52 protein-coding genes, 3 tRNA genes and 3 pseudogenes (1 of these 58 running past the window's edge) are annotated in these 57671 nt (G+C 41.5%); 23 read left to right on the top strand and 35 right to left on the bottom strand.

The window, feature by feature from the left end; genetic code table 11:
• The 3 genes from M0Q51_09545 to M0Q51_09535 form a co-directional block, all read right to left on the bottom strand.
• On the bottom strand, positions 1-2954 hold the 5' portion of the coding sequence (locus tag M0Q51_09545) for an N-6 DNA methylase (protein MCK9400216.1). The gene continues 85 nt to the left of window position 1, outside the view; the window shows 2954 of its 3039 coding nt (coding positions 1-2954); its start codon is at positions 2952-2954; the stop codon falls past the left edge of the window.
• A 347-nt stretch (positions 2955-3301) separates the two neighbouring features.
• Positions 3302-5038: an aromatic amino acid hydroxylase gene (locus M0Q51_09540; protein ID MCK9400215.1), complete on the bottom strand. Its 1737-nt coding sequence runs from the start codon at positions 5036-5038 to the stop codon at positions 3302-3304.
• 117 nt (positions 5039-5155) lie between these two features.
• A complete protein-coding gene (locus M0Q51_09535) occupies positions 5156-5806 on the bottom strand; it encodes a protein-L-isoaspartate(D-aspartate) O-methyltransferase (GenBank protein MCK9400214.1) in 651 nt (216 codons plus the stop codon).
• A 132-nt stretch (positions 5807-5938) separates the two neighbouring features.
• Here M0Q51_09535 and M0Q51_09530 point away from each other — a divergent pair, with 132 nt between their 5' ends.
• From M0Q51_09530 to M0Q51_09520, 3 genes are all read left to right on the top strand, one after another.
• Positions 5939-6931 carry a Gfo/Idh/MocA family oxidoreductase gene (locus M0Q51_09530; protein MCK9400213.1) on the top strand — a complete coding sequence of 331 codons (993 nt, stop codon included), beginning with the start codon at positions 5939-5941 and terminating at the stop codon, positions 6929-6931.
• Between the two features lie 134 nt (positions 6932-7065).
• A complete protein-coding gene (locus tag M0Q51_09525) occupies positions 7066-7935 on the top strand; it encodes a hypothetical protein (GenBank protein MCK9400212.1) in 870 nt (289 codons plus the stop codon).
• On the top strand, positions 7935-9356 hold the full coding sequence (locus M0Q51_09520) for a sugar transferase (GenBank protein ID MCK9400211.1): 1422 nt from the start codon (positions 7935-7937) through the stop codon (positions 9354-9356). The genes M0Q51_09525 and M0Q51_09520 overlap by 1 nt, the downstream gene beginning before the upstream one ends.
• Before the next feature lie 15 nt (positions 9357-9371).
• Here M0Q51_09520 and M0Q51_09515 read toward each other — a convergent pair whose 3' ends face one another.
• The 5 genes from M0Q51_09515 to M0Q51_09495 form a co-directional block, all read right to left on the bottom strand.
• Positions 9372-9950: a DUF4294 domain-containing protein gene (locus tag M0Q51_09515; protein ID MCK9400210.1), complete on the bottom strand. Its 579-nt coding sequence runs from the start codon at positions 9948-9950 to the stop codon at positions 9372-9374.
• 41 nt (positions 9951-9991) lie between these two features.
• Entirely contained in the window at positions 9992-11218 is a 1227-nt protein-coding gene (gene clpX, locus M0Q51_09510; protein ID MCK9400209.1) for an ATP-dependent Clp protease ATP-binding subunit ClpX, read from the bottom strand.
• 1 nt (position 11219) lies between these two features.
• Positions 11220-11903, bottom strand: a complete 684-nt coding sequence (gene clpP / locus M0Q51_09505) for an ATP-dependent Clp endopeptidase proteolytic subunit ClpP (GenBank protein ID MCK9400208.1) — start codon at positions 11901-11903, stop codon at positions 11220-11222.
• A 1-nt stretch (position 11904) separates the two neighbouring features.
• Positions 11905-13005 carry a hypothetical protein gene (locus tag M0Q51_09500; protein MCK9400207.1) on the bottom strand — a complete coding sequence of 367 codons (1101 nt, stop codon included), beginning with the start codon at positions 13003-13005 and terminating at the stop codon, positions 11905-11907.
• Between the two features lie 43 nt (positions 13006-13048).
• A tRNA-Leu gene (locus M0Q51_09495) sits at positions 13049-13130 on the bottom strand.
• A 333-nt stretch (positions 13131-13463) separates the two neighbouring features.
• Between M0Q51_09495 and M0Q51_09490 the strand changes: the two genes are divergently transcribed.
• Both M0Q51_09490 and M0Q51_09485 read left to right on the top strand, forming a co-directional pair.
• The gene (locus tag M0Q51_09490) at positions 13464-14876 is read left to right on the top strand and encodes a DUF5723 family protein (GenBank protein MCK9400206.1); all 1413 of its coding nucleotides are present in this window, start codon (positions 13464-13466) and stop codon (positions 14874-14876) included.
• Between the two features lie 139 nt (positions 14877-15015).
• Positions 15016-16521 carry a DUF5723 family protein gene (locus M0Q51_09485; protein ID MCK9400205.1) on the top strand — a complete coding sequence of 502 codons (1506 nt, stop codon included), beginning with the start codon at positions 15016-15018 and terminating at the stop codon, positions 16519-16521.
• Here the strand turns inward: M0Q51_09485 and M0Q51_09480 are convergent.
• On the bottom strand, positions 16518-17651 hold the full coding sequence (locus M0Q51_09480) for an ABC transporter permease (GenBank protein ID MCK9400204.1): 1134 nt from the start codon (positions 17649-17651) through the stop codon (positions 16518-16520). The genes M0Q51_09485 and M0Q51_09480 overlap by 4 nt on opposite strands.
• Positions 17652-17760: 109 nt before the next feature.
• Here M0Q51_09480 and M0Q51_09475 point away from each other — a divergent pair.
• The 5 genes from M0Q51_09475 to M0Q51_09455 all read left to right on the top strand — a co-directional run bounded on the left by M0Q51_09475 (position 17761) and on the right by M0Q51_09455 (position 22807).
• Positions 17761-17834: transfer RNA gene (locus tag M0Q51_09475), tRNA-His, on the top strand.
• Between the two features lie 86 nt (positions 17835-17920).
• Entirely contained in the window at positions 17921-19264 is a 1344-nt protein-coding gene (ffh, locus tag M0Q51_09470; GenBank protein MCK9400203.1) for a signal recognition particle protein, read from the top strand.
• Positions 19265-19306: 42 nt separating this feature from the next.
• Entirely contained in the window at positions 19307-20185 is an 879-nt protein-coding gene (locus M0Q51_09465; GenBank protein ID MCK9400202.1) for a bifunctional 5,10-methylene-tetrahydrofolate dehydrogenase/5,10-methylene-tetrahydrofolate cyclohydrolase, read from the top strand.
• The gene (locus M0Q51_09460) at positions 20178-20810 is read left to right on the top strand and encodes a 7-carboxy-7-deazaguanine synthase QueE (protein ID MCK9400201.1); all 633 of its coding nucleotides are present in this window, start codon (positions 20178-20180) and stop codon (positions 20808-20810) included. Before M0Q51_09465 ends, M0Q51_09460 begins: the two co-directional genes overlap by 8 nt.
• A gap of 44 nt (positions 20811-20854) precedes the next feature.
• Entirely contained in the window at positions 20855-22807 is a 1953-nt protein-coding gene (locus M0Q51_09455; GenBank protein ID MCK9400200.1) for an OmpA family protein, read from the top strand.
• Between the two features lie 7 nt (positions 22808-22814).
• On the opposite strand, the gene M0Q51_09450 is transcribed toward M0Q51_09455, so the two are convergent.
• Entirely contained in the window at positions 22815-23531 is a 717-nt protein-coding gene (locus M0Q51_09450; GenBank protein ID MCK9400199.1) for a rubredoxin, read from the bottom strand.
• Positions 23532-23619: 88 nt separating this feature from the next.
• Positions 23620-24171, bottom strand: a complete 552-nt coding sequence (locus M0Q51_09445) for a glutathione peroxidase (protein MCK9400198.1) — start codon at positions 24169-24171, stop codon at positions 23620-23622.
• A 181-nt stretch (positions 24172-24352) separates the two neighbouring features.
• On the opposite strand from M0Q51_09445, the gene M0Q51_09440 reads away from it, so the two are divergent.
• On the top strand, positions 24353-24811 hold the full coding sequence (locus tag M0Q51_09440) for a CoA-binding protein (protein ID MCK9400197.1): 459 nt from the start codon (positions 24353-24355) through the stop codon (positions 24809-24811).
• 33 nt (positions 24812-24844) lie between these two features.
• On the opposite strand, the gene M0Q51_09435 is transcribed toward M0Q51_09440, so the two are convergent.
• From M0Q51_09435 to trmD, 5 genes and pseudogenes are all read right to left on the bottom strand, one after another.
• Entirely contained in the window at positions 24845-25909 is a 1065-nt protein-coding gene (locus tag M0Q51_09435) for an arsenic efflux protein (protein ID MCK9400196.1), read from the bottom strand.
• A 50-nt stretch (positions 25910-25959) separates the two neighbouring features.
• Positions 25960-26400 (bottom strand): 6-carboxytetrahydropterin synthase, encoded by a 441-nt coding sequence (locus M0Q51_09430; GenBank protein MCK9400195.1) that lies wholly within the window; start codon positions 26398-26400, stop codon positions 25960-25962.
• Positions 26401-26577: 177 nt separating this feature from the next.
• Positions 26578-26796: pseudogene (gene yidD, locus M0Q51_09425) on the bottom strand (membrane protein insertion efficiency factor YidD).
• Between the two features lie 106 nt (positions 26797-26902).
• Positions 26903-27256, bottom strand: coding sequence for a 50S ribosomal protein L19 (gene rplS / locus M0Q51_09420; protein MCK9400194.1), 354 nt, complete (start codon positions 27254-27256; stop codon positions 26903-26905).
• A 113-nt stretch (positions 27257-27369) separates the two neighbouring features.
• The gene (gene trmD, locus M0Q51_09415; GenBank protein ID MCK9400193.1) at positions 27370-28053 is read right to left on the bottom strand and encodes a tRNA (guanosine(37)-N1)-methyltransferase TrmD; all 684 of its coding nucleotides are present in this window, start codon (positions 28051-28053) and stop codon (positions 27370-27372) included.
• Positions 28054-28156: 103 nt separating this feature from the next.
• Here trmD and M0Q51_09410 point away from each other — a divergent pair, with 103 nt between their 5' ends.
• Together M0Q51_09410 and M0Q51_09405 are read left to right on the top strand one after the other, a co-directional pair.
• A complete protein-coding gene (locus M0Q51_09410) occupies positions 28157-29857 on the top strand; it encodes a S8 family serine peptidase (GenBank protein MCK9400192.1) in 1701 nt (566 codons plus the stop codon).
• A gap of 526 nt (positions 29858-30383) precedes the next feature.
• On the top strand, positions 30384-30767 hold the full coding sequence (locus M0Q51_09405; protein MCK9400191.1) for a helix-turn-helix transcriptional regulator: 384 nt from the start codon (positions 30384-30386) through the stop codon (positions 30765-30767).
• A 4-nt stretch (positions 30768-30771) separates the two neighbouring features.
• Here M0Q51_09405 and ndk read toward each other — a convergent pair whose 3' ends face one another.
• Complete coding sequence (gene ndk, locus M0Q51_09400; GenBank protein MCK9400190.1) at positions 30772-31191, bottom strand: nucleoside-diphosphate kinase; 420 nt, start codon at positions 31189-31191, stop codon at positions 30772-30774.
• Between the two features lie 158 nt (positions 31192-31349).
• Here ndk and M0Q51_09395 point away from each other — a divergent pair, with 158 nt between their 5' ends.
• The 4 genes and pseudogenes from M0Q51_09395 to M0Q51_09380 all read left to right on the top strand — a co-directional run bounded on the left by M0Q51_09395 (position 31350) and on the right by M0Q51_09380 (position 34292).
• A complete protein-coding gene (locus tag M0Q51_09395) occupies positions 31350-32375 on the top strand; it encodes a bifunctional oligoribonuclease/PAP phosphatase NrnA (protein ID MCK9400189.1) in 1026 nt (341 codons plus the stop codon).
• A 41-nt stretch (positions 32376-32416) separates the two neighbouring features.
• Positions 32417-32923 (top strand): FKBP-type peptidyl-prolyl cis-trans isomerase, encoded by a 507-nt coding sequence (locus M0Q51_09390; protein MCK9400188.1) that lies wholly within the window; start codon positions 32417-32419, stop codon positions 32921-32923.
• Positions 32924-33446: 523 nt separating this feature from the next.
• Positions 33447-33755: pseudogene (locus tag M0Q51_09385) on the top strand (FKBP-type peptidyl-prolyl cis-trans isomerase).
• Positions 33756-34025: 270 nt separating this feature from the next.
• Positions 34026-34292: pseudogene (locus tag M0Q51_09380) on the top strand (FKBP-type peptidyl-prolyl cis-trans isomerase).
• Here M0Q51_09380 and cysQ read toward each other — a convergent pair.
• The 8 genes from cysQ to M0Q51_09340 all read right to left on the bottom strand — a co-directional run bounded on the left by cysQ (position 34248) and on the right by M0Q51_09340 (position 42925).
• Entirely contained in the window at positions 34248-35087 is an 840-nt protein-coding gene (gene cysQ / locus M0Q51_09375; protein ID MCK9400187.1) for a 3'(2'),5'-bisphosphate nucleotidase CysQ, read from the bottom strand. The pseudogene M0Q51_09380 and the gene cysQ overlap by 45 nt on opposite strands.
• 23 nt (positions 35088-35110) lie before the next feature.
• Complete coding sequence (uvrB, locus tag M0Q51_09370) at positions 35111-37153, bottom strand: excinuclease ABC subunit UvrB (GenBank protein ID MCK9400186.1); 2043 nt, start codon at positions 37151-37153, stop codon at positions 35111-35113.
• A 59-nt stretch (positions 37154-37212) separates the two neighbouring features.
• Complete coding sequence (locus M0Q51_09365) at positions 37213-38349, bottom strand: endonuclease/exonuclease/phosphatase family protein (protein MCK9400185.1); 1137 nt, start codon at positions 38347-38349, stop codon at positions 37213-37215.
• Positions 38350-38431: 82 nt separating this feature from the next.
• Positions 38432-39358, bottom strand: a complete 927-nt coding sequence (locus M0Q51_09360) for a rhomboid family intramembrane serine protease (GenBank protein ID MCK9400184.1) — start codon at positions 39356-39358, stop codon at positions 38432-38434.
• A 7-nt stretch (positions 39359-39365) separates the two neighbouring features.
• Positions 39366-40217, bottom strand: a complete 852-nt coding sequence (locus tag M0Q51_09355; protein MCK9400183.1) for a rhomboid family intramembrane serine protease — start codon at positions 40215-40217, stop codon at positions 39366-39368.
• Between the two features lie 12 nt (positions 40218-40229).
• Entirely contained in the window at positions 40230-42065 is a 1836-nt protein-coding gene (mutL, locus tag M0Q51_09350) for a DNA mismatch repair endonuclease MutL (protein MCK9400182.1), read from the bottom strand.
• Between the two features lie 3 nt (positions 42066-42068).
• The gene (locus tag M0Q51_09345; GenBank protein ID MCK9400181.1) at positions 42069-42371 is read right to left on the bottom strand and encodes a hypothetical protein; all 303 of its coding nucleotides are present in this window, start codon (positions 42369-42371) and stop codon (positions 42069-42071) included.
• Positions 42368-42925 carry a hypothetical protein gene (locus M0Q51_09340; protein ID MCK9400180.1) on the bottom strand — a complete coding sequence of 186 codons (558 nt, stop codon included), beginning with the start codon at positions 42923-42925 and terminating at the stop codon, positions 42368-42370. The genes M0Q51_09345 and M0Q51_09340 overlap by 4 nt, the downstream gene beginning before the upstream one ends.
• 124 nt (positions 42926-43049) lie before the next feature.
• Here M0Q51_09340 and M0Q51_09335 point away from each other — a divergent pair, with 124 nt between their 5' ends.
• A complete protein-coding gene (locus M0Q51_09335) occupies positions 43050-44693 on the top strand; it encodes an amidohydrolase (GenBank protein ID MCK9400179.1) in 1644 nt (547 codons plus the stop codon).
• A gap of 43 nt (positions 44694-44736) precedes the next feature.
• On the opposite strand, the gene M0Q51_09330 is transcribed toward M0Q51_09335, so the two are convergent.
• Positions 44737-45303, bottom strand: a complete 567-nt coding sequence (locus tag M0Q51_09330; GenBank protein ID MCK9400178.1) for an HD domain-containing protein — start codon at positions 45301-45303, stop codon at positions 44737-44739.
• Between the two features lie 16 nt (positions 45304-45319).
• Positions 45320-46285 (bottom strand): lysophospholipase, encoded by a 966-nt coding sequence (locus M0Q51_09325; GenBank protein ID MCK9400177.1) that lies wholly within the window; start codon positions 46283-46285, stop codon positions 45320-45322.
• Positions 46286-46611: 326 nt separating this feature from the next.
• Here M0Q51_09325 and M0Q51_09320 point away from each other — a divergent pair, with 326 nt between their 5' ends.
• Positions 46612-47232 (top strand): hypothetical protein, encoded by a 621-nt coding sequence (locus M0Q51_09320; GenBank protein MCK9400176.1) that lies wholly within the window; start codon positions 46612-46614, stop codon positions 47230-47232.
• Positions 47233-47412: 180 nt separating this feature from the next.
• On the opposite strand, the gene M0Q51_09315 is transcribed toward M0Q51_09320, so the two are convergent.
• A tRNA-Arg gene (locus M0Q51_09315) sits at positions 47413-47486 on the bottom strand.
• A 168-nt stretch (positions 47487-47654) separates the two neighbouring features.
• Here M0Q51_09315 and M0Q51_09310 point away from each other — a divergent pair.
• On the top strand, positions 47655-48821 hold the full coding sequence (locus M0Q51_09310) for a galactokinase (protein MCK9400175.1): 1167 nt from the start codon (positions 47655-47657) through the stop codon (positions 48819-48821).
• Between the two features lie 3 nt (positions 48822-48824).
• Here M0Q51_09310 and M0Q51_09305 read toward each other — a convergent pair whose 3' ends face one another.
• On the bottom strand, positions 48825-49487 hold the full coding sequence (locus M0Q51_09305) for a YggS family pyridoxal phosphate-dependent enzyme (GenBank protein MCK9400174.1): 663 nt from the start codon (positions 49485-49487) through the stop codon (positions 48825-48827).
• Between the two features lie 77 nt (positions 49488-49564).
• Between M0Q51_09305 and M0Q51_09300 the strand changes: the two genes are divergently transcribed.
• The gene (locus M0Q51_09300; GenBank protein MCK9400173.1) at positions 49565-51436 is read left to right on the top strand and encodes a sulfatase-like hydrolase/transferase; all 1872 of its coding nucleotides are present in this window, start codon (positions 49565-49567) and stop codon (positions 51434-51436) included.
• A gap of 4 nt (positions 51437-51440) precedes the next feature.
• On the opposite strand, the gene M0Q51_09295 is transcribed toward M0Q51_09300, so the two are convergent.
• The 5 genes from M0Q51_09295 to serC are packed head-to-tail and all read right to left on the bottom strand — an operon-like array spanning position 51441 to position 55443.
• Positions 51441-51617, bottom strand: coding sequence for a MarR family transcriptional regulator (locus tag M0Q51_09295; protein MCK9400172.1), 177 nt, complete (start codon positions 51615-51617; stop codon positions 51441-51443).
• Between the two features lie 12 nt (positions 51618-51629).
• Positions 51630-52877, bottom strand: coding sequence for a DUF1015 family protein (locus M0Q51_09290; protein ID MCK9400171.1), 1248 nt, complete (start codon positions 52875-52877; stop codon positions 51630-51632).
• 30 nt (positions 52878-52907) lie between these two features.
• Positions 52908-53372: a four helix bundle protein gene (locus M0Q51_09285; protein MCK9400170.1), complete on the bottom strand. Its 465-nt coding sequence runs from the start codon at positions 53370-53372 to the stop codon at positions 52908-52910.
• A 38-nt stretch (positions 53373-53410) separates the two neighbouring features.
• Positions 53411-54331 carry a 3-phosphoglycerate dehydrogenase gene (locus tag M0Q51_09280; GenBank protein ID MCK9400169.1) on the bottom strand — a complete coding sequence of 307 codons (921 nt, stop codon included), beginning with the start codon at positions 54329-54331 and terminating at the stop codon, positions 53411-53413.
• 38 nt (positions 54332-54369) lie between these two features.
• Positions 54370-55443 (bottom strand): 3-phosphoserine/phosphohydroxythreonine transaminase, encoded by a 1074-nt coding sequence (gene serC, locus M0Q51_09275; protein ID MCK9400168.1) that lies wholly within the window; start codon positions 55441-55443, stop codon positions 54370-54372.
• A gap of 143 nt (positions 55444-55586) precedes the next feature.
• Here serC and M0Q51_09270 point away from each other — a divergent pair, with 143 nt between their 5' ends.
• A complete protein-coding gene (locus tag M0Q51_09270; protein ID MCK9400167.1) occupies positions 55587-56648 on the top strand; it encodes a hypothetical protein in 1062 nt (353 codons plus the stop codon).
• A gap of 157 nt (positions 56649-56805) precedes the next feature.
• A complete protein-coding gene (locus M0Q51_09265) occupies positions 56806-56961 on the top strand; it encodes a type II toxin-antitoxin system PemK/MazF family toxin (GenBank protein ID MCK9400166.1) in 156 nt (51 codons plus the stop codon).
• A 53-nt stretch (positions 56962-57014) separates the two neighbouring features.
• On the opposite strand, the gene M0Q51_09260 is transcribed toward M0Q51_09265, so the two are convergent.
• Positions 57015-57488: a hypothetical protein gene (locus M0Q51_09260; GenBank protein ID MCK9400165.1), complete on the bottom strand. Its 474-nt coding sequence runs from the start codon at positions 57486-57488 to the stop codon at positions 57015-57017.
• Between the last annotated feature and the right edge of the window lie 183 nt (positions 57489-57671).

Raw genomic sequence — 57671 nt, 5'->3', positions numbered from 1 at the left:
TAGTCGATCTTGGATTTTATCTGGTCGATTTGGGTTTGAAGTTTGGTTTCCTTTGCCTCTTCATTCAGTTTTAACAATTGGTCAACCAGTTTTATAATTTCATTTTTCAAGGAAACCTGGCCATTATCATTCGCATCAATAGTCTTGATCGGTAAATGTTTGATGTATTTAGATTCAAAACTATACCAACCGCCTCTCATTTGGGTTGAGATTTTTTTAAGAAACCAATCAAGAAGGCTACTATTGAGCAATCCAAGTAAATATTTCTCAGAAATATCTTCCTTAACTTTAATTCCATAACCTCCAGCAACACCACCAGTAAAATATACTTCTCCTGAAAAATCTATTGAGAAAGAAGCGTTGGGTGAAAGATCCGGAGTAAATATTTTTGGAGTTGAGATAACATCAAGGGCTTGATTCCTGCTGTATCCATACCATGTTGGGGAATCCATTTTGCCATTATCTCTAGATTTCAATAATGCCTTATTCTCTTTTAAGTAAGAATATGTCAAAGGATATTGTTCTTTCAAATCGGTTTCTTGAATTAAAATAACCTTTCCGGTAGGGGACTTTATGTAAGGAAACAAAACCAAAAGTTCGGAATCGGTGATAAGAAATCTTTTACTGTTTCCGCCTTTTATTAATTTGTGAAGAAGATCACCTTCAAGATGTATTTCTTTGTTCAACTGTGGGGAAAAAACTGTATTATGATTTATACTTTCATGCTTTTTAACTAAAATGAAGACCTTGTCCGCCCCAGTTTTTAATCCTTGAAAGATTCTATTTGTTACATTTTCAAGCTTTGTTTCTATTGAAGAAAGCTTATTGAACAATTCTTGATAATTCCCTTCAATAAAGCTCCATGAATCATTCGATAAATTGCTAAATGATATTTTTGAACCAGTTTTCGTTTCTGAATTTCTCCAGCGATTTAAATCATCAACACTTAAAAAATCAAAATCGTTACTATTATTCTGATTTGCAAGGGTTAGAATACAAGTATAAGTTGTAGCATTACTAAAGACCTGTTGATGTCCAAAATGAATGATCTCTACAATGGCATTTTTTAACAATAGAACTTGTCGGATTCCCTCACCATATTGGGCTGTGAAAAATTTATGTGGTAAAATATATCCAATTCGACCTGTAGGATTAGCAATATTCAAAGCCTGTTCAATGAAAATAACATATATGTCATAATTCCCTTTTGAAGCAGATTTGAATTTTCTACTGAAATAATCGATTTGACCAGGTGAATTCTCAGCTAAACTTTGAATTCTTATATAGGGCGGATTCCCAATAACCGCATCAAACCCTCCTTGTTTAAAAACTTCTGGAAAGGCATTATTCCAATTAAACGGTTTAACCTTCTTTTCTATGCCGAAATCCAGTTCTGCACTGTAAAAATCAGTGTCAATCAAACTGTTCCCGCTCTTTATATTATTATCAAGGGTGGGCAGCACCCGCTCATTCCATAAACTGAATTGCTGCCGGATGGAAGCCTCTGTTTCGCCTTCCAGGCACTTCAGGAGAAGGCTCAGTTTGGTGACTTCAACCGCGTTAACGTCAATATCTACCCCATAAATGTTGTTCAGTAGGATTCTTTTCTTTTCAGCAGTGGTGAGGTTTCCGTCAGGTCTAATCTCCTTGTCTCCTTGTCTCCTCTTCTCTGTGCGGGCAGTGTGTTCGGTATAATACTTCAAGTGCCAATCTAACAGATACTGATACGCGCCAATTAGGAAACTGCCGCTTCCGCAAGCAGGATCGACTATTTTTATATTATCTACTTCTGCTGGTGTCTTCCCTTCAATGAGTTTCCCGACCGTATTCTTTACAATGTATTCCACGATGTACTGAGGCGTGTAATATACTCCTCCGGCCTTTCGGACTTCAGGCTTTTCCTCGATTTTGGCATGATGGGCCGGGGTAATCCGTATGACTTTTCCCAGGAACTGCTCGTAAGCACTTCCCAGGATTTCAACTGATAGTACAGAGAACTCATACGGACATTCCGGGTAGTACAATTCATTTACAAGCGTCTTAAAGATTTTATTATCAATTTTCAGGTGTTCACAAATTCGGTCTTTATTAAAATCAAACAGCCCAGAATTGTACTTTTCGTCTGCTTTGCGGAATTGCTCAAATAAATTCTGGTAATAATCCCCATGTCCGAGGGCGTGTTTCAGGTTTCCATAAGGCTCAACGCTTCTGTCTTCTGCTATACGGAGAAAAATGATACGGTCAATGGTCTGCTGAACGGCGAAATTAATTTCGTCCTCGTCAAGTCCCTTGTTATTCCAGCTGATGGAAGTCGCCAGGTAAGTGCGCCAACGATCAAGCGATTGCAGGAACTCTTTATCAACGGTTGCCGTTCCTTTTTTTGGGGTATCACTTTGAACGAACTTATCAAAACTTCCCTTTAACACGCGTTCTTTTGAGAACGTGTCCCAGATAAAATCAAATTTAGCAGCGTAATCGCGAAATGTCAGATAGCCTATCCGGGCCACAGAGGCTTTATCTGCCGGATTTGGTTTCACTGTGCAGTCGTAAATGGAAAATTCCTCAAAGTCTGTTATAATGCTGATAGGAAGTTTTGCACTCCAACCATAACGCCTTACCTGGTATGCAGGTTGTATTTCGTCTTTAACAGATACACCAGGCTTTTTTGCTTCCACAAAGAAAAGCCGCTTTCCACCTGACAGCCGGAAAGAATAATCCGGCGCTTTTGTGGCAATTCCGATTTTCAACCTATCCTCGTGGATTACTTCCCTGTATGCTTCAGCATAACCTTGTTCGTTGTCCATATCCCAGCCTAATGCCTTGAAGAAAGGATCAATGAAGTCACGTCGGGTCAACGTTTCATTGTATTCTGACTTCATATAAGAAGAGTATTGGTCTTCAAAGCGTTCAACGAGTTCTGAAATTTTTTGAAATGCTGATTCTTTGGTAATCATTGGTAGAAGGATCAATGGTTAATTTTATCTGCCATAAAATTAGTTATTTATTGGTTATCGGCCGCCCTCGCCGAAATCATATCTGACGCTGTCAGGTTCTCCTGCGTCGAACGCTGACAGGTCAGCTGCCAATCAAACCTGGCAGCGTCGAAGACCTGTCAGCGTTTGAAAACACTTTAACAAAATGACCGGAACCCTTTCAGCAGAATTTCCGATCCGGTACTGGTTGCGCAAAAATTTCATTTTAACCCGGCGCGCCAGATGCCAAAGTTCTGGATCACCTGATAACGTCAATCCAGACGCCATTCGTCAACTAAACTTAGAACTCAGAACTCAGAACTTAGAACTCAGAACTCAGAACTATTACTAACCAGCATTCCGTTCTCGATTAACCGTTTAAGCTCAGGGTCAGCACCTTTTACATTTATCAGGTAATCCCTGATCTCAGTTTCCAGAGAATGATATTCTTTTTTTCTCATTGCCAACTCGAGAATTTCCAGCGGAAGCAGCCATTCTTCGGGATAATCCTGCTTTATCTCGCTCCATATCCCTGAAAGGGAATCAGGAATCACATCTTTCTCCCGTATGTCTCTTATTAACTGGTATAGAAAATGAAGCCTTTGGGCCTTCTGTGAATGAACGATCTTATGCGTCTTTTCTTTCGGTACCGGATATTCCAACTCATAAGCGAACGGGTCGGCTGGGCCGGAAAACGCTGAAACGATCTTTTCTCCCACGGCCATATCATAAGTGCCCCATGAAGGCTTGAACAATTCACGCTCCCTGAAAGTTACCCGGCATTGTGAGAAAACCATGATCAGAATTTTCCCTTCCTTCCTGAGAACATGGTCTAACCGGCCTTCAACCTTAACACCTGATTCAAATTCAAGTAAAACTTTCTCTCCATTCGCTATGCCAAGCGCTTGCAGATCACCGTCTGTAAGGGATTCAAGTGGAGATGAAGAATTTTTAAGCTTTCCGACCGGTGAGCTGAAGCCGTGGCTGTGGTAATCCTTTCCCTGCCCGGGCAATTGTATGTCACTGTAGCAAAGTTGGGTGGGCCCTTCAGTCCGGATATATACGGGCAAATTTCTGTGAATGATTAACTCCTGGAAAATGCCTGAAACCTGCAACCCGGAACTATAAACGCAGGTGCCTGTGTAACCCGATTCTATGGCTTTCATGACGCCATCCACTCCTCCGGTATTCAAGGCCATAGTTTCAGCGTATTCATTAAGGACATTTGTGAGATGTTGAAAATCAGGTGTGACAAAAAGCTGCGGCTGGCGTGTCGTGATGTCAAAATTATAATTAACGGCCTCAATAGTATAGGGGAGCTTTTTAACTTCCGGTTGCAATGATGAATAGCTTTCACCTATGGAGGAAAGCAGGCCGGCGCCATAAATTTTTGGATTTTTCAGGTCTCCTATCAAGCCATATTCAACGGTCCACCAATGCAGGTTCCTGATCTGGGCCATTTCAGATGGCGCTTCCTGTATGGCTTCTGCTTCGGCGAGCTCTTTTTCAGCCTGAAGTATAGCTTCAAGAGACGTATAAGGATCAGCTTTCAGAATGGACAGATGGCGTACAGCTTCATAGATTTCGTAATCCCTTCCGGATGAAAATGCGCGAGAGCCAATCCAACCAAACAATCTGAGATATTCGGCATACACAGGATCGGCAATAATAGGCGCATGGCCGGCAGCCTCATGAATGATGTCCGGCGCCGGAGTGTATTCAATCTGGTCAATCGGACGAATATCGGCTGCTATAACCAATACATTGTAAGCCTGAAATTCCATGAAAGCTGCAGGGGGAATGAATCCATCCACAGCCACTGCAGCCCAGCCTATCTCCTTCAAAATCCGGTTCATCCCATACATGTGAGGGATTTGGTCGATAGAGATACCGGTTTGTTTCAATCCGTCGAGATACGAGCCATGCGCAACCCTGCCCAGGTAACGCACATTCTGACGCATGACATAACGCCAGGCTGCATGATCCTGTGAAGTATACCCATTGTAAGGCTGGTCGATCACAAGTTGCATCAGGTGATGCGGCAGTTTATCCAATATTTCGTTCATCTCCATGATGGTTCAAAGTTATCAATTTCAAACCAGATGGAAACACCAGCCAATCCAATTAACAAAAAATTAACGAAATTTAAATTCAACTATCCTCAATCAGAAAAAAAAAGCAGGTCAGTCTTTCGCTTTATTCCCCAGCATGGGCACAAACCGGAACTTGTCATGCTCCAGCCGGATTATTTCATTTGAGCTGATTTTTTGAATGGTCACCATAGTTTGCACATCCATGGGACCAACAGGAATAACAAGGATGCCGCCGACTTTCAGTTGGGTAATCAGTTCCTGTGGAATTTCGGGAGCGGCCGCTGTGATAATGATCTTGTCGAAAGGTGCGTAAGGGGGCAATCCTTTATAGCCATCTCCGTAAAACATTTTAGGATTATATCCTATGGTGGGAAGAAAGGATTTAGTTTTTTCAAACAGCTTTTTCTGCCGTTCGATGGTGAATACTTTTGCTCCCATTTCAAGCAGGACACAGGATTGATACCCGGACCCGGTACCTATTTCGAGGACTTTATCATCCTGCAGGACATGGAGTAATTGCGTCTGATAAGCAACCGTGAATGGTTGTGATATGGTCTGGCCGGATCCGATAGGAAAAGCTTTATCCTGATAAGCATATTCAAGAAAGGAGGAATCAAGGAAGAGGTGCCTGGGAACGCGATTGATAGCCTGCAAAACATTTGCATCGGTAATTCCCTTTTGACGGAGCGTTTCGACCAGTTTTTTCCTTAATCCTTTATGCCGGAATGAATCCTGAACCATACCCTGCAGTTAACAACTCGTTAGTGATGATTGGTAACGGCAGCGAAAATAATAAATACTGCATTAAGATGACACGCGAATGGTGTGATGTTTTAAGCCAAAAAAATTACTTTTGCACAAAATATATTATTTATGCTGAAAATAGGAGTGCTTGGGGCCGGTCATTTAGGAAAGATCCATATTAAATGTATCCTTGAAATAAAAGAATACGAATTGATGGGATTTTATGATGCTGATGAGAAAACGGCCTCCCAGGTCGGAAAGGAATTCGGTGTTAAGCATTATCCAAGTATTGATGAACTGATAGACGCAGTGGATTTAGTAGACATAGTGACCCCGACGATTTCCCATTTCGACTGTGCATCAAGGGCTTTAAAAAAAGCCCGTCATGTTTTTATCGAGAAACCAGTGGTTACCACGCCGGAAAAGGCGAGGCAGCTCATGGTATTTGCTGATGAGGCAAACGTTAAAGTCCAGGTAGGTCATGTTGAGCGTTTTAACCCTGCTTTTCTTGCCGCGCAGCCCTATATCAACAAGCCGATGTTTATTGAAGCTCACAGACTGGCGCAATTCAACCCGAGAGGGACTGACGTACCGGTTATTCTCGACCTGATGATTCATGACATCGATATTGTCCTGAGCGTGGTTAAGTCGGGTATTAAGAGAATTTTCGCCAGTGGGGTGGCTGTTGTCAGTGATACACCGGATATAGCAAATGCCAGGATCGAATTTGACAATGGTTGTGTGGCAAATCTGACTGCAAGCCGGATTTCCATGAAAAACATGAGAAAAGCCCGTTTCTTTCAACGTGATGCATATGTGGCAGTTGATTTTCTGAAAAAAGATGTAGAAATTATCCGTATTTCCGATCCACCGGAAATAAATGCCGATCCGTTAGCAATGATCATAGACCTTGGAGAAAAAAGAGGAAAGAAACAGATATCCGTTGAGAAACCGGAAATTATTAATCTGAATGCTATAAAAAAAGAACTGGAAAGTTTCTATCATGCTATTGTTAATAATACTACACCGCCTGTTACCATCAATGATGGTTACGATGCCCTGAATGTAGCTTATCAGATCCTGGGGAAAATGCAGGAATTACCAACCGGAATGGCACTTTAATTCTACACCATCTCTTTATTTTATAGCAATAAATAGAAATCCCGGTCGTTTTTAAAGCCTGACTATAATCAATGAAATCTCCCTGCCTGAAGATAGCCGTAAATTTGCCTTCTTACTGTTGGTTCCCGTTAATAATGGCAGCACTTTTTCTGATGGGATGTGATAAATTTGAAGGTGATCAGACTATTCCTTCCTACTTAAGAATTGATTCATTAGAATTTTCTACTGATAATGCCGTGCAAGGCACAAATAATCAAAAATTTGTCGATGCATGGATTTATGTTGATGATGATTTAGTCGGTGGATTTGAAATGCCATTTACAATCCCGGTGCTTGTTGAAGGGAAGCATAAACTCGAGATAAGGCCCGGGATCCAGCTTAATGGGATTTCCGAAACCCGTGCACCTTATCCTTGTATAGAACCTGTCATTATCAGCGATTTTAATTTTATTATTGATAGTATCGTTACCGCTTCCGGCACGGCTTCATACTTTAGCAATGCAGAGTTTGTCTGGATGGAGGATTTTGAGGATGCAAGCCTCGCTATAGTGAAATCAAAAGACAGCGATACCGGGATCATTCGTACCGAGCCGGCAGGTGGGCAAGGAGCATTTATCGATGAATTTTCTCAATATTCCGGGATCAGCTACCTGGATGACAACAGAAAATACCTGCAATTGGTTTCTGACGACGGGAATGGCGAAGGGTTTGTGATTGACAGGGGTGACTTTATTTTTCTTGAACTAAACTACCGGAACAATATTCCATTTGTTGTCGGAGTTTATATTGAGTTAATGGATAATACTATCGAGGAAAGGCCTTTCCTTATTATTAATCCATCTGATGACTGGAATAAAATTTATGTTAATTTCACACCGATTGTTAATGAAACTATTGATGCTGTGAATTATAAAATATACATGGAGGCACAAATGGTTGACTTGACCGGCAATGGGTTTATCATGCTCGATAACATTAAACTGGTAACCAGACCAAATCTTTAATGAACAAAAAGTTACAGGTTTTTAAGTATTTGGTTGCTGATGTGCTGGCTGCTATGTTAGCATGGTCATTGTTCTTCATTTACAGGAAATTCTCTATTGAACCTACCGTCCTGGATCACTTGTCGGATATTTTTAAAGACAGGAATTTCTATCTTGGCAGCCTTATCGTTCCTTTTTTCTGGATCATCTTGTATATTATACTTGGAACATACAATGTCAATAAGATTTTCCGGAAATCAAGGCTGAAGGAACTTAGCCAGACATCCTTCATTTCATTGGTCGGGGTAATAATCATTTTCTTCGCTTTGATCCTTGATGACGTTATAATTACGTATAAATCTTACTATCAATTATTTGTTTTCTTGTACCTGTTTCATTTTGGCCTGACTTACACATTCAGGCTGATCATTACCACCGGAACCGTCAGAAAAATTCACCGGAGGGAACTGGGCTTTAATACTATCATCGTTGGAAGCAATGGCAATGCGATCAAGATTTATGAAGAGATAGAAAGACAGGTCATGCCATCAGGCAATAAGTTTACTGGTTTTGTCAATGTTGTTGGATATGAGAAATACAAGATTGGTAAATACCTGCCTCACCTGGGAAAACTCCAGGACCTGAAACAGATCATTCAGGATTATAATGTAGAAGAAGTAATTCTTGCCATTGAAAGATCGGAAAGGGAGACTATTAAAAATATCCTGACTATTCTTGAGGAAGCTGAAGTAGTTATCAAAATTATCCCGGATATGCAGGATTACCTGATGGGGATGGTAAAGATGTCTTCAATCTGGCAGTATCCGCTAATCCAGATTTCCCAGGATCTCATGCCACCGTGGCAGCAATCAATGAAGCGGTTGATCGACATAGTGGCAGCTTTAATTGCTCTCACACTACTTTTTCCTGTTTTCGTCTTTGTTGCTGTCGGCGTCAAATTCAGTTCAAGAGGACCAGTTATTTACTCTCAGAAAAGAGTTGGCATTCATGACCATACTTTTAAGATGCACAAATTCAGGTCAATGTTTTCTGATGCTGAAAAAGACGGACCGCAATTAGCTACAAAGAATGATGACCGCATCACTCGGTTTGGCAGGTATCTCAGAAAAGTCAGGCTCGATGAAATCCCACAGTTTTTTTCTGTTTTGAAGGGAGATATGTCTCTTGTCGGATACCGTCCTGAACGCCAGTTTTATATAGACCAGATTGTTGAAATAGCGCCGGAATACAGGCTGCTTTTTAAAATAAAACCGGGAATAACTTCCTGGGGACAGGTGAAATACGGGTACGCTGAAAATATCGAACAGATGGTTGAACGGTTAAAATACGACCTGCTATATATTGAGAACATGTCACTGGCCATGGATTTTAAAATCCTGATCTATACAGTATTGATTGTGTTACAGGGAAGGGGAAAGTGAAAAAATACCCCGGCATTACAATTGACCGCTCTCAATCATCTTTACGATATATTCAATATCACGGTCTTCACCTTCCGGATCATATTTAAGCTTCATATTCAAGCCAAAAAGCCGGGCAAATGCCTGGTAAAAAACAGCCCTGAATTCTCCCCTGAACTCAGTAACCAGGTTATAAGAGGATTCACCGGTCTCCCGATCAATCAATTTCAACAAAATTTTGCCCTGTGTGACCGTCAAATCTCTCAATTCCTGACCATATTCAGCCTTAAGCTCTTCTTCAAGCTTTTTCATAATCTTTCTTCTTGCCTGATCGTCTGGCGCTTGTGAAAGAACTTCCTCGTACTCTACCAGTTTAATCCCTGCCAGCCGTGCATAGGGGTAAACGATCTTGACGTTTTTCATCAACCTGGTTAGCTTTCTTTCTTCTTTATTATCAAGCATTTTCCATGAAAAAATATTCACTTCCCTGAGAGGTATGACGGCAATAGTATCACCATCTACTATTTTTCCATAAACAATAATACCATCTTGTTCCTGGGATAAGGCAAGAATTGAAATAAATAGGGAAACAGCTATTAAAAAAAATCTCAGCATATATTTGCTGCCGGAGTCCAATAATTATGCCAGCCCATGAATCAGGCCACTTTAAGCCGGGATAAACCAGATTTGCCGAATTTCTGTTCAGCGTATTTACAGGTTATTTTCAAGGATTTGGTCTTTCCCTTTGATGGAAGCTCGAACATAGCGTCAGTGAGGATTGCTTCGATAATGGATCGCAGGCCCCTGGCGCCTAATTTATGTTCTGTGGCTTTTTCAACAATAAATTCAAGAGCATCATCTTCAAATACCAAATCGATGTTATCCATCCTGAATAACTTTGTGAATTGTTTAATGAGGGCATTTTTAGGTTCAGTCAATATCCGCTTGAGGGTATTATGGTCAAGTGGTATGAGGTATGTCAAAACCGGGAAACGGCCTACAATCTCAGGTATCATCCCAAATTTTTTGATATCAGAAGGGGAGATGTACTGCAACATGTTCTCCCGGTCAAATGCCTCCTGATCCTTTGATTGATATCCAATAATGTTAGTCCTGAGCCTGGAAGCAATGATCCGGTCGATCGAATTAAAAGCGCCGCCTGATATAAATAGTATATTTTGCGTATTTACCTGGATGAATTTTTGCTCAGGATGTTTTCTTCCTCCCTGGGGAGGGACATTAATAATAGCTCCTTCAAGCAACTTGAGCAGTGCTTGCTGAACACCTTCGCCTGATACATCACGGGTTATCGAGGGATTATCACCCTTTCGGGCAATTTTATCAATCTCATCAATGAATACAATACCGCGCTCTGCAGCAGCCACATCATAATCGGCAGTCTGCAGCAAACGGGTAAGAATGCTTTCCACATCTTCGCCGACATAACCAGCTTCTGTCAAAACAGTTGCATCGGCAATGGCAAAAGGTACTTTCAGCATCCTGGAGATGGTTCTTGCCAGTAAGGTCTTACCCGTACCTGTTTCCCCTGCGATCATGATATTCGACTTTTCAATCTCTACCTCATCATCGTCTTTGGATTGCATGATCCGTTTATAATGGTTGTAAACAGCGACAGAAAGGACGCGCTTTGCATCTTCCTGACCGATCACGTACTGGTCGAGGTATTTTTTAATTTCGGCAGGGGTTTTAAGCTCAATTTCAGGGACTTTGCCATTTTTAAGATGGACAAATTCCTCACTGAGGATAGTCTGGGCCTGTGTAATGCAGGCATCGCAAATATGGGCGTCAATGCCTGCAATAAGCATATTCACTTCGGATCTGTCGCGTCCGCAGAAAGAACATTTTTGTGAAACCCTTGGCATTTTATTTTGATTTTTGCTTTGTTTTCTCCAGAACTTCATCAATCATACCATATTCACGTGCCTCTTCTGCATTCATCCAGTAATCACGGTCAGCATCTTTCCAGATTTTTTTATACTCCTTGCCGGTGTGAATGGATATGATCTCATATAATTCTTTTTTGATCTTCTGCATTTCCTTGGCTGTGATCTCAATATCTGAAGCTTGCCCTGATGCTCCGCCCATGGGCTGGTGGATCAGGATACGGGAATGTTTAAGTGCGGTCCTTTTTCCTTTTGCACCGGAACAAAGGATTACAGCACCCATGGAAGCGGCCATCCCTGTGCAGATGGTTGCAATGTCAGGTGCGATATACTGCATGGTGTCATAGATGCCTAAACCGGCATAAACCATGCCTCCCGGGGTGTTCAGATAAATCTGAATATCCTTTGATGAATCAACAGACTCGAGGAATAAGAGCTGAGCCTGTATGATGTTTGCAACATAATCATCGATATGAACGCCAAGGAAAATTATCCGGTCCATCATCAGTCTGGAAAAAACATCCATGGTAACAATGTTTAGCTGCCTTTCCTCAATGATGGTAGGGGAAATATAGTTTCCAACCATTGAACTGTACTGGTCGACGGTAAGCCCATTTAATCCGCGGTGCTTGACCGCATATTTGCGAAATTCGTTTTCTTTCATATTAAACTTTCTTTTGGGTAACCATTTTTACAAATTCGTCATAATCCACTTCTTTATTTTTCAACTTTAGCCTGCTTTTAAAAAAGTCGAGCAACTTCTGATCGAATAGCTGGTCATGCAGACGGTTAGATTCTTCTTTATTGCTTAACACGGAATCGACAATCTTGTTCAATCTCTCGTCTTGTTCAGGATTTTCTTTTGCAGTTGCTAAATGGCCGGTGAAGTAACTTTTCACCACGTTTCTCATTTCATGTTCTTCAACCCTGAGGTTGTAATCCTGGATGATTCGCGATTCGATAAGTTGCCACCTGATCGATCTGGCAAAATTATCATATTGATTTTTAATTTCTTCATCGCTGAGCTTTTGCTCTTCATTTTCCCTGATCATTTTCATGATAAAATCATCAGGTAACTCAATCCCGGTTTCTTTCACCAGTTTTTCTATAACCGTATTGAGGAAGTATCGCTCACTTTCTTTTATTAAGGAACGTTCGATTGCTTCCCTGATCTTTGCCCTGAAAGCACTTTCGTCTTTTATTTCTTCTCCGGGAAAAACGTGTTTGAAAAAAGATTCATCCAGTTCAGGAAGTTCTTCGTGTTGATGTTCTTCAGCTGGCTGTTCTTCAGTATGTACATGGTTTTTAGAGCGATGCCGCAAATCATTTACATGCTCATCGATCATTTGTTCAGTGGCAGTAATCTTTAAATAGTCAACTGAAATGTCTTCAGACAGATACAGGTTAAATTCCGGGGCCAGGCCAATATCAAAATAAAATTCGAATTCAGATTGGTTATCCAGGTCAAGTGAGGCTGCTTTTTCCTTATTTGGTAATGGATTCCCGATGAGTTTCAGTTTATTTTTCTCAACATAATTCTGTAAGTTCTCTGCCAACAGATGGTTTATTTCATCCAGCAAAACGCCTTTCCGGTACATTTTAGAAACTAAGCCAAATGGCACTTTTCCGGGTCGGAAGCCAGGCATATTGGTTTTACGCTGATAATCCTTCAACGTCTTAATGACTTTATCCTCATAATCCTCTTTCCTGATCAGCAACTTGACTGAAGCAGTCAACGATCCGGTTTCTTCCTTTGTAATTTGCATGCTTGGTTTTGATAAATGGGTTATGTTTCAGTATACAAAGCTGTGCGGATGAAGGGACTCGAACCCCCACGCCTTTCGGCACCAGATCCTAAGTCTGGCGCGGCTACCAATTACGCCACATCCGCGTGTTAACAATTACTGCCGGGGTGCAAATATACGAAGTTCTGAGTTCTGAGTTCTGAGTTTCAAATCATTCAAATTATTTATAATACATTTAAATTAAATTTATGCTGCTTTGTAAATTATTGGTATTCCATACTATAGAATATATATTCTGCGTTTTTAGAAAATTAAGAAGGACTGTAGATTGAAAAGCATATTTTTGTCATTTTAAAATTTCTGGGATAACTAGTATTATCAGGATTAACTATAAGATGCAACATTCCAGGTGGATAATACTGCGAAGCACTTTATTTGCTATTTTCTTTTCTCTGGCTATTCTCATTCAATCTCAGGAGATGTGGGGTATCACTGCGAGTAACTACGCCGGTTCAACGGGAGTACTCCTCAATCCTAGTTCCATTATTACTTCCAAACTTTATATGGATATTAATGTTGCAACAGCAGGTGTTTTCCTTGAAAATAATTATGCCTATATCCATCAAAAGGATTATGCTCTTTTTAGCATCATCAGCAGTGAGCCCAAATTTCCAAAATATGGGCCCGACGAAATGCCATTTGACCGTTACACGGGAAAAAATAATAAGTTTATTTATTCCAGCGAACAGATCAAGGGACCTTCCTTTATGATTGCCATGGGACGTCATGCATTTGCTCTGCATACCGGGGCAAGAGCGCTGGGTTCGGCATACGGGATCCCTTACGATATTGCTAATTTTGGATATTATGGTCTTGATTATACACCTCAGCATAATAAAAACTTTACCAGCAGCAACTTTGGATCCACGGCCCTTGTCATGGGAGAAATCGGCCTGTCATATGCTTATGCATTCCGGAAGCTCAGCCTGGATGACTGGTCGGCCGGAATTACGGTGAAGCGGCTTTTTGCTATTGCCGGAGGGTATTTGCGGGCAAATGATCTGGATTATATGGTGCTCAATGACACGACAATAAACATTAAAAATCTGAATGCTGAAGTGGGTTATTCCATTCCATTAGACTATGATAATAATGATTTCCCCAATAATGGGCCATTGATCAAAGGTGGGGGATTTGGCGTAGACCTTGGTATTACTTACCAGCATAAGATTTTGAGCTATCAGAATAAAAGGATAAGCAAGCTTTGCACACAAAGGTATATCGACTATTCCTATAAAATCGGTGTATCTCTTCTTGATTTCGGATATGTTAACTTCAAGAAAAACGCCCAGCTCCAGTCTTTTGAGAATGTCAGCAAGTATTGGATCAATATAGACACACTGAATTACTATAACTTTAACGAATTGTCAAGGACATTGAGTCAGGTTTTTTACGGAGATCCAGATTCATCACTCGTAGATAGCAAAATCCGGGTCTATTTACCAGCAGCCTTCAGTATTCAGGGAGATTACAAGGTATACCGAAACTGGTATGCCGGAGCAGTCTTCATTTATCCGATCAGATTAGGCAAATCATTTATACGTCGCCCGGCCCAGGTCGCTCTCATTCCACGTTATGAAACCCCTCACCTTGAATTTTCTTTACCCTTATCGCTTTACGATTATCATCATTTCAGAGTTGGTGTATCTGTCAGGTATCATTTTCTGACTTTTGGCTCCGATGATCTGTTTGGATTGTTTGGTGTAAATAACTTTACCGGACTTGATTTTTATGTAGCTGTAAAAATCAATTTCAGGAAAGGTAATTGCGGAAGGTTTAGCCGCAGTGTGCCTTGCGAAAATGAAGAATATGGAATCCGGAAAAGACGATAAACATGCAGGTGTTGATATCTGATATCATTCTTTCGTTTTCCTGGTATCTCTGCAATTAATTTTGTTCCATAACTATATTACTAATGTTTCCTTCATGGATGAATAGAAATTTTAAATCCTGATTTGTCATTTTTAGGGAATGAAGAGAATCTTTTGGATAGGTTTGATGGTGTACTTCTCCCAGGGAACTTATTCACAATTATCTCTGGGTCTGGTAAATGGTAATTATGCCGGTTCAACAGGTACTATCATGAATCCTTCCTCAATGGCCAATACCAAGTTAAAATCGGATATCAACCTTTTTGCTATTAACGCTTTTGCCGAGAACAATTATCTGTATTTTCCATCAAAAAAATCGAGTTTAATAAAACTTTTTAATGGGGTTTATGATTTTCATTTTTTCCCGAAACCTTACGGCCGTGGGGAAAGAAACGTATATTCCTATTACGTGGATAAATCACTAAAGAACATTTTTGTCAATGCCAGGATCATAGGGCCTTCTGTCATGTTTTCTTACAACGACCATGTGTTTGCTGTCAGGACGGGCTTCCGGGTGATGTCTTCTATCCGCCGGGTGCCTCGTGATATGGCAAATTTTTCTTACTACGGTATGGATTTCAAACCACAGCAAAACCAGTACTATATCCAGGATAACTATGATATGGCATCCATGGCCTGGTGGGAAGTGATCTTCAGTTACGCAACTATTTTAAATCGCAGCTACAACAATCATTGGTCTGCAGGAATTTCTATAGGACCTGTATTTGGCCACAGTGGTGCATATTTGTCAGGAGGTGACACCAGGTATATCGCTTATAATGATAGCATATTAAACGTTGAGTTGCTGAACGGCGAATTAGGCATATCCTTACCATTGAATTATGAAAATAATGACGTGGATTTTTTTAATCCCCTGATCAGGGGTTCCGGCTGGGGAATGGACCTTGGCATTACCTGGCAATATAGGGAAATACCCTATCAGAAAAAGTTTCCTGATAATTTATATATAAAAAGGTTTGAAGATTATAAATTGAAGATCGGGGTTTCAATACTCGATATAGGGTGGGTGAACTTTACTAAAAATGCCGAAAAACATGTTTATGAAAATGTTCATAATAATTTGATAAGGATAAATGAACTGGAATATGATAACATCAGGGATGAACTTGATGTTACCAGTGAGCTATTTTACGGCGACCCGGGTGCATCCTTACGGGGAAACCGATTCAGAATATATTTGCCTGCAACCATCAGCGTCCAGATCGACTATCATTTGACTGACAGGTGGTTTCTAAACAGCACATTGATCATTCCAGCCGTATATATATCCCCTATGATTGAAAGGCCGTTTGTATTGACCTTTACTCCCAGGTTCGAGAGCAGGTTCCTGGAAATCAATATACCTGTGGTACTGTACGATTTTAAGTACCCCAGGATAGGACTTTCAGTAAGATTGGAAGGATTAACTGTCGGGACTGATCATTTAGGAAGTTTTTTCAGCATCAGTACCTTTACAGGTTCAGATATTTATGTTTCCTACAAAATAAATCTGAGGAATTACGGGAAGAACCCATTCTCTTCAAAAGGTGCCTGCTATAACGATTGGAGGCCGGAGCTTAAAAGGAGACACCGGGAAAACTTTTAAGGTTGAACAGTTTCATGTTTTTTGACGTCAAGGGCGTCTCTCAGTCCATTTCCGGTCACCATAAATGAAAGTACCGTCAACATTATGGCCAAACCTGGTAAAATAGCAAGATGGGCAGCATTGAGAATGAGATAAGCATAATTCTCCCGGATCATGCTGCCCCAGGAGGGCATAGGAGGCTGAACGCCAATGCCAAGGAAGCTCAATCCAGCTTCAATGAGTATCGCAGATGCAAAATTTGCAGCGGAAATTACAATGATCGGCCCCATAATGTTGGGAAGTATATGCCTGAAAATAATGCGGAAATTTGAAAACCCCAATGCTTTCGCCGCTTCTACAAATTCTTTTTCCCTGATGGCAAGTATCTGACCACGGGTCACCCGTGCAACTTCAACCCACATGGTAAATCCTACTGCTATAAAAACCTGCCAGAATCCTTTTCCAAGAGCAAAGGTGATGGCAATCACCAGTAAAAGGGTTGGAATTGACCAGACAACATTTATTAGCCAAACCACAAATTGGTCGATCCATCCTCTGAAGAATCCACCGAGTGAGCCAACGGTAATTCCTATCAGTAAAGATATTACTACTGATATCAATCCCACAGCAAGACTCACCCTTGATCCAATCATCAGGCGACTTAGAATATCCCTTCCAAACTGATCAGTTCCCAGTAAAAACCTTTTTAGAATTAATTGGCCCTTCAATTGGTTTTGATCTAACAGGAATGTTCGTTCAGGTCCCGGGACTCCATCCTCACCTGAGTACTCTTGTATTGTTAATAGCCCATTTTTATAATTATAGCTTTGAATAGGCAAAAATTGAAACTTACTTCGCTCTCCGAAGAGCATCCGGTGGAATATCCCCTTATGAGGTACATCTTCCTCTTTTAATATTTTCAACATCATGATGTTGAAACCAGGTTTTTTTGTTGATAGTTCAAGGGTTTGCCGGTTAGCCATTGGTGTACTGTCAGGAGTGATCAGGTAGCCCAGGCAGGCAACAATGGCTGAGAGGATAATATATATCAGGGCAAACAGTGAAAGCTTATTCCTGAGAAATTTTCTCCAGGCTTCCCGGGATAAGGAACCGGAAGTATATTCATTTTTTTTCCGGAGAAAGATATTCATACCTCAATAGATATTAATCAAATAAATGTAGCTGATAGCTGAAACAAATATAAGACTGTCTTTCTGACTTTTTTATTTTTTTAATATCTTTGCATCCGCTTTTTAAACGGTGCGCGTAGCTCAGTTGGTTAGAGCGTCGGATTGTGGTTCCGAAGGTCGAGGGTTCGAGACCCTTCGTGCACCCATAAAACCTCACGGGCAGACTGCTTGTGGGGTTTTTTATTTTTGTACTTTTGCAAACCTGTAAATATTAAAAGGAAAACTAATTTATGTTTGAAGGACTATCTGATAAACTGGAACGATCGTTCAGGATACTGAAAGGACAAGGGCACATCACTGAAATTAATGTCGCGGAAACTTTGAAAGAAGTTCGTAAAGCCCTCTTGGATGCTGACGTCAGCTATAAAATAGCCAAAGACTTTGCAGACCAGGTCAAACAAGAAGCTTTAGGCCAGAAAATCCTGACCTCTGTCTCTCCGGGGCAAGTAATGGTTAAGATCGTGCATGATAAGATGGCTGAATTAATGGGCAGCAGCCAGGTCGAACTTAACATCCAGGGGAAACCTGCTGTAATTCTGATGGCAGGGCTCCAGGGTTCCGGGAAAACCACTTTTTCAGCAAAACTGGCTCATTACCTCAAATCAAAAAAAGGGAGGCAGGTCTTATTAGTTGCATGCGACGTTTATCGTCCTGCTGCTATTGAACAGCTTAAAGTGCTTGGTGGCCAGATTGACGTAGAGGTTTACACGGAAGACGATAACAAGGACCCGGTGCAGATTGCCAGGCGGGCACAGCAATATGCAAAGGATAAGAATTATAATGTATTGATCATAGATACGGCCGGGCGATTGGCGATCGATGAAGATATGATGCGTGAGATCTCAGCTATTAAAAATGCGGTTCAGCCTCATGAAACCCTTTTTGTGGTTGATTCTATGACCGGCCAGGACGCAGTTAATACAGCCAAGACTTTCAATGATCGTCTTGATTATGATGGTGTGATCCTTACTAAACTTGATGGCGATACCCGGGGTGGTGCTGCATTGACCATTCGCGCGGTTGTGAATAAACCCATCAAGTTCGTTGGTATCGGTGAAAAAATTGATGCCATTGATATTTTTTATCCGGCTCGTATGGCCGACAGGATTCTCGGCATGGGCGATATCGTATCATTGGTTGAGCGGGCCCAGGAGCAATTCAATGAAGAAGAAGCACGCCAGTTGCAGAAAAAAATTGCCCGGGATGAATTTAATTTCAACGACTTCATTACCCAGATCAAGCAGATCAAAAAAATGGGTAATGTGAAAGACCTGATGAGCATGATACCTGGAATGGGCAAGGCCCTTCGTAATATTGATATTGATGATAATGCTTTCAAAGGTATTGAAGCCATCATCCAGTCGATGACACCCCGGGAAAGAGAAAATCCCAAACTTTTAAATGGTTCAAGAAGGAAAAGGATCGCAAGTGGCAGTGGTAATGATATTCAGGAAGTCAACAGGCTGATCAAACAGTTCTACGAAACCAGCAAAATGATGAAAATGATGTCAGGAGAAAAAGGGAAAAACATGATGAGGGCTATGCAAAATATGAAGGGTGCCCCCAAAAGGTAATGTGTGAAAATTTCAGATTGATAATTAGTTAATTGATTGTTGATGAAATTAATAGATGGAAAACTGGTCGCAGAAAAAATTAAGCTTGAGCTGAAACAGGAAGCTTCCCGCCTGATCAAATCGGGTGTAGATCCCCACCTGGCAGCTATTTTGGTGGGTGAAGATCCTGCCAGTCAGACTTATGTCAGGAATAAAGAAAAAGCCTGCCATGAAGTGGGGATTGTCTCTTCAATATACAGGCAATCCGCCTCAATCAGTGAAAAAGAGCTCCTGGCAATGATTGATTTCATCAATAATGACCCGGAAGTTCATGGCCTTATCGTTCAACTCCCTTTGCCTTCCCATATCAACGCCGGTAAAATCATTCAAAAGGTCTGGCCTGAAAAGGATGTCGATGGTTTTCACCCTATCAATATTGGCAGAATGGTTCAGGGTTTACCCGCATATCTTCCTGCAACACCTTTTGGAATTATGAAACTCCTCGAATATTATAAGGTTCAAACAGAAGGTAAGAATTGCGTAATTCTTGGAAGAAGTAATATTGTAGGCACCCCCTTAGCCATCCTGATGTCAAGAAAATCTTATCCCGGAAATGCAACAGTTACGATTTGCCATAGCAAGACACAAAACCTGAATAAAATTACTGTTGAAGCCGATATCCTTATTTCTGCCATAGGCCAGCCGGCTTTTGTAACAGCCGATATGGTCAAGGAAGGTGCAGTGGTTATTGATGTTGGCATCCACAGGATCCCATCTGATGCCACAGAATCTGGTTACCGGCTGATTGGCGATGTGAAATTTGATGAGGTCTCGAAAAAAGCCTCTATGATCACACCCGTGCCGGGAGGGGTGGGTGTAATGACAATCGTCTCGCTGCTTTTAAATACCATCAAGGCAGCTAAAAAAGAAATATATGCCTGAAGAACAAAAAATCCTCTTTGACCAGGGAAGGCTGCTTCCGCTGATGGAAGATTTTTATACTATCCAGGGAGAAGGATTCAATACAGGTAAAGCCGCTTATTTTATCCGATTGGGCGGCTGCGACATGGGCTGCTGGTGGTGCGATGTGAAGGAGTCATGGGATGCAAACCTTCACCCTTTAACACTCACCGATAACATCGTACAAAAAGTATTACAGCATCCTGCCAGGGCAGTCGTAGTGACTGGAGGCGAACCGGTTCTTTATAACCTGGACTATCTTTGCAGCGAATTAAAGCAAAGAAAAGTTAAAACTTTCCTGGAAACTGCCGGGGTAAGAAAACTTACCGGTACATGGGACTGGATTTGCCTGTCACCAAAAAAAGGATCTTTACCTTTACTGGAATATTTTCATCAGGCACATGAGATAAAAGTGATCATCAGCCAGGAAAGCGATTTTCGCTGGGCAGAATTGAATGCGGAAAAAGCACAATCCGGCTGTCATCTTTTTTTACAACCCGAATGGAGTAAACATAATCAAATCCTCCCTTTGATCGTTGATTATGTTAAAGCACATCCGGATTGGAATATTTCACTGCAAACGCATAAGTTTATTCATATTCCCTGAAAGGGTGGAATAGCATTTCGTTAGCCTTATTAATAGGATTTTTAGTGAAAAAACGATCACTACATAAGATCAATTTCTTTTCCCTGGTTGTTTCGGTAATGATATTTTTCATCATCATTCCTTTTCAAGACGTCATAGGTCAGGAAGGTGAATCAAAAAAGGCGTGGAAATCTTTTGAAAAAGCAAGGACCGATTTTCAGTCAGGCAATTGGGAAGATTGTGAAAATGAGTTGTATAAAGCCATTAAAGCAGATTCAACCCTGGCAGAAGCTTATATTTTGCTTGGCGATGTCCTTTTAGAAACAGGCAGGCTTGCTGAGGCTGTCAATCAATACCGTAAAGCTCTTAATTTCAACCCAGATGGGGAAGAAGTGGTTTATAACCTCCTTGCCAATACACTTTTTACACTTGAGAGATATGATGAAGCGTACAATAATTATGAAAAACTCCTTGGTTACACTGACCTTAGACCAGAATTAAGAAGCACCATTGAGAAAAAACTCAGTATTTCCCAGCTTAGAAAAAATCTGGTCAGTAATCCGGTTTCCTTTAATCCGGTAAATTTGGGTACAGGCATCAATACAGCAGCAGACGAATATATAAATGCCTTATCAGCGGATGGTTCAGGGCTGTTTTTTACCAGGCGGATTAAGAATGCAAGCTATCTTAAAGAGTTTAATGAAGATTTTTATTATGCAGTCTTTAGCGGAGATACGGCTGAGAATGCTATCCAATTGAATTTTCCGCCCGGAAAAGAAAATGATGCAGGCGCATTGTGCATATCCCCTGATGGCAGGTTACTTTTCTTCACCGCATGCTTCCGGCCTGACAGCTATGGTAGTTGTGATTTATATTATTCTGAGAAAAAAGGCGATACCTGGTCAAAAGCAAAGAACATGGGAGTTCATATTAACTCCGACCTTTGGGATGCGCAGCCTTCCATATCACCCGATGGTAAAACATTATACTTTGCCAGTAACCGTAAGGGCAGCCTGGGAAGCTCCGATATATGGAAAACGGAGATGACGCCTGATGGGGGATGGATCAAACCGGTAAACCTCGGAATCCCGATAAATACTGCCGATGCCGAAATGGCCCCGTTTATCCATTATGACAATACAACACTGTATTTTTCTTCCTTTGGCCACCCTGGACTGGGAGGGGCCGATTTGTACAGGTCAGTATTTAAAAACGGAGCATGGACACAGCCTGAAAACCTGGGATTTCCAATCAATAGCTCAGCCGATGAACTTATTATAGTCGTAAACCCGGAAGGGAACCTGGGTTTTATCTCCAGTAACAGCCTGGAAGGGGAGGGAGGATATGATATTTTTATGTTTGATTTATATGAGGAGATCAGGCCCACGCCGGTAAGTTATTTGAAAGGTAAAGTGTATGATCAGGTCAGCGGGCAGCCGCTTGAAGCCAGGTTTGAGCTGATAGACATTGTACAGGGCTCTACCATTGTTGAAGCCAGGTCTGACAAACAAAACGGCGAATTCCTGGTTTGCCTTCCCGGTGAAAGGAATTACGCACTGAATGTTTCGTGCGATGGGTATCTTTTTTATTCTGAACATTTCCCATTGTCAGAAATTAAATCAAGATGGGATCCGGTGGTGAAAGATATTCCGTTGGAACCAATTGCGGTGGGCAATACGATGATCCTGAGGAATATTTTCTATGAAACAGACCAGTATCAGTTAAAAGCCATTTCCTATGCCGAACTTGATAAACTTGTCAGTTTTCTGATCAATAATTCAAGTGTCATGATTGAGATTGGGGGGCACACGGATGATGAAGGGACGAAAGAATACAATATTGAGTTGAGCATGAAAAGAGCCAGGGCTGTTTATGGATATTTGCTGGATCATGGAATAGCTGCCGGCAGATTGTCCTACAAAGGTTATGGAGAAGGCAGCCCGGTAAGCTCCAATAGATCAGAAGAAGGCAGGGCCCTAAACCGAAGGACGGAGATTAGAATAATGGCAACAGATTAAAGCAGGATCAATCAATCATGAAAAAGTCTTTTTTAGAAACTCCGCAAATGGGACAGGTCCAATCATCCGGGATATCTTCAAAAGCCGTACCTGGAACAATTCCGGAATGAGAATCCCCTTCTTCCGGGTCATAAATATATCCGCAAATTGAACATTGGTACTTTTTAGGCTTTCCTTTTGGAATATCTGGCTCCTGATGAATTTTCTTTTCTAAGATGTCGCCGGTGTAAGTTGGGGAGTTCTTAGGCGACAGTCCTTTTATCACCTCTCTGTAATAGGTGTATGTCAATGGTTTGGACTCATTGTCAAGGATTTCAGCATCTACTACCCGTCCAATGAAGAGAATATGCGTGCCGGTATCAATTTTTTCAATGACTTCACATTCAAGGTAAGCTATAGACTTGTCAAGAACGATAGGAACGCCTGTTTTGCCTATTTTGTAAGATGTTGCCGTGAATTTATCTGCATTTTTTCCGGATTTAAAACCCCATGGTCCTATAAAATCGAGATCGACATCCTGTTGAAGAATAGAAACGGAAAATAGATTGCTCTTTTCAATATAACTCGTTGTCAGATTATTTTTATGTGAAGCAACCACAAATTTCGGTGGATCTGCAGTTACCTGGAAAACTGTGTTAGAAATATGGCCGTTGTAATTATTTCCGTCTTTTGAGCAAACAAGGTAAAGGCCGTACGTAACTTTAAAAAAGGCTTCTATATTCATGGGAGACTTATTATGATAAGTGGCTTGCAAGATAACAAAAAAGGTTTCCAACCCGAGGGTTGGAAACCTTTTTTAATAAACATTTCAGTCATTTTTCCTTGATCCAGTTCACAATCTTTTCTGATAGGGGATTATCTCCTGAAGGTGCCATACCAATCAGGTTACCGTTTTCATCGATCATGAATTTCTGAAAATTCCATTTCACCGGCGCATCCATAACTCCATTCTCTGCCTTTGAAGTCAACCAACTGTATACCGGAGCGATATCGCTTCCCTTAACCGAGATCTTCGACATCAACGGGAAAGTAACAGAATATTTTGAGCTGCAGAATTGCTTAATCTCTTCATTTGTGCCAGGCTCCTGACTCATGAAATTATTTGCCGGAAAACCAATTACAGTAAAATTATCCCTGCCATAGGTTTCAAAAAGTTTTTGCAGATCCTCGTATTGCGGGGTATATCCGCATTTTGAGGCTGTGTTGACAACGAGAACCTTCTTTCCTTTAAGTTGTGATAGTGGAAACTCCTTGCCATCGATTGTCGTTACGGTAAAATCGTAAAAAGTCTTTTTACCTGTACTTTGAGAATTTACCAGAGAGGAAGTGAGAATTATAGCAGAAATAATTATAAGTGTCTTCATTTTATTAGTGTTAAATTTCTATTGAAACAATGAGATAGTTGATTTGTTCAAAACCTGAGTGAAGTTACTATCTTTGAAGTGGTAATAATATCATTAAAATTATTCAGGGTCAGAAAAGCATTATCCTTGAATAAGTTCAACAATTTCAACCATTATTAAACACAACCAAATCAAAAAAGCCATGGCGAAAAACAGGTTAAAAATCATTGATGAATTTCTTCAACCGAAGAAATTTGCTTTTATCGGGCTTTCCCGTGATCCCAAAAAATTTAGCCGGAATGTCTTTAAAGAACTTCTTGCCAAAGGCTATGATATATATCCGGTAAACCCGAATATGGATGATGTGGAAGGTATTAAGTGCTATAACGATGTTTCAGGTTTGCCTGAAAGTGTCAGATATGGCTTGTTCATGACCCCTAAAGCAAATACGGCCGGGGCCGTCGAGAATGCCATTCATCACGGTTTCACCCACTTTTGGCTCCAGCAGGGAGCGGAAACAAAAGAAGCAGTTGAGATCGCTAAACAGAATGGGGTGAAACTGGTTTATGGTGCCTGTATCATGATGCATGCCAACCCTGACGGGGTGCATAAGTTTCATCGTTTCCTGTCGAAATTGTTCGGAGCATTTCCTAAAAAATAAAATAGTGATTAAGACCGTGATCATCTTTAACTGCTAAAAACCTAAAATAATACCTGAAGCGCCGGCTATGATTCCTAAAACTAATTTTATTGCTTTCACAGCAATGAAGCTTCTGGGCGATTCCGCCAGCAATGGAATGGCGCCGTGACCATCCTGAACAATGGAATTGGCTAAAAGCACGCTAAAAGGGATGGCCCCACCGGCAAAAAGTGTGACAAATATAATATGCGGTCCCGACTGCGGGATGAGACCAATCAGCAAAGCCAGCACAAGTATAATTGCAGTATTTGAACTGATCCATTGATCCAGGTTAAAATATCCCAGGAAGACATCAATGACGAGAAAGGCGATCAGGGTCCAGATAAAAATCCTGGGTATATGCCTTTTTATGGTGTGTTTCCAAAGGTGCTCAGTCAGGAAATGGTCTGGAACAGTGGTAACAATGAAAAATCCAATGAGTGTCACAATAATATAGGTGGTTTTCTCCCAACCGTTTGGATGATGAAATTCGGCTGTCGTAAATAAATGGAGCAGGAACAATAAACTCCCGGTAATCAGCAAGGTGCGGGTAAAAGAAATTTTCCTGAGTTGTGGAATGATCAGCCCAGGCTCAAAGCAGGTGCAATCAGGTTCTTCCTTGTGCAAAGGGATTTCTATCTCTTCACTTTTTAAGGGACTTTTGTTTTTGAAAATTATATAAATAACAGAACCTACCGCGACTGACAAAAGGAGAAGATACAGGTTCAATTGCAATGCTTTGGAGGGGAAAAGGGAGAACATAACAAAAGCCTCATCGCCAGTCGTCGCAATCATGGTTGTTAATAAAGCGGCGAAATTAAATGTGCGGTGAATGTATAAAGAAACAGATGTAAAACCTCCCAGGCATCCGGGTATCAGACCAAAAAAAGCAGCAACAACAATCTGGAGATAACCTGACCGTCCTAAGGGCCTGGTCCACCGCCCCCGGCTCTGGACAGTGATATATTCGATTAACAGCATCACAACCAATACAAAAAAGGTCACCATCAGCGTATGCTGAAGCACCGATAGCAGATTTTCGAAACTTATTGGATTGGAATCTTCGTGCTGGTGTCCCATGAATTACGGGGGTAATAATATTTTTAAAACAGTAAGCGGATATCGCTAAATCAAATTTTACCGTGGCCGGAATATTCCACGTAATTACGTTCCGTTTCAAACAATTGGATAGATAAATCAAATTTAGTATCTATCTGGTCCCTTAAAAGATGCCAGATCTTTATGACAATATTCTCAGCGGAAGGATTAAGGTCCTTGAAATCAGGCATATCAAGGTATAAATTCTTATGGTCATATCTTTCAATGACATACTGCCTGATAATATCGTTAAGGATTTTAAGGTCGATAACATACCCGGTTTCATGGTCAACCGGACCGGTAACCTTCACTATCAGGTCGTAATTATGACCATGATAATTCTCATTGTTACACTTCCCGAAAACCTTTTCGTTTTTGTTATCTGTCCAGTTGGGATTATGGAGGCGGTGCGTAGCATTGAAATGAGCTTTCCTGCATACAGTTACGATTTCCTGTTGTTTGTTCGGAGCCATAGGAATGATCATTAAATTTCTTCACAATATAGTAAAAGGAATTCAAAGGACTTATAGTATTGCAAAAATAAGAAATAAAACTGATCCTTAATGCGGCTTTAACCGGTCACAAGATGGATAGTTCTCCCGATTCCCAGGTAACAATCTTCTGAGTTGAATTTTTTTAATGATGAAGCGGGGAACTGGATCGTATCCGCTGGTTCCCCAGGGTCGGCATCGTGCAACCCGGTCAGCTGCCAATAAGCCGCCCCTGTATAGGCCATGCATTTTCAATGCATCGATGGAATAAGAAGAACAACTCGGAAAGTGTCTGCATCCCTTGGGCAGCATGGGAGAGATCACGTATTTATAAACATAGATCAATCCGATAAACGGGGCTACAAGAACTCTTCTCATCTCTCAAAAATAAAAAAAAATACCCTTAAAACACCAAATGTTAAAAGGGCAATAACATTATAATAGAAAGGCTGCCATTTTCTGACAGCCTCTCCCGGATCTCATCCTAATATCTGGCTTCTTTTATACGGGCTTTCTTACCTTTAAGATCCCGCAGGTAGAAGATCCTTGCCCTGCGGACACGGCCTTTCTTGTTTACCTGGATTTCATCAATAAATGGGGAAGAGATCGGGAAAATTCTTTCTACGCCTATGTTGGCCGAAATTTTACGTACTGTGAATGTTTCAGTAGCGCCGGTACCGACACGTTGCAAAACAACGCCCTGGTAATTCTGCAACCTTTCTTTATTTCCTTCACGAATCTTATAAGTAACCGTTATGGTATCACCAGCCTTAAAATTCGGAAATTTCTTAACAGTGCTAAGGTTTTCCACAAACTGCATTAATTCATTCTTGCTCATCTCAATCAAGTATTTTAACCGGTTCTTGTAAAAAAGAGTGCAAATATACAACTAAATACAACTTGGCAAATCTTTCAGATGAAAAATTATTGACCGGATCCAGGTATTACTAATCAATCTTTATCTTCCAATAATCCTGGTCTGCGTTTTTTAGTCCTGTAAATGGACTGTTTCAGGCGCCATTCGCGAATCTTCGCCTCATGGCCTGAGAGCAAAATTTCCGGGACTTTCCATCCTTTGAAATCAGCCGGACGGGTGTAAACAGGCGGAGACAAAAGGCCATCCTGAAAAGAATCGGACAGTGCAGAGGTTTCATCACCGAGCACACCGGGGATGAGCCTTATAACACAGTCGACCAGGACGGCGGCCGCCAATTCCCCTCCGGATAGAACATAATCACCGATTGAAAGCTCACGTGTAATGTAGTGTTCCCTTAATCGCTCATCGACCCCTTTATAATGACCGCACAGAAGTATCAGGTTTCCTTTGAGCGATAGTTCATTGGCAATGCCCTGGTTCAGCAACTTGCCATCCGGTGTTAAAAAAATGACTTCGTCATAGATTCTGGCATTTCTTAGCTGGCTGATACACTCCGCAATGGGTTCCACCATCATGACCATTCCAGCCCCTCCGCCAAAAGGGTAATCGTCTACACTGCGGTATTTGTTCAAGGAATAATCACGCAGATCATGCAGGTGAATTTCTACCGCACCCTTATCCATGGCCCGTCTGATTATGGAAAAATCAAACAGGCCGGAAAACATTCCGGGAAAAATCGTAATGATATCAATGCGCATAATAATCAAAGATATGCAATTTAAACAAATCCTGGTTCGGATTGTTTAAGGGTAACCTAGGCCTTCATTCTAATTTTATTACTTTTGCAACAAAATCAATCACATGAAAACCAAAGCCCTTGCAATTTTGCTGATGTTCGTCTCTTTTATAGCCGGTGCGCAGATTTCACCCGACAAGTATTTTGTCAGGTTTACCGATAAAAACAATTCACCTTATTCTATAGATAATCCTTTGGAATTTCTTTCCCAGCGAGCTCTCGACAGAAGGTTGAACCAGGATATACCGGTCGATGTAACTGATCTGCCGGTAAATCCAATTTATTTACAAGGCTTAGCAGCGGCAGGGGCAACAATCCTGAATCCCAGCAAATGGCTGAACGGGGTTACGATTTTTACGGATAATCCGACAGTTATCGATACCATTAATGCTTTACCTTATGTAGCAGGTGTTACTAAATCACCAAAACCCGCGCCATCAATGCCTGTCTGGACCAAAGACTTTGAAAAGCCTTTCTTTAAGCATGAAATTTATCAGGAAGCTATTGTATCCAATCTCAAGCAAGGCTTCGAAATGGGCATATTCGATTATGGGATGGGATTGAACCAGATCCAGATGTTAAACGGAGACGTTTTACATGAGATGGGTTACCGTGGACAAGGAAAAGTAATTGCCGTAATTGATGCCGGATTTTATAATGCCAATGTCCTTGATGTATTCGACAGTCTTTGGCAAAATAGCCAGATCCTCGGCACACGGGACTTTGTGTATGGGGGAGAAATGTCATTTGACGGTCATCCGCACGGTTCGATGGTACTGTCCCTTATGGGGGGCAATTATCCCGGGCAATTGATCGGTACAGCGCCCAAGGCGTCTTATTGGCTCTTACATTCGGAGGACGGGAACTCGGAATATATAATCGAAGAATATAATTGGGTGTCAGCTGCTGAATTTGCTGACAGTGTCGGTGCTGATGTTATCAATTCCTCATTGGGATACACTGAATTTGACGACCCTGCCCAGAACCATACTTATGCTGATATGGATGGCGATACAGCTCCTTCAACTATCGGTGGTGACATGGCGGCAAAAAAAGGTATCCTGGTTGTAAACAGCCTTGGTAATTCAGGCACCGATGCCTGGTACTATCTGGGTGCGCCCTCAGATGGCGACAGTGTAATGGGTATCGGAGCAGTAGATGGAAGTGGTAATTATGCCGCGTTTAGTTCGCATGGACCTTCGTATGACGGGAGGGTGAAGCCTGACGTCGTTGCGCAAGGATCAGACGCTTATGTAGCGGATCCATATGGGGGAGGTTTTGGTTACGGTAGCGGCACATCTTTCTCTTCTCCAATTCTTGCAGGCATGGCAGCATGCCTGTGGCAGGCAAATCCCACATTAAGCAATATGCAGATCGCCGACGCTATTCGTCAAAGCGCCAGCCAGTACCTTACACCTGATGACATGCTTGGTTTTGGAATTCCTGATTTCGTTTTGGCTAATAATATCCTCACTATAATAGATGGGCCGGATGGAGAAACGGCATATTTGAAAATTTATCCGAACCCATTCCGGGATGTGTTCACCGTTGATGCAGGGAACCATGGGGGTGTGGGAGCAAGGATGAATGAAGGTATTATTGAAATTAGTGATATAACCGGGCGGTTTATTGGATTACAGAAAGTAAGCTTAATTAATTCAGCGACAGTAACAATTGACCTACTTCAAAATGCCCCGAAAGGGTTGTATTTTGTGAAGGTTAACCTAAATGGATTTCAATCCGTTCAGAAAGTAATAAAAAGGTAATTATTCTGAATTCTATATTCTGTATTCGGATCCCCATCTTCTAATTACCCGCTGGTACCCCTTTTCTAGCCAGGTCATCAACAATTATTTTAGAATACTCATAGGCGAACCTTTCAAGGCTCGAGAGATCTACGGTGGGATTAATGACAACCTTAAAAAGGGTGGGGGAAGGAGTAACTTTTCATAATGTCCTGCCCGAAAATTTACTAATTAAGTGATACTTTAATCATGAGATATTATTAATCTGAATTACAATTGGATAATCACAAAACCATTGATCTTTTTTGATTATTTTAAGTTTATTAAAAAATGTACATTATAATTGACAAATGTGAATTATTTGGTATTAATGTCATCAAATAATACAAAATATCAAGATCTATTATTGTATATTAACATGATATGAATCCAACTAAAATAATTCAACTGTTTACAAATGTAATTTACATATTTGAACTTATTATTTTACTTTTGTAAACCAGTATTTCCATTTTAAGGAAAACACCATCGCCAGAAATACTTAACCATGATAAAACGATTCAAATCGTTATTGGAACAATTGCATCTCTCACCCTCTGAATTTGCAGACCGGATCGGTGTGCAACGTTCCAGCGTATCCCATGTCCTTTCCGGACGTAATAAACCCAGTCTTGATTTTCTGGAAAAGATTTTAAACTTGTTCCCGGATATTGATGCAGTATGGCTGATAACAGGCAGGAATAGTCCTCAAAAAGATTTAACCCAGGGTGATTCCAATGCAGTAAATGATCTGATTCAATTGCAGAATGCCCCAATTGTTAATGCGGAAAATAAAAAACCACTGGCTCATGCTGATGAGGAACCGGTGGACCATATCATAATCGTTTATAAAAATAATACTTTCCGGATTCTTAAATCTTCGGAAAAATGAATTGCTAGAAACGTTCCAGCTCACTGAAAAAGAACGCAGCTTCTTTAATTGCATTTTCGTCGCTGTCGGACCCATGTACGGCATTCTCCTGAATGTTTGTCCCGTAAAGTGCGCGAATGGTTCCCGGAGCGGCATCCTTCGGATTAGTCGACCCGATAAATTTACGGTAAGTTTCTACTGCATTCTCCTTTTTTAAAACAGCAGCTACAATAGGCCCCGATGACATAAATTCCACCAGGTCATTATAAAATGGACGCTCCCGGTGTACTTCATAAAACTTCTCAGCCTGAGCTCGGGTGAGTTTCAAATATTTCATTGCAATAAGTGTGAATCCACCCGATGAAATCTTAGCTAAAATGTTACCGATGTTACCGTTTCTGACGGCCTCGGGCTTGATCATGGTTAATGTGATGTTTCCGTTCATAGTTAATTTTTCTTTGTTTTAAGCGTGCAAAAATAAAATAAATCCATTGTTCTCCGGCATTAGTGAATAAAGCCCTTCGAAATCAAAGGATAAAATTCAGGTATCACTTTAAATAACCAACTAAATTTGTTTACTTTGCTGATTATTACAAGTTTCCTTTGAAGAATTTCGAATACGAAGATATTAAAGATTTAATCGGTCATAGCCGGTCTATCCTTGTTACCAGTCATCATAACCCAGATGGCGATGCGATAGGATCTGTTCTTGCCCTGGCCGGTCTGCTGAGTAAAATGGGAAAGGAGGCCATTGCCATGGTACCCAACGATTATCCTGCTTTCCTGAAATGGATGCCTGGAAGCAATGAAGTAATCATCTTCCGGCTAAATGAAGAAAAAGCTAAGGATATCATTTCCCGCTCCGACCTTATCTTTTGCCTTGATTATAATGCCCTTAATCGCATAGATGTCATTGAAAAGGCATTAAGAAAAGCCGGGGGAAAAAAGATACTCATCGACCATCACCCTGATCCTGTTCTGACCGATTTTGACTTTTATCTCTCAGTCATTCAAACTTCATCAACCTCTGAACTACTTTACCGTTTTATAGAAGGTTGTTCCTGGCTTGACAGGATCGACAACGATATCGCGACCTGCCTGTTCGTGGGGATTATGACCGATACCGGTTCTTTCAGTTTTTCCTGTAATTACGCGGACACTTTTCAGATTACGGCTTCACTGCTTCGGACAGGCATCAACCCGGAACAGATACACCGGCTCGTATATGATACCTATTCAGAAAACAGGTTACGCCTGCTGGGATATTGCCTGATCGAAAAACTGACGATCCTTCCTGAATTAAGCACTGCTTATATAGCTTTGTCGAAAGACGAAATCGACCGCTTCCATCATCAGGTTGGCGATACAGAAGGTATTGTCAACTATGCACTTTCTATTGAAAACATCAAAATTGCCGTCTTAATGACTGAAAGAAAGGACCGTATCAGGCTTTCTTTCAGGTCGAAAGGCGACCTTTCCGTTAACAATATCGCTCGTGAATATTTTAACGGTGGCGGTCACAAAAATGCGGCCGGCGGTGATTCATTTGTTTCCCTCGACGAAACTATCATTAAACTTAAAGAAGTGCTGGTGCAATACAAGGAAAAGATTGACCGTTCTTCATTCTGAAGGATTTATCCATGATTTCTGTCAATACAGTTTTTAGATTTTTGACCTTTCTGGCGTTAGTCATACTTTTCACGCATTGTGACAGGAGTGGCCCGGGAAAGCCTCTTCAAAGCCCTTCGAAATATAAAGAACCGCTCATTAAAGCCAACCAGGAAGCCGCAAAGACAGAAAATGAACAAATTGAAGATTTCATTTTTCGTCACCACTGGAATATGGAGACAACCAATACCGGTATCAGATATATGATTACTAAACAGGGGATTGGTGCAAAAGCTCAGGATGGCAAGACTGTGAAGTTATCTTATACATTGAGCTTGTTAAACGGTGACACGGTTTATTCGGCATTAAAAGATGGTCCTATTGTTTTCCAGGTTGGTAAAGGCCAGGTGATCACAGGCTTGGAGGAAGCTATTTTATTGCTAAAGGTAGGTGACCGTACGAAATTTATTATACCTTCGCATCTCGCTTATGGCCTGATCGGTGACCAGAAAAAAATACACAAAAAAGCTTCCCTGGTCTATGATATAGAATTCATCAGCATGTATTAGCAAACATTAATTAATAATATTTATGAGCTTAAAGAAAATTTTAATCCTGACTATCGTCCTGGTAAGCATTTCTGCCTTGATGATTTCCTGCAACATGGGAGCATATCCCGGATTTAAAAAGACCAAGACCGGTGTTTATTACAAAATCTACAAGGATGACAATAACGATACTGCTAAAGTCCGTATTGGCAGCATCCTGACCCTTTCTCTGAAATACGGACTTAAGGATTCAGCGCTTTTTGACAGCAAGAATGTACAACAACCCATTGTCCTGCCTGTCGCAGAATCACAATATGAAGGCGATTTTTATAAGTGCCTGCAACTCCTTAAACAGGGTGACAGTGCCACGTTCGTGCTGAAAGCCGGGCCATTGTTCACCAAAACTTTTGGGCAGCCTGCCGTACCTGCTTTCCTTACTGATGAGAGCGACATTTATTTTGAGGTAAAAGTGCAAAAAGTCCAGACACAGGCAGAAATTGACAAAGAGGCCGAGGTGAAGAACATGCAACTGGAACAGGAAGAAATGATACGCCTTCAGGAATATGTCACGAATAATAAAATTACCGTACAGCCAACCAGTTCAGGTATTTACTTTCTCGAAACAAAAAAGGGAACCGGAAAAACAGCGGTAAAGGATGGCTATGTTAATGCTCATTATACTGTTTATTTACTGGGCGGTGAAAAGCTTTTTTCAACAATTGAAAGAGGTGAACCTGTGGATTTTAAATATGGCAGCCAGTTTGAGAACAAGGGCTTCCAGGAAGTTATAGGCATGATGCGTGAAGGCGGAAAAGCTAACGCTATTGTACCTTCTGCAATGGCTTTCGGGGCCCAGGGCGCAGGCAGTGTAGTCCCAGCTTTCAGTACACTTTACTATGAGGTTGAGATGATTAAAATCATGAGCAATGAGGAATTTGAACGTAAACAAGCTGACAAAAATGCAAAACAAATGGCTGAAGCATCCCGGAAGGAAAAGGAGGAAATTGCATCCATTCAGAAATATTTGAAAGATAATAACATAACACCTACCACTATTTTGCCTAATGGCTTGATTTATATTGAAAAACAAGCCGGGACAGGCCCGAAACCTATCGATGGCAAGAAAGTTAAAGTCCATTATACCGGCAAACTGCTTGATGGCACCATGTTCGATTCTTCTGTTGAAAGAGGCGAGCCGTTTGAATTTGCGCTTGGCCGCAGAGCTGTAATCGAAGGATGGGATGTTGGCATTGCCTTGATGAATGAAGGCGGTAAAGCAACATTGATCATTCCATCTAAACTGGCATATAAAGAAAAGGGAGCCGGGGATGTAATCCCGCCTTTCTCACCGCTCGTTTTTGATGTGGAATTGATCGAAACAGAAAAATAATCTGCTGGCCACAAACCAGGGATTATGAAGGTCAGGTTTGTTATAAAGGACTGCTTCCCCTGAATCGGCCTGAACCATTTTGCCACCTGAAATCTCCACGATCGCCTGGCCGGCAGCGGTGTCCCATTCCATGGTTGGCCCTAAACGAGGGTAAATATGTGCCTTCCCTTCAGCAATCAGGCACAATTTCAGTGAGCTTCCTATGGAAATAAAATCAAGGTCTGGTTGGTTTTTCTGCAGATTCTGTACAAAATCTGTTGTTTCTTGCGAAAGGTGAGATCGGCTGCCCACTACAGTTACTGTATGAAGCAAGCCTGGCAAAGGCAAAGATTCAGCATCTTGCATCATTTTCTCAAGGCTCATGTCGCCTTTGCCTTCCAGTATGATTTTAAAGGCCCCTGTTGAACGGGATGCAAAGTAGAGTAATCCGCTAACCGGCACCAGTATAACTCCCATCACGGCCTTCCGATTACTAATCAGGGCGATGTTAACCGTGAACTCGCCGTTTCGCTTTACGAATTCTTTTGTCCCATCTAAAGGATCGACCAACCAGAATCTCTCCCAATCCTTTCGGATCTCATAGGGGATATTTTTCCCTTCTTCACTCAGTATTGGCAGTCCTGTCGCCTTCAAAGCATTACAAATGGCTTCATGGGCATATTGGTCAGCCAACGTCAGCGGACTCTTATCCACCTTAAACTCGACTTCAAATTCCTGCCCGTAAATATCAAGGATTTCGGAACTTCCTGAGATAGCTGCACATATAGCTGCTTGTAAAAGCTCCTGGTCATTCATTTTATTGATATGGAATATTTGGTTTATAATTTCTTTGAACCAGATTTTCTCTCATTAAAGTAATCTTCAAGGGTGAACATTTCGTCGCGGAGTTTCGCTGCATTGATAAAATCGAGATCTTTCACCGTCTTTTCAATCTCTTTTCTCAGATCCGAAATGGATTTTAACAACTGGGCATCAGTCATATATTGAAGCACAGGATCTGCGGCGACTTCAACATCCTGTTTTTCATAGTAAGCCTGAGGCTCTCTCTTTTTTGCATCGGCCACAACAGTTTGCCCCATAATCCGTTCAACAGATTTAATTATTGCAGTGGGGGTGATGCCGTGCTCTTCATTGTAAGCCAGTTGTTTCTCTCTTCGACGGGTGGTCTCATCGATAGTCGTCCGCATGGAATCAGTGATCTTATCTGCATACATGATAACGCGGCTATCAATGTTTCTTGCCGCCCTTCCGGCTGTCTGGGTAAGTGATCGGGCAGAACGCAGAAATCCTTCTTTATCCGCATCAAGAATAGCTACCAGAGACACTTCAGGCAGGTCGAGCCCTTCTCTTAGTAAATTAATGCCAACTAAAACATCAAATTTACCCAGTCGTAAATCTCTCATTATCTCCACCCTATCAAGTGTCTCGACTTCAGAATGGATATATTGGCACTTAATGCCTAATCTTACCATATATTTCGTCAGTTCTTCCGCCATCCTTTTTGTGAGTGTTGTCACCAATACCCGGCTCCCGCTTTTAACGGTTTTGTCGATTTCTTCAAGCAGGTCGTCAATCTGATTCTGGCTGGGCCTGACTTCGATAACCGGGTCCAATAGCCCTGTTGGCCGGATCAGCTGCTCAACAACCACACCTCCTGAACGCTGAAGTTCATAATCGGCTGGAGTAGCACTGACATAAATGATCTGGTTGACCAATGATTCAAATTCGTCGAACTTAAGCGGCCTGTTATCAAGTGCAGAAGGCAGCCTGAACCCAAACTCCACCAGGGTTTGCTTCCTGGAGCGGTCGCCGCCATACATAGCCCTGACCTGAGGCACTGTAACATGGCTCTCATCAATTACCATGAGATAATCGTCAGGGAAAAAATCGATCAGGCAAAAAGGACGGGTGCCTGAAGCTCTTCCGTCAAAATACCGCGAGTAATTTTCAATGCCGGAGCAATAGCCAAGTTCCCGCATCATCTCCACATCATAAGTAACCCGTTCTTCCAGCCGTTTGGCTTCAAAAACCTTTCCGACTTCCCTGAAATAGGCAGCCTGCTTCCACATATCTTCCTCGATCTCCTTTAAAGCTTCTTTCATCTTGTCCTGAGAAGTAACGAAGATATTTGCCGGGAAAATGGTGATCTCATCATGCTTATCCAGACGGAAGCCATTCAGGGGATTAAAAGATTCGATGCCTTCGATCTCATCTCCAAAAAAAACAATCCGGTAGGCAAAATCGGCATAAGCAGGGTAGATGTCCACACTATCACCCCTGACCCTGAATCTGCCCCTTCCAAAATCAGTCTCCGTCCTGGAATATAATGCATCGACGAGGGAATAAAGTAATCGGTTGCGGCTGAGATGCTCGCCGGTTTTGATGCGGATAACGTTGTTATTAAAGTCATCCGGATTTCCAATTCCAAAAATGCAGGAAACAGATGAAACCACGATAATATCTCTTCTACCCGAAAGTAATGAAGATGAAGTACTCAACCGCAACTTCTCAATCTCCTCATTGATAGAAAGGTCTTTCTCAATATAGGTATTGGTGACCGGAAGATAAGCTTCAGGCTGATAGTAATCGTAGTAGGAAACGAAATATTCCACAGCGTTATCAGGGAAGAATTGCCTGAATTCCCCATAAAGCTGCGCTGCCAGCGTTTTATTATGGCTTAGCACGAGGGTCGGCCGTTTGATTTGGGAAATAACATTGGCGATAGTAAATGTTTTTCCCGAACCGGTCACCCCCAATAAGACCTGGGCAGGATCGCCGCGCTCAATGCCTTCCAGTAGCTGCTTAATGGCCTCCGGTTGGTCGCCGGTGGGTTTAAAGTCAGATATTAGCTTGAAGTCCATAAGACGCTGTTAATATACTTTTTACAATCCTGATAAAATGTGGCTGTCAACAGAAATATTTAATTCTCCTGTCTCTTTCCCATTATGCAGGTCACTGGGTAATGATCAGATAGTTTAATGAGTTTCCTGCTGCAATTCCAGGATACGAAATAGTCATCGTACAGGATAAAATCGATCCGGTAGGATGGAAGCTTTCCAATATAGGTATTTCCAAACCCCTTGCCACTCTGCATAAAGGCATCTTTTAGATTGACTGTCAGTTGCTGATATGCATAAGAGTTAGGCGTATCGTTAAAATCGCCGCATAGGATAACAGGGTATGGGGACTGGATAATACAGGATGACAGGTTATCAACCTGCGAAGCTCTCCTGGCAAATGCAGTCTTCAGTTTTTCAAATATCCTCCGCGAACCTTCCTGGATATCTTCATTTTCTTCGAATTGCAGATCAAACTCCGAAATGAAATTATAATCCTCATGCTTGAACCTGAGAGATTCTAAATGGATATTAAAAAGTCTGACCGTATCTTTATCCATCAACAGGTCAGTAAACAGGGCATAATTATGTTGATTATCCTTTTTTACCGAACCTGAGTTGAGGATTGGATATTTTGAAAAAGTGAAAATGGCATCAATTCTCTTGCGGGGTTTTTCAAAGTATTGAATATATGCATGAAACGGCATTTCCAGGCGATCAGACAGTGAGTCGATGAAAGCTTCCGGATCCGGATGCACGATGGCAAATTCCTGAAGGCATAAAATATCAGCATCTTCTTCATCCAGAAAATCAAGAATCTTGCTGCGGATTTGAGGCTTGATAAGGACAACATTATCGTTTGAAAGATTTTTAACATTATAGCTGATTACCTTGAAAGAACTGCTGTTCGCGGAAGGCGTTCCGGGTGAACTGAATTGGACTAAGCGCTCCAGATGGTTCCACCCCGCTAAAATAAAGATGGCCGGGATCAGGAATAGCCACCTCAAACGAAGTATCCAGTAAATAACAAAGAAAAGGTTGATAATGATCAGGAAAGGATAAAGCAAACCGAAGAAAGGCAGGATCCAGCTTTTCACAGGGCTGACATGCACTGACAGGTAAGATAAAGCAAGGGCAAATATGAATAAAATATTTACAATCAGAATAAAGCTGTTAAAAAATCCCAGCCTTTTATTTCCAGATGTTTTATTCTCAGCCATTACTTATTCCGGGTGAATTTACTTTAAGTACTTTGTAAGCTATTGGAGAATATAACATTCATTACCCCATAGTTACATAAGACTAGTTGCTTGAATTACTCGATTTAAAAAGAATTTCTTTTTCATCTGAAGTCAGGCTTTCATAACCTGAATTTGATATTTTATCGAGAATGTCATCAATCATTCTTTGTCTTTGGGCCCTGCGTATGTTGTAGTCATCATCTGTAAGAGGCCGTCCAAAGGTTGAACTTGTATTGTTATATTCAATCCGCAGTTTGCTTTTTCTCATCTTCCGGAAAAATTCCTTTAAACGGGACATGCCAAAAACCCCGCTGAAATTCATCCCTTTGCGCCTTGCAACGATATAACTGAGTCCAAACAAAGCCCCGCCAATATGGGCAATATGCCCTCCGGCATTTTCCGACCTGATCATAAAGAAATCAAGTATAAATAAAAAGAGAGCAATATAAAAGATTCTTATTTTCCCTAAGAACAACAAATGTATTGAATAACCAGGGACATAAAAAGAAATCGCTGTGACTATGGCCATCACCGATGCAGAGGCTCCCAGGGCAAACGATAAATCCAACGATTTTTCAAATACGGGAAAAATATTATAGAAAAGCAGGTATAAAATACCACCTGATATACCGCCTGATAGATAAATCAACAATAATTGCCCGGATTTGAGAAACTCAAGAAATATTTTACCAAACCAGAAAAGCCAGAGCATATTGAAAAGAACATGCAAGAAATCGATGTGAAGAAACATATAAGTAATCAGGGTCCAGGGATGGGAAAGGAGGCTTCCAAGGTTAGCCGGCAAGGCAAAATAATCAACTATATAATTCGTCAGCGTGGAATCAGGGACATTAAATAAGAAGGAGAAAACCCTCATGGCACCAATACCAACCCAGATCGCAGCATTAATAAGGATAAGCCTTGGTAATACGGCTTTTGACCTGAAAAACCGGACGATATCTTCTAATGGATTAAAGTTTGGGTTCATGATTACATTAATATAACCTGCCTCGTTTCTTCCAGTAAAGAATCAGGAAAAATCCAAATATCATGCCGCCAAGGTGTGCGAAATGGGCAACATTGGAATCTGCCCCGCTGAAACCATAAAACAATTGAATAAGACCATAAATGATCACGAAATATTTAGCTTTTATCGGGAAAAGGAAATAGATAAAGATCAGTGTATTCGGGAAAAGCATACCAAAGGCCAGTAAGATGCCAAAAACAGCACCTGACGCACCAATTACATTTGGAAGGCTGAGGTAATATTCCCGGTAATCCACCAGGAAGTCATGCGCAATTTGCAAAGCCTGGCGGTTTTCAGGGCTGTAAGCAAGGGTTTGCAGGGCTTCCTGGAACTTTTGTGCCTGGGAATAAATATCACCGGAATATTGATTAATCTGAAGGGCATGTTGATTGATGAAATCAAAGATCGCGGGGGCATTAGGATCGGCGATTAACCCATTAAGCAGTATCACTGTAGGGTTGACAGTAATGAAAATGACGAGGCATTGAACTAATCCCGCTCCGATTCCGGTGGCAAAGTAATAGATCAGGAAACGCCTGGGCCCCCATATGTTTTCTAAAGCATACCCGAACATCCAAAGGGCAAACATATTGAAAAACAGGTGCCAAAAATTACCATGAAGGAACATGTATGTAATAAACTGCCAGGGCCTGAATGCCATGGAAGCCGGATAATGCAAGCCAAGTAAATCTTCGAGGTTGACACCGAATGATTTCTCCGCTACAATCTGCGCAATGAACATTAATCCATTGATGATCAGCAGATTCTTCACCAGAGTCGGTAATAAGGAAAATCCCCTCGGTCTGAACTGTTCTGTCATATTAAACCCGTATTAACGGTTTAGTAATTGGTTGATTTGATCCACCGGGATGATAGTAAAAACCTTTCGCCCGTCAGGAGTTAAATCCGGGGCTTTACAGGAAAATAGCTCATCAATAAGATGGCTCATCTCTTCTGTAAAAAACCGTCTGCCTGATTTAGCAGACACACTGAAAGCCAAAGAGCGTGCTAAATTAGTGCTTTTATCCAAACCCAAATCAACAAGATTCTTCTTATACTGGTCTAATAAATCTTCCAATAGCGCCTGCAGGTCCGTGTCCTGCATACCGGATGGAGTACCTGATACAACAAACGTATTTTTCCCAAGTTTGTTCAGGTGAAATCCAAGGATATTCAGGTCTTCCATTATCTCATCGACCAATTCACCGTCACTTGGACCAAATGAAACCTGAAAAGGAAATAGCTCATGTTGGATTATTTGCTGATGATGCTGGATACGGTCCAGGTATTGTTCATAAAGGATCCTTTCATGGGCCCGCTGCTGATCGATCACAACCAGGCCCGATTTGATACTGCTGACCAAGTAGCGGTTATGGAACTGGAAAACGCTTGCCCTGTCAGCTTCCTGAGATGCGGTTTGAAATTCGGTTTCACTGAACAGACCATCGTTCTGAGGTGACTGAATGCCTTTGAAGTCATTGTTATCATAAAGGCCTTCCCATCCCTTAACGGGCGCTTTAAACCAAGGTTCACCTGTCGGTTTCTTTTTATCGACGGAATGGTCAAATGGATTGTAGTCCGATGGTGGTACATCAAATGGGTTCTTTACCTGACGCCCATCTTTCGGAGGTGAATAATCGTGGCTTCGTTCCACATTAAAGTCAATGCTGTCCAATATGTTATTCAAGCCTAAACATTGCCTCACAGCAGACCGGATGACAGCATATATCACTTTGTTGTCAAGGAAATTTACCTCCGTTTTTGTGGGGTGGATATTGATGTCAATGGTGCCGGGATCTGTATCGATGTAAATAAAATAACTTGGCACTGCATCAATGGGAATTAGCTCCCGATAGGCGCTTTCAATGGAATGATGGAGGTAAGGGTGACGGATATACCTCCCGTTGACAAAAAAAAATTGTTCGCCACGGGTTTTACGCGCAAATTCCGGCTTTCCAATGAAACCAGTGATGGAAATGGCATCGGAGATGTGTTCTACCGGCATAAGCCGCTCGTTATAACCGGAGCCAAACAAAGCAAGAATGCGCTGTTTTCTGCCTGTTACCTGCAACTGGTAAAGAATTTTTTGATTCTGATGGAAAGTGAATCGGACTTCGTGATAAACCAGGGAAACACGAAAAAACTCATCTACAATGTGCTTTTGCTCAGCCGATTCTGCTTTTAAAAAACTTCTTCTTGCCGGAACATTAAAAAAAAGGTTTTTAACCTGGACGGATGTCCCGGCCGGGCAACTGCAGTTCACCTGGTTTTTAACGCGTGATCCTTCAACTTCAACCAATGTTCCCAATTCATCCTCGTGTCTGCGCGTTTTCATTTCAACCTGGGCGATAGCAGCTATGGAAGCCAGGGCTTCGCCCCTGAAACCCAGCGTTCGGATCGCGAAAAGGTCGTTTGCCTGCCTGATCTTGCTGGTCGCGTGCCGTTCGAATGACATACGGGCATCCCTTTCCGACATCCCGCCTCCGTTATCTACCACGTGAATAAGTGTCTTTCCCGCGTCTTTAATAATCAGGTTGATTTCCGTCGCACCTGCATCAATGGCATTTTCAAGCAACTCCTTAACAGCGGAGGCCGGGCGGAGAATAACTTCCCCGGCAGCTATCTGATTGGCTACAGAATCAGGAAGGAGTTGAATGATGTCAGCCATTATTTACCGGACGAAAAATGAAACAAACTTGTCGACAAAGTCTGTAAAAAAGATCAGGTATATTGCAAAAACAGCAAGGAATAGATAAAAGAAAATCCGGTATACCTGATTCCTTTTATCAGCACTCTTTCTCTCAACTTTCCATTTTCTTCTTATCTCTGCCCGCATGTGCTCCCTGGGGTCTTTATCCTGTAAAGCATTCAGGGTTTTTTTTCGCTCTTCAGCTTCCTCTTTTTCCGGATCGTAATAAATCGGCTTGTAATTGAAAGGCCTGGGCTTAGGCCTTCTGAAAAAAAAGATGTTCATGACGCCCTGGAAAGAGATGGGAGCCGATGCCTGGCAAAAGAATAAATCCCAAAAAATATTCCATTATAGAACAGTGCACCCGCGATTTCATTGAGGAAGAAGGAAATCCCAAGCGAGCCATTATTAATGAATGCCAGGCCGGCGATATAAGATTGCATTAGCCCGCCAAAAGTTTGAGGATAAAATGGGCTGGCGAGCCAGGAAGCAAAGTTGGTAAGCAGGAAAAATATGACAGAAGATCCAACGGACGCCGCTACTACAGTTGCAAATCGTATATTGCTCCTGATCCAGGTACCAATCAACACGGTCAGGCCAAATGCAAGGTATACCGCCCACATATCTTTATGTAAACCAAGTACCAGGTCACTAAGGAACATGGCTGCAAAGGGAATCAGAAAAGCAAGGTGCTTCCTGCCGATGTATGCCCCTCCAAATAAAGCCATCGCAGCAATAGGTGTGAAATTTGGCCAGTGGGGGATAAAGCGGAAAAAGGCACCGGCAATGATCACAGTGGCGATAAATATTAAGCTTGGTTGTATTTTTCTTTTATTCATGTTCTTGCTTTTTATTTCATGGTTACAAATATAATAAGGTTTTATCTTTTAGATCGCCTTGATAAAGATTTTAATTAACAGGCTTTTTTTAATTTTGTTCGAAACAATTAAATGTGGAATCTTAATGATGGGAAAAATACACACGTTCCTTTTAATATCGCTGATCATTTTTACCGGCTGTAATATGAGTGAGAAAGCTGACTTTATCCTTATCAATGGGCTGGTCTACACCGTTGATTCATCTTTCACCACGAAACAAGCATTTGCGGTTGGCAAAGGACTTTTTTTAGCCACAGGGACCAATGAAGAAATACTGAAATCATTCGAATCGGAACTGGTTATTGATGCCGGGGGAAAGCCGGTTTTTCCGGGGTTGATTGATGGCCATTGCCACTTTTATGGCTACGCACTCGGGCTTCATCAGTCGGTTAATCTCAAAGGAACCCGTTCGTTCGATGAAATCCTTCAATTGCTTCGGAAATACCATGAAAATCATCCCAATGGCTGGATTTTAGGCAGGGGTTGGGATCAGAACGATTGGGAACTGAAAGAGTTTCCTGACAAATCAATGCTTGACCAGCTTTTCCCGGAGAACCCGGTTGTATTGACACGGGTGGATGGGCATGCAGTTTTGGCTAACAGTGAAGCGCTCCGCTTGGCTGGCATTACTGCCCAAACCAAAATGGAAGGGGGAGATGTAATCCTTCATGATGGTAAACCGACAGGAATTCTGCTCGATAATGCAGCCGACCTGATGAAGGGAGCTATTCCGGAAGATGATAAACTTCAAAAAGAAAATGCCCTGATAAGTGCCCAAGACGATTGCTTTAAAGTCGGACTAACGTCTGTAGTGGATGCCGGACTTGATTTCGAAACCATCATGATGATCGATTCTTTGCAGCAATCCGGGAAATTAAAAATGCGGATCAATGCCATGTTAAGCCCTACCGATAAAAATATCAGGGAGTTTGTTGAAAAAGGGGCGTTTCAGAAAGAAAGGCTGACAGTAAATTCAATCAAGCTTTATGCCGATGGTGCGTTAGGCTCAAGAGGCGCTTTATTGCTGGAGCCATATAGCGATGACCCGGGAAATTATGGCATCCGGATGTCTGAACCCGATTATTTCCGGGATATCCTTATCAAAGCTTATGATAAAAATTTCCAGGTCAATACCCACTGCATCGGTGATTCGGCCAACCGGATGATGCTTCATTTGTATGGTGAAGTACTGAAAGGGCATAATGACAAGCGTTGGCGCATTGAACATGCTCAGGTAGTTCATCCCGATGATTTTCAGCTTTTTGCAAAATTCAATATAATTCCTTCTATCCAAAGCACCTATTGCACTTCAGATATGTACTGGGCTGAATCCAGATTAGGAACAGACCGGGTTAAAGGAGCTTATGCTTACAATAAGTTGCTGCAGCAAAACGGTTGGTTGGTCAACGGTACTGATTTTCCAATCGAGGAGATCAATCCTTTGCTGACGTTTTATGCTGCGGTTGCCAGAATGGATGAAACAGGATACCCTGAGGGTGGTTACCAGATAGAAAATGCCCTGAGCCGAGAAGAAGCCCTTCGCTCAATAACCATCTGGGCAGCAAAAGGGAATTTCGAAGAAGACATAAAAGGCAGCATTGAAGCGGGGAAATTCGCGGACTTTGTTATACTTGAGAAGGATATCATGACAATAAATCAGGCTGAAATTCCAGGTATTAAAGTGCTTAAGACTTACCTGAACGGGGAACTGGTTTTCGAAGCTAAGTAATGTAAATAGAACGCGAATGACGCGAATTTTCGCGAATATTCAATCACAAATAAATAATGTCAGTCCCAAAAAGCCCCATCATCTCCTCAAATACTTTCCATTTATCCTCACCGTATTTACTAACGCTCTTTTTCACCTTCTCCAAAGGTTTAGGCAGAAGGAGATCATCTGCTGATTTTGAGAAGAATTTGTCAGCGTAACAAATAATTTTTTCTTCGATGGTCTGGGGTGTCATATCCCTTTTTGGAAGGGGGAGATGGTGCTTTTCAATATCTTCAAGTGAAATCCCCACGCCGATATGTCGTTCGCAAATCGGTGCAATCAACGGAAGGCCTTCCTTTTCGAGTAATTCCCGCCCTTTATAGCCATGTGCAATATAAGGGAGATCACCAAAACAACCGATTTCAGGGGCATCCGTGTAGAAAATCCCGATATCATGCAACATCCCTCCAAACTCAATAACATCCTCATCAGCATGGAACTGCGGATGCGACCGGGCAATCTTTAGCGCAAGTTCCTTCACCGCCTGGGAATGCGGCAAATAGATGTTGTATCCGATTGAGCCTGGAGGATAGTACTTTTCGATGATATCAATAATTCGCCTATTCATTCCAAATTCCAAGTTTCTAGTTTCTAGTTTCTAGTTTCAATTGCTGACTGTTGACTGCTGACTGAAGACTAATTCTCTCTTTGATCCATTCCACCAAATCCCCATAAACTTCCTCCCGGTTCATTTCGTTCAGCATTTCGTGACGGCCGTTACTGTATAGTTTCATCAGGACCTGTGCCCGGGAGAATTTTGAAAGCAAATAGTTGATCTTCTGCGGATCTTTTCCGAATTTACCCGCAGGGTCCATCCTGCCTGCAAAGATGTACACCGGTGTTCCGGCCGGAATCTGCTTCAGATTGTCGAGTTTGGAGATATATTTAAAGCCATAGAAAAAGTTCTGATAAAACCGGTTAGAGCAGGGAAATCCGCAGAGGGGCGAGCTTATATATTCATCCACTATACTTTCCTCGCTGCAAAGCCAATCAAATGCTGTCCGTTTAGGCCTCAGCCTGTTATTATATTGCCCGTATCCCAGGAAGATCAATAATTTAGAGCAGTCTGCCGGTCCAAAAAAGAATGATAACGTGCCAGCGATAATAAGACCAATGTTGGCCATGAATGTGGATTGCCGGACAGCGCCGGAAAGGATAAAACCATCGGCTTCCCGTCCGTGCTTCATCATATAAGTCTGCGCCAATACCGAACCCATGCTGTGTCCAAGGAGAAAAACCGGGATTCCGGGATGTTCCGCACGAATCTTTTGGGTTAAAATATGAAGAATTTCAACCGATCGCTGCCAATCGTCCTCGCGGGGAAAATGCCCCAGGTCTGAGGAAGTTTTAGCGGTGAGCCCATGCCCGATGTGATCGGATGCATAAACGGCAATCCGATGCTCGTTCATCCACCTGGCTACATGATCATAGCGCAAGGCATGCTCCATCATGCCATGAGCGATTTGCAGGATAACCACAGGTTTTTCAGGGACCCAGGAATAAACTTGTACTTGAAGATGATCCTCCGATTCAATTTTGAATAATTCCATCAGACAAATGAAAGTATAATTTTTGGAATTATCTGCAAAGTAAAGAAATAAACCGAAGCCATATAAAATGCAAAAAGCAGCCGGCAATCATTACTACTTATGGTCACTTTGCCATCACCAAACCCAGCTTTATGCCTTATCATGGTGAGGCTATTTCTCGAATCTAAATCTGATGTCCTGGTAAACTTGCTTTATTGATTTCATAGTTCCTTTTTCTTGTTTAGCGGAATTTTAGTAAGCTTATACCCGGAATGTTGAGAAATTTCGTATATTGTGATAACCAATTCAAATATGTTGAATAATCCATCCTTACAAATCCAGCACCAATGCAAACAGGCCCAAAAATAAAATTAGCAATTGATCTTCATAGGATTGATAAGTTTTTCCCCCTGGATTACAATTCACAAGGGGGCTTTGATTATAATATGATAATTGACAGGCAAAGATATGATGAAGTGGCGGCCCTTCTTATTGAATATGATATTTCCGAAGACCAGGCCATCCTGGAGATTTGCTTCATACTTCTCTGGATTGAAAAAGAAACTCAGTCAGGTGATGACAAGGATAACTATTCAGGAAAGTATTATCAAATGTGGGCTGAACTGGATAAGCTAAAGCAATATTTAATGAATAACAGGATTACATCAATAAGTTTCAAGGGGGAATATGAAAGAAATAAACCCAATGAAGTCATTACATTGCAAGAGGAAATAAATATTGACAGGGTTTGTGACGGGATAAGATCAATATTCCGGGATGAATTTAATAATGATAAACAAAGAAGAGGAAAAAAGGGCCTAAGAACCTGGAAAAGAAAAAAGATGATTCGGGTCAAAAATAATATCCTGAATTACTTTACGACAATTCCCAGTCTGGATGAACTTTCATTAGAAGACCAATATTACCTAATTGGCAAACTTTCAGACCTGGCAGGAATACCAGGATAAATGTAGTTTTTATCTGTTTCCCCGGAATTTTGGGAAATATACCCGGTGGGAAGGAGGGGGTATTAACAATTCTGTCTAAAAAATTGCTTATCTCAATCGTTGTTTGTTGTTTCGCTTGTAAATGCAAAAAGCAGCCGGCATTTACTGCCAACTGCCTACTGCCTACTGTCAACTTTGAAGTGAACCCGAAAGGAGTCGAACCTTCAACCTTCTGATCCGTAGTCAGATGCTCTATCCAATTAAGCTACGGGTCCATCGGACTTAAAACCGGCGCAAAAATACAAATTATTTAAGAAAGATCATCAATTAACAGTGTTTATTCTGGCTTGTGGATTATATTTGTTGATTGGATCAAATACGCATAAATTTACGTAATGTGTATTCCATTTATTTCAATTTATTTCAATTGTATCTCTGTTCCTATGGAAAATAAACAACTGATATCCCAATTCCTGCAAATCTACGGCGTAAGTGAAGAAGATGTTCATTTTTATTTTGCCCCCGGCCGGGTAAACCTTATCGGTGAACATACCGACTACAATAATGGTTTTGTACTGCCTTGCGCTTTAAGTTTCGGGACTTATTTAAGCGTCAGGAAAACGGATGAACCTTATCTTGAATTTCAAAGCCAGGGATTTAGTTATACCCTGAAGTTGCCACTCAGGGATAAATACGAAAAATCCGGCCAGGAATGGATCAATTATCCATTAGGAGTCATCGAAATGTTTTCTCAGAAAGGGAATAAAACCGGAGGGCTTCAATTTTATTACGCCGGCAATATTCCACCGGCAGCAGGATTATCTTCGTCTGCATCCATTGAAATGGTTACCGCCTTCGCGTTAAATGATTTATATGGTTGGGGATATAATGTCATGGATCTCATTCATTTGTGCAGGAAGGCCGAGAATGAATTTATCGGGGTCAATTGCGGCATTATGGATCAGTTCGCGGTAGGGCAGGGGAAAATGAATCATGCTATTTTCCTGAACTGCGGAACACTTGCCTTCCAGCATGTACCGCTGAATTTACCAGGATACCGTTTAGTGATCACCAATACTAATAAAAAACGGGGACTGAAAGATTCAAAATATAATGAAAGAGTTGCCGAGTGCAGGAAAGCTGTGGATTACCTCTCAGAATCCCTCAGTATTAATTCTCTCGGTGAAGTAGGATACCAACAATTTATGGAACAAAATCAACTGATCAGGGATGAAGTAGTGCTGAAAAGGGCCAGGCACATCGTTACGGAAAACCAGCGTGTCCTGGAAGCTGTTAAAGCCCTGATGAATAGGGATTTTCAATATTTTGGACAACTGATGGTGCAATCACACAAATCCCTTCGCGATGACTATGAAGTGACGGGTTTTGAACTTGATTCCCTGGTCGAAATCTCTTTGAATCAAAAAGGAGTTTTAGGAGCAAGAATGACCGGTGCAGGATTCGGGGGATGCACTGTAGCCTTCGTTAAAGAAGAAAATCTTGAAGAATTTATTTCCGGAGTTTCAAAAGCCTATAAAGAAAAAACCGGCCTGGAAGCTCAGTTTTACCTGCCGGAGGTCGGAGATGGAGTGAAGAGGATTGAAACTTAAAACTTAAACCTTCCCAAAAATTCCTGTTCCAATCCGGACGATGGTGCTGCCTTCCTCAATCGCAATCTTGTAATCACCAGTCATGCCCATGCTGATTTCACAAAATTCCGGACTTTCCTTGAAAAACGAGTTTTTCAAGTGAATTAACGCAGTCTTCAGACTGCGGAATTCCCACCGGATCAGCGCTGTATCATCCGTAAAGGAGGCCATGCCCATTACCCCGTTCAGGCTGATATTCTTCATCTCAGCATACTCCCGGCTTTTCAGCAGCAATTCGGCTTCTTGCAGGTCAAGACCGAATTTGGTTTCTTCGGTGGCAATATGAAATTGAAGCAGGCACCTGATCAGGCGGCCATGCTTTTCAGCTTGTTTATTGATTTCCTGCAATAGTTTCAGGGAATCAACCGATTCGATCATTTCGACAAATGGGGCAATATACTTTACTTTGTTGCTCTGAAGATGCCCGATAAAATGCCACCGTATATCTGGCGGAAGAAATGGTTGTTTCGTGATCAGTTCCTGTGATTTGTTTTCACCAAAAAGTCGATGACCTGCGTTATAGGCTTCCAATATTATCTCGACCGGCATGGTTTTAGAAACTGCCACAATTTTGACATTGGACGGAATTTCCCTGTGTAACTGCGTCAGATTAATACGGATAGACATGATGCTATTTTAATGCTCAAACAAATTTAAGACAGATTAACGGCTTTATCAATAAATTTGCGGCAAAATTCAAAAAATTGAAACGACTCTTTTTCTCGCTAATCCGCCAATACCTGTTCTGGATGATTTTTTTCTTCCTTCTCAGAGCTGTTTTCCTCATCTATCATATTAATTTACTGAAGCTTGAAGATATAACAACAGGGGAGGCCCTACTTTCTTTCTGGCATGGCCTGAAACTCGACACTGCCACAGCAGCCTATATCCTGATCATTCCATCTTTATTTCTGTTGATCCAGGGATTATTTAAGGCACGATGGCTAAATACGGTTAACAAAGTATACACGTTTATATTGATACTGGTTTGGTCGCTCATTACAGCAGTTGAGCTGGGTTCATTTGCAGAATGGAAATGCAAATTGTCGACCAGTGCCTTCGCCCATGTGAAGCATATATCAGAAGCGTATTATTCCATTTCTGCCGAGCAGTTCTTCAGTTTGTTATTCTTCCTGGTAGTAATGACAGGTAGTTCTTTCATCCTGTATTCCAAAGTGTTTTATATGAAAATCTTGGAAAGGTCACGGTTGATCTATTCCTCTGTTGTCTTCTTCATCGTCGCAGTTCCATTGCTTTTCGTCCTGCTAAGGGGTGGCATAAATGATATAGCTATTTCGCAAAGCTCTGCGCATTATTCTCATCACAGCATACTGAACTGGGCTGCGGTTAATTCAGGTTATCAGTTTGCGGTCAATGTAATGGAGACCAGCAGGTATAAAAAGTCGAATGCTTACCAATTCTATGACCTTAAAGATGCCAGGAAAACGGTGGAAGATATTTTGCGCACTGAAAAGGATACGACAATAAGCATCCTTAACAGTAGCAGACCTAACATCGTAATCCTGTTAATGGAGAGCTGGACCGCTGACATCATCGAATCATTAGGGGCCAGGCCCGGCATTACTCCGGAATTCGCCAAATTGGAGAAGGAAGGATTATTGTTTACACGGTTTTACAGCACCGGGAACAGGTCGCACGAAGCTGCCGCTACCATATTCGGCGGACATCCTGCATTGCCCTATACGACATTCACTGCTAATCCCGAAAAATTCAGAAAAATGCCAAGCATGGTCAAAACCCTGAATGCTGCGGGATACAACACTTCTTTTTATTTCGGCGGCCAGCTTGATTACGGGAACATGCGGGCTTATTTACTATTTAACCAGTTTGAAAAGATGTTTGAAGAAGCCGACATTGATCCTTCCATTCCAAGAGGGCGCCTTGGGGTACATGATGAATACCTTTACCGGATTCATATCGATGAAATGAAAGACGCAAAGGAACCCTTCTTCAGCGTCGTATTCACATTAAGTTCACACTCACCTTATGATTTCCCGATGGATCCTGTGCTCGACTGGGCAGGGCCTGAAAATCCATTTATAAACTCAGCTTATTATGCCGATAAATGTCTCGGTGAATATTTTGAAATGGCCCGCAAACAGCCATGGTTCGATAATACTCTGTTCATTATTATCGCTGACCATGGCCATAATTCATACATGAACTGGCGCTATGAAAGCTATGAGTACCATCGCATCCCATTGTTTTTTTACGGAAACGTGTTAAAAGATGAATTCAGGGGGGTGAAATCCGATAGGATCTCCGACAACAGTTGCCTGACAAAAACCATTCTGAAGCAGCTAAACCTTCCGGCAGATGAATTCAACTGGGGGGACAACCTTTTCAATCCCTATGCACCGGAGTACGCTTATATCGTGCTAAATGACGGCTATACCTGGAAATCCCCCGAAGGGGAAATTGTTTACAGCATGAATTGGAATCATTACTATAAAAAAGACTTCCCTGAAGGGACAACTCCTGAAAAGGAAGAAGCATTTATACGTAAAGGAGAATCCTACGTGCAGGTTTTGTTCCAGGATTTTCTGGACCTTTAACCTATTATTTAGCCTGGTAGTAGCACCGCTTTGGCGAAGTAACCAAATTTTCTTTAACCAGGACTTTTATGGCTTTATCAACAGCTTCTTTATCCTGGCCGCATTTTTCAGCTACTTCTCCGCATTTAAGGGGCTCTTTCGAATCCCTGAGAGTTTTAAGAATGATTTGTTTGATTTCCATTGTTTTATATTTTTAATCCAATTTGTGAACAACAAGTCCGCTTCTAAGTTTAGGTTCAAACCAGGAGGTTTTAGGCGGCATGATATTCCCGCTGTCTGCAATATCAATGAGCTGCTTCATCGAAACCGGGTATAACGCAAAAGCAACGGCCATTTCTCCACTGTCGACACGTCTTTTCAACTCACCCAATCCACGGATCCCGCCAATAAAATCAATTCTTTTATCCCGTCTCAGGTCTTTAATCCCCAGAATCTCATCAAGTACAAGTTTGGAAAGGATGGTTACATCAAGCACACCGATCGGATCATGGTCATTATAGGTTCCGGGTTTTGCCGTCAGTGAGTACCATTTTCCATCATGATACATGCTGAAATTATGCAAAAGTCCGGGTCTGTATATTTCATGGCCTTTCTCTTCAACCTCAAAGCCCTTTTTTAATTTTCCTAACAAGGCTTCTTTACTCAGACCATTCAAGTCTTTGACTACACGGTTATAATCGATGATTGTAAGCTGATTATCCGGGAAATGGACGGCAAGGAAGTAATTATACTCTTCAGAGCCATTATGGTTTGGATTGGCTTCTTTCTTTTCATTTCCGACCAGCGCTGCAGCGGCAGTCCGGTGATGGCCATCGGCCACGTAAACAAATGGGATTTCGGCAAAAAGCCCGATTAGTTCTCCGATGATCTTCTGGTCCCTGATCACCCAAAAATGGTGTCCTATTCCATCGGTCGAAATAAAATCATATTCAGGTGCATTTATTGCCACAAAAGTTGAAATAATCCGGTCAACCCGAGGATTTGCAGGGTAGGTAAAAAAGACCGGTTCCATGTTAGCATTGGTTACCCTGACATGTTTTTTTCTGTCTTCTTCTTTATCCGGCCGGGTCAGCTCATGCTTCCGGATCACGCCTTTAAGGTAATCATCAACGGAAGCGCAGGCTACCAGGCCATATTGGGTTTTGCCATTCATAGTCTGGGCGTAGATATAAAGATATGCAGCTTCATCATCTCTTAGCCAGCCCTGATCCTGGAATTTTCTGAAATTCTCAGCAGCCTTATCATAAACTTGTGAAGCATAGTGGTCTGTTTCAGGCGGAAGGTCTACTTCGGGTTTGATAATATGAAGAAGGGAATATTCGTTTCCCTTAACTTCCACTCTTGCTTCCTCGGAATCCAGTACATCATATGGCCTGGAAGCTAAATCTTTAACTATTTCCCCAGGGGGTCTGAGTCCCCGGAAAGATTTAATGACTGCCATAAAAATCAGTTAATCGATATTAAATTAGTTTTAATAGTGTTCAGAGTCAAACGAATGGTGCGGGACATCCAGATCCTCGTCAGTGTCATCCGAATCACGGACGCCTGTGGGGCCCCTTTGTAATGAAGATATCAGAGCACCGATCATTTTAGTCAATTCCATCAGGAAGTTCCTTGATTCATCTTCCTGTTTATCGGTCACGTAACCGAATTTTTTTACAGCTGAAGTAAGTACAAGGGATTCCCTGACTGAACTCTTAGCCATCTTCAGGTAATAAATGAACTGGCTTTTATTTCGCGCAGATCCCTCTGCAATATGCAAGGCAATTGCCCTGGCTGCCTCGTTAAACCTTGCCCCTATATTATCCTGGCACGTGTCAGGAAATAAAAGCGTGGTTGTATGCACCCATGACATGTATTCAAGTGCTTTGTGGTAAATCCTCAGGTCTTCAAACCTGAAAAAAGTCAGGTTCCTTTCATTTGATGCAGCATCCATAATAGTTGTTTTAATTGGTTTACTTTATAGATAACTTTTTAGTTTACTTTGAACCGTACATCTCCTTTTTCAAAAAATTCAACAATTTGTTTCGCTGCGGCCAGTCCGGCATTCACATTTGCTTCCGAAGTCTGGGCACCCATTTTTTTAGGTGTTACAAAAAATCTGCCGGTAAATTTTTCTTTCAAGGCTTCCAGGCAATCAGGGGCAACATCCGATACATACCTGAAGTCATCCCTTTCGGCAAAGACTTTTTGCAAGGAATCTTCGCAGATCACCTCTTTACGGGCCGTATTGATTAAGGTTGCACCTTTAGGCATTTTGGAAAGTAAATCGTAATCAATTGATTTCTTTGTTTTTTCATTAGCCGGAATATGCAAAGATACAAACTGGCATTTTGTGTATAATTCCTGCACTTCAGCAACAGGTTTGATACCGTCTTTAACCATCACATCTGCTGATACGAATGGATCAAAGGCATACACTTCCATCCCAAATCCTTTGGCTATCCTGGCGACATTTTTGCCAACATTGCCATAAGCATGCAGTCCGAGTGTCTTCCCCAGCAATTCGGTTCCGGAGGAGCCGTTGAAATAGTTCCTGATCTGATAAACCATCATGCCAAAGACGAGTTCAGCAACAGCATTTGAATTCTGGCCCGGTGTATTCATAACAACCACACCGGCAGAAGTCGAAGCGGGAAGGTCAATGTTGTCATAACCGGCACCGGCCCGAACAACGATCTTCAGATTTTTTCCTGCACGGATCACTTCGGGTGTTACCAGGTCACTGCGGACAATCATGGCATCCACTTGTTCAACAGCTTTGATCAGATCGGTGGGATCTGTATATTTTTCCAGGAGCAAAAGCTCATAACCCGCGCTTTCAACAATTTGACGGATCCCTTTCACGGCAATGGCGGCAAAAGGTTTATCGGTTGCAACCAATACTTTCCTCATAGCATTTGAATTAAGATTAATAATCAAGGAAAAATAGATCAGGAATTTTGATTGGCAAAATCCCTCATCGTACTGATCAAAAAATCAACACTTTCCATTGGCAGGGCATTGTAAAGGGATGCCCTGAAACCGCCCACGGAACGGTGGCCTTTTATGCCGACCATACCCTTGGAAGTAGCAAATTCCTGGAAAGCGGATTCGAGATGTTTAAATTCATCATTCATCACAAAACATACATTCATTCGCGACTGGTCAGCAGGATTTGGAATGGTTGGACGGAACATTGGATTCCGGTCAATTTCAGCATAAAGCTTTCCGGATTTCTGGATATTAATCTTTTCAATAGCCTTCACACCACCTAGTTCTTTTAACCACCTGAGCGTTTGCAGGCATGCGAAAATTGGAACCACCGGAGGAGTATTGAAAAGCGACCCTTTATCGATATGGGTCTTGTAATTCAGCATGGTTGGGATCTTACGGGTCACTTTGCCAACGGCATCGTCTTTAACTATAATGAATGTAACACCGGCAGGGCCGAGGTTCTTCTGGGCACCTCCGTAAATTAATGCATATTTGGAAACATCAATTGGCCGGCTTAAAATATCCGACGACATATCAGCCACCAGCGGTACCCCGAAATTAAAATCTTCAAATAATTCAGTCCCGTAAATAGTGTTATTAGTGGTAACATGGAAATAATCCACATCTTTAGGAACACTGAACCCCCGTGGGATATAATTGAAGGTTTTATCCTCAGAAGATGCCACCGTAATAACTTCTCCGAAAAGTTTGGCTTCCTTGATTGCTTTTGTGGCCCATTCGCCTGTATTCAGGTATGCTGCTTTGGTTTCAAGCATGTTATAAGGTAACATGGCAAATTGCAAACTTGCTCCACCACCCAGGAAAATGACAGAGTAACCTTCGGGAATATTTAACAATTCTTTGAAAAGTGCTACCGCCTCATCGATCACAGCCTGAAATTCTTTGCTGCGGTGAGAGATTTCCATCAGCGATAGCCCGATACCGTTCAGATTCATGATAGCTTCTGCAGTCTTTTCAACCGTAAATGCAGGTAAAATGGAAGGACCTGCGAAAAAATTGTGTTTTTTCATATTCGTTTAGATTTTAGAGCTTTGATCTGGTTACTGTTTAATATATAACAAAGAACAAAGATATAATTTTTAAATGGTCAATGGTATAAATCGGCTTATTTAAATTAACCCTAAATTTGCACAAAAGAGCTTTCTGTCTGAAGATGCATACTGAACAAATAATACACGATTTCTCCTCCTTAGGTAAGGAATTTTTAAAAGCTTCGCAGGAGGAAGAAATACTGCCGGAAGGTGAACCATCGCAAGCTTCATTATTAACATTTGAAATAGATAACAGCTGCTATTACAATCCCTGGTTTATCCCTTCATTTACCCGTTTTGCTTATGCCGCCTGGGCCGAATCCCTGCAAGAGGAAAAAGTAGCGCAATGGGTCAGGAAGTACCGCCCAATAATTGAAGAAGATAAAAATCCGGCTTCAGTTGGCATTATTATGGCCGGGAATATTCCTATGGTTGGTCTGCATGACCTGATTTGCGTTCTTGCATCAGGGAACCATGCGCTGATCAGGCTTTCTTCCTCAGATGACCACCTCATTCCGGCTGTCCTTGATACACTAACCACTATAAATGCCGGGTTGAAAAACCATTTCAGCCTGGTCCAGGGGCCGTTAAAGAATTTCGATGCTATCATCGCTACCGGTAATAATAATTCTTCCAGGTATTTCGATTATTATTTTGGCAGGTATCCGCATATCATCAGGAAAAACCGCAATAGTGTGGCAATTATTTCCGGCCATGAGACGGAAGAGGAGATGAAAAAGCTGGCTACAGATATTTTTATGTACTTTGGCCTGGGCTGCCGCAATGTATCCAAGCTTTACCTGCCGGATGGATTAAGTATCGAAGATATCATGCCGTTCTTTGACGATTACTCCTTCCTGGCTGATCACCATAAATACCGGAATAATTATGATTATCATAAATCAATCATGCTGATCAACAGGATTGAACACCGGGATAACGGTTTTCTGCTGGTCATGGAAGAACCTTCCCTGATGTCCCCGATCTCAGTTATCCATACAGAAACTTACCACTCCATTGAGCTGCTCAACAAGCATTTATACCAATTACATGACCAAATACAATGCATAGTATCCTGCCATAAAGAGATCGATGCTTCGATACCTCCTGGTCGCAGCCAACTTCCGGAACTATGGGATTATGCTGATGGTACAGACACTATGGAATTTTTAATGAAATTGTGAAAATCTATTTTTTTAAAATTCTTCTTGACTTTCAATTTAATTTGTAATATATCTGTTTCGCCAAGATATTTGAATTGATTTTTCTCACCGGGGCATTTAAGCCGCAAATTACCGTTACACGCTTACCGTACTGAAAGATACCCCCGAAGGCCGACAAATGGGACTTACGTTCGATTCGCTGATTGTGCTGGACCGGATTGAGCAGTTTAAAAAAATCAGGCTGGTAGGCCGCATCGGCTCCTGCCCGGAATCGGTTATTGATAAAATCGAAGAACTCCTGCGGAAAATCAAAGAAGATGGAGAGACAGTTTAAATTCATTAATAATTTGATAATAGAAGTTATTATCTACTTGAAAAAATTATTCTTTATTTAAATATTGATTTTTCAATTTGATAAATGAACCTACCGGTTGTATCGCTTTTCATTTCAATAAATTTATCTATTGAAACTTTTTGTATTTTAAATTTTTGTTGTGGATTTAAAATATCAAAATCACCAGTGTAATAATTGAAATTGCATGTATCATTTTCCCAATAAATAATTAGCTCAAATCCAGATGTGAATCCGGAATATAGAGGTTTAATATATGAAACAGGAATTTCACATTTTTCATATAAACCTGGAGTAAAATAGGTATAATTACCTGATTTAATTGATTCGAACTCAATTCTTGTTACTGAATTTCTCTCATCTTTAGAATACAGATGAATAAAATTGAAATTTGAATTACAACTGCTTATTATGAAAAGACTTATAATAAGACAAAGATTTAAACTAGATATTCTACTAATATTTATCATAGCCATATATGATCCCGTTATAAGATCCTTTTGCTTCACCTCTTGTTGGATTTTGTTCAAGAATTCCTTGTTGTATCGTTAGACTTTTATATAATTCATTAGTCCCTAAATATAGAACAATATAGTCCGTACAAAGAATAACTTACTAAATTTAAGCGTTGCCCCGTGCAGTGTAGACCGTTCAACTTATGATACTTTGATATCAATCATTAGTCTGGTCCT

This window comes from Bacteroidales bacterium (genome assembly GCA_023229505.1).
Taxonomy (GTDB): Bacteria; Bacteroidota; Bacteroidia; order Bacteroidales; family JAGOPY01; genus JAGOPY01.
This window is presented reverse-complemented; position numbering and strand designations above follow the sequence as displayed.

Excerpts from the sequence above, each read along its gene's own strand:
- M0Q51_09540 (MCK9400215.1), bottom strand. The coding sequence starts at position 5,038 with ATGAACGAAATATTGGATAAACTGCCGCATCACCTGATGCAACTTGTG.
- M0Q51_09535 (MCK9400214.1), bottom strand. The coding sequence starts at position 5,806 with ATGGTTCAGGATTCATTCCGGCATAAAGGATTAAGGAAAAAACTGGTC.
- M0Q51_09530 (MCK9400213.1), top strand. The coding sequence starts at position 5,939 with ATGCTGAAAATAGGAGTGCTTGGGGCCGGTCATTTAGGAAAGATCCAT.
- M0Q51_09525 (MCK9400212.1), top strand. The coding sequence starts at position 7,066 with ATGGCAGCACTTTTTCTGATGGGATGTGATAAATTTGAAGGTGATCAG.
- M0Q51_09520 (MCK9400211.1), top strand. The coding sequence starts at position 7,935 with ATGAACAAAAAGTTACAGGTTTTTAAGTATTTGGTTGCTGATGTGCTG.
- M0Q51_09515 (MCK9400210.1), bottom strand. The coding sequence starts at position 9,950 with ATGCTGAGATTTTTTTTAATAGCTGTTTCCCTATTTATTTCAATTCTT.
- clpX (MCK9400209.1), bottom strand. The coding sequence starts at position 11,218 with ATGCCAAGGGTTTCACAAAAATGTTCTTTCTGCGGACGCGACAGATCC.
- clpP (MCK9400208.1), bottom strand. The coding sequence starts at position 11,903 with ATGAAAGAAAACGAATTTCGCAAATATGCGGTCAAGCACCGCGGATTA.
- M0Q51_09500 (MCK9400207.1), bottom strand. The coding sequence starts at position 13,005 with ATGCAAATTACAAAGGAAGAAACCGGATCGTTGACTGCTTCAGTCAAG.
- M0Q51_09490 (MCK9400206.1), top strand. The coding sequence starts at position 13,464 with ATGTGGGGTATCACTGCGAGTAACTACGCCGGTTCAACGGGAGTACTC.
- M0Q51_09485 (MCK9400205.1), top strand. The coding sequence starts at position 15,016 with ATGAAGAGAATCTTTTGGATAGGTTTGATGGTGTACTTCTCCCAGGGA.
- M0Q51_09480 (MCK9400204.1), bottom strand. The coding sequence starts at position 17,651 with ATGAATATCTTTCTCCGGAAAAAAAATGAATATACTTCCGGTTCCTTA.
- ffh (MCK9400203.1), top strand. The coding sequence starts at position 17,921 with ATGTTTGAAGGACTATCTGATAAACTGGAACGATCGTTCAGGATACTG.
- M0Q51_09465 (MCK9400202.1), top strand. The coding sequence starts at position 19,307 with ATGAAATTAATAGATGGAAAACTGGTCGCAGAAAAAATTAAGCTTGAG.
- M0Q51_09460 (MCK9400201.1), top strand. The coding sequence starts at position 20,178 with ATGCCTGAAGAACAAAAAATCCTCTTTGACCAGGGAAGGCTGCTTCCG.
- M0Q51_09450 (MCK9400199.1), bottom strand. The coding sequence starts at position 23,531 with ATGAATATAGAAGCCTTTTTTAAAGTTACGTACGGCCTTTACCTTGTT.
- M0Q51_09445 (MCK9400198.1), bottom strand. The coding sequence starts at position 24,171 with ATGAAGACACTTATAATTATTTCTGCTATAATTCTCACTTCCTCTCTG.
- M0Q51_09440 (MCK9400197.1), top strand. The coding sequence starts at position 24,353 with ATGGCGAAAAACAGGTTAAAAATCATTGATGAATTTCTTCAACCGAAG.
- M0Q51_09435 (MCK9400196.1), bottom strand. The coding sequence starts at position 25,909 with ATGGGACACCAGCACGAAGATTCCAATCCAATAAGTTTCGAAAATCTG.
- M0Q51_09430 (MCK9400195.1), bottom strand. The coding sequence starts at position 26,400 with ATGGCTCCGAACAAACAACAGGAAATCGTAACTGTATGCAGGAAAGCT.
- rplS (MCK9400194.1), bottom strand. The coding sequence starts at position 27,256 with ATGAGCAAGAATGAATTAATGCAGTTTGTGGAAAACCTTAGCACTGTT.
- trmD (MCK9400193.1), bottom strand. The coding sequence starts at position 28,053 with ATGCGCATTGATATCATTACGATTTTTCCCGGAATGTTTTCCGGCCTG.
- M0Q51_09410 (MCK9400192.1), top strand. The coding sequence starts at position 28,157 with ATGAAAACCAAAGCCCTTGCAATTTTGCTGATGTTCGTCTCTTTTATA.
- M0Q51_09405 (MCK9400191.1), top strand. The coding sequence starts at position 30,384 with ATGATAAAACGATTCAAATCGTTATTGGAACAATTGCATCTCTCACCC.
- ndk (MCK9400190.1), bottom strand. The coding sequence starts at position 31,191 with ATGAACGGAAACATCACATTAACCATGATCAAGCCCGAGGCCGTCAGA.
- cysQ (MCK9400187.1), bottom strand. The coding sequence starts at position 35,087 with ATGAATGACCAGGAGCTTTTACAAGCAGCTATATGTGCAGCTATCTCA.
- uvrB (MCK9400186.1), bottom strand. The coding sequence starts at position 37,153 with ATGGACTTCAAGCTAATATCTGACTTTAAACCCACCGGCGACCAACCG.
- M0Q51_09365 (MCK9400185.1), bottom strand. The coding sequence starts at position 38,349 with ATGGCTGAGAATAAAACATCTGGAAATAAAAGGCTGGGATTTTTTAAC.
- M0Q51_09360 (MCK9400184.1), bottom strand. The coding sequence starts at position 39,358 with ATGAACCCAAACTTTAATCCATTAGAAGATATCGTCCGGTTTTTCAGG.
- M0Q51_09355 (MCK9400183.1), bottom strand. The coding sequence starts at position 40,217 with ATGACAGAACAGTTCAGACCGAGGGGATTTTCCTTATTACCGACTCTG.
- mutL (MCK9400182.1), bottom strand. The coding sequence starts at position 42,065 with ATGGCTGACATCATTCAACTCCTTCCTGATTCTGTAGCCAATCAGATA.
- M0Q51_09345 (MCK9400181.1), bottom strand. The coding sequence starts at position 42,371 with ATGAACATCTTTTTTTTCAGAAGGCCTAAGCCCAGGCCTTTCAATTAC.
- M0Q51_09340 (MCK9400180.1), bottom strand. The coding sequence starts at position 42,925 with ATGAATAAAAGAAAAATACAACCAAGCTTAATATTTATCGCCACTGTG.
- M0Q51_09335 (MCK9400179.1), top strand. The coding sequence starts at position 43,050 with ATGATGGGAAAAATACACACGTTCCTTTTAATATCGCTGATCATTTTT.
- M0Q51_09330 (MCK9400178.1), bottom strand. The coding sequence starts at position 45,303 with ATGAATAGGCGAATTATTGATATCATCGAAAAGTACTATCCTCCAGGC.
- M0Q51_09325 (MCK9400177.1), bottom strand. The coding sequence starts at position 46,285 with ATGGAATTATTCAAAATTGAATCGGAGGATCATCTTCAAGTACAAGTT.
- M0Q51_09320 (MCK9400176.1), top strand. The coding sequence starts at position 46,612 with ATGCAAACAGGCCCAAAAATAAAATTAGCAATTGATCTTCATAGGATT.
- M0Q51_09310 (MCK9400175.1), top strand. The coding sequence starts at position 47,655 with ATGGAAAATAAACAACTGATATCCCAATTCCTGCAAATCTACGGCGTA.
- M0Q51_09305 (MCK9400174.1), bottom strand. The coding sequence starts at position 49,487 with ATGTCTATCCGTATTAATCTGACGCAGTTACACAGGGAAATTCCGTCC.
- M0Q51_09295 (MCK9400172.1), bottom strand. The coding sequence starts at position 51,617 with ATGGAAATCAAACAAATCATTCTTAAAACTCTCAGGGATTCGAAAGAG.
- M0Q51_09290 (MCK9400171.1), bottom strand. The coding sequence starts at position 52,877 with ATGGCAGTCATTAAATCTTTCCGGGGACTCAGACCCCCTGGGGAAATA.
- M0Q51_09285 (MCK9400170.1), bottom strand. The coding sequence starts at position 53,372 with ATGGATGCTGCATCAAATGAAAGGAACCTGACTTTTTTCAGGTTTGAA.
- M0Q51_09280 (MCK9400169.1), bottom strand. The coding sequence starts at position 54,331 with ATGAGGAAAGTATTGGTTGCAACCGATAAACCTTTTGCCGCCATTGCC.
- serC (MCK9400168.1), bottom strand. The coding sequence starts at position 55,443 with ATGAAAAAACACAATTTTTTCGCAGGTCCTTCCATTTTACCTGCATTT.
- M0Q51_09270 (MCK9400167.1), top strand. The coding sequence starts at position 55,587 with ATGCATACTGAACAAATAATACACGATTTCTCCTCCTTAGGTAAGGAA.
- M0Q51_09265 (MCK9400166.1), top strand. The coding sequence starts at position 56,806 with ATGGGACTTACGTTCGATTCGCTGATTGTGCTGGACCGGATTGAGCAG.